This is a genomic window from Citrobacter sp. W9, assembly GCF_026719375.1.
GTDB classification, from domain to species: domain Bacteria; phylum Pseudomonadota; class Gammaproteobacteria; order Enterobacterales; family Enterobacteriaceae; genus Citrobacter; species Citrobacter werkmanii.
The window spans coordinates 57275-114345 of the sequence record NZ_JAPPTE010000011.1; the positions used below are offsets into that span (position 1 = coordinate 57275).

The following is a 57071-nucleotide window of genomic DNA, read 5'->3' on the forward strand; positions in this document are numbered from 1 at the left end:
CCTTGAGGCTAAAACTATCCCGGGACTGATAGATAATATGCAGCGCTGCACGAAGCCAGGCGGATATAATTTAATCGTTGCGGCAATGGACACTGATGATTTCCCGTGCACTGTTGGTTTTCCGTTTGCGTTTAAAACGGGTGAATTACGCAACTATTACAGCGGGTGGGATCTGCTGAAATACAACGAAGACGTGGGTGAACTTCATCGTACGGATGAAAATGGTAATCGCATTAAACTGCGCTTTGCCACTATGCTGGCACGCAAAACTGTCTGAAGCTCCTGTCTGGGTTAACTCTCTCTGCGTTCAGCATTTTTTATGTTGAGCGCAAAGATAAAATTGTGCGGTCCTTACCATTTTTAGTGCATCCAAAATGAATCTGTTTTGCTATTCTTTTTAGGCATCATTGCGAAAACTAAAGGGATCGTTTCATGCGTACTCATACTTTATTTAAAGTTGCAGTGCTTACTGGCTTGTTGGCATTATCCGGCTGTGCGTCAAAAGTGACCGAACCGGATAAATATTCTGGGTTTTTAAAAAATTACTCTGATCTGAAGGAAACAAAATCGGCAACCGGACAAACGGTACTCCGTTGGGTTGATCCGAACTACAACGAATCCAAATATGACAACATTGTATATAACCCGGTAACGTATTATCCGGTTCCTAAACCTACTACGCAGGTAGGGCAGAAGGTTCTTGATCAGCTACTAACCTATACCAATACACAGTTGAAATCCGCAATCAGTAAACGTAAACCCCTGGTGACTACCCCTGGGCCACGTAGCCTGATTTTCCGCGGGGCAATTACCGGTGTAGCGACCAGTAAAGAAGGGCTGCAGTTCTACGAAGTGATCCCGGTTGCGCTGCTGGTTGCGGGAACGCAAATGGCAACGGGTCACCGTACCATGGATACCAACCTCTACTTTGAGGGTGAGTTGATTGATGCGGCGACCAATAAACCGGTTGTTAAGGTTGTACGTAAGGGTGAAGGTAAAGATCTGAACAACGAAAGCACGCCGATGGCGTTCGAAACGTTGAAGAAAGTTGTTGATGACATGGCGACTGATGCTTCCATGTTTGACGTGAACAAAAAAACACAATAATAATGATGAACGCACCATCTAAGGATGGTGCGTTTTTTTATGCCGTCCGGCGACGATATACGAGCTTACCCATCAGCGCTTCTGGTCGGGCAAACATCACCAGATTCCCCAGCAAAATCAATACTAATCCCACAATCGCATTTACCTGCCAGATATACCCTTCATACAATGTTGATAGCGTTAGTGCGACCAGAGGAAAAAGCAGCGTACTGTATGCGGCCTTACTGGGACCAATGCGACCGACCAGTGTGAAATAGGCGCCAAAGGCAATCACCGAACCAAAAATAGCCAGGTACAGCAGTGCGCTAAGATAGCTGAAAGTCCACTGCGGAGTGAAGTCATCGCCACGCACCAGCGCAATAGCGGCGATCAGCAATGTACCGTACAACATGGCCCAGCTATTGGTGGTCAATACTTCCAGCCCTTTTTTCTGATGGCGCAGACTTATCATGTTGCCCAATGAAAAACCAAAGGTTCCCAGAGCGCTTAAGCCGATGCCCAGCAGAAGTGAATGGTTGAAGCCACTGTTGAGCAAGTCCTGCCAGAACAGGGTGACAATGCCGGTCAGACCGAGACCGGCGGCAATATAAAAGCGCATCGGCGGTTTTTGACCGAAAAACAGAAAGCTATTGACCGCATTGAACAGGACGGCCATCGAGAAAATCACCGATTCAAGGCCCGTGTTAATCCACGCCGCAGCCGTATAAAAACACCAAAAGTTAAAGCAAAAAACGCATCCGCCTTGTAACAGACAAAACAGATGGTCACGACCAGATAGTTTGCGTAATTTACCGCTAACCAGCAGGATTATTATCATTACCGAGCTGGCAACGGCAAAGCGCCAAAAGATAGAAACCGGCGCTGAAACCGGTCCTTGTTGCAGATAAATGGCAATCCATGTCGTCCCCCAAATCACCACCACCAGGCAGTACAATAGTGCGTTCATACAACTCTCTCTTTTTGATCTTCAGGCGCACACTGTGTCACGTTGGGTAGCAGGGGGCTTTCATCAGATTGCGGTGGACTTGCAAAATCTTGCGCTTTTTTTCGCGCAAATGTGAAAAGGAAGCTGTTAACAATATGTAGCTGATATAGACTGAAAGCCTGCTAACTTATTTTGAATGTGATGGTATGTCTCAGCCCTACGGTGCCTTTGAAAACTTACGCAAACACAATGCCGTGCTGCACGAGTCGGTTGCGTTACATTCAGGGATCCAACTGGCGGCCTGGTCAAATAAGCGTGATACCATTACCCAGTATTGCGATCACCATACCCTCAGCTTATACATCGCCGATGGTTACGAGAGTTACCACAAGACGGCCGGCGGCTGGAAGAATGGCGGTGGGCCGGACCGTTTTTGCCTGATGCCGAAAGAGAGCGAATCCAGTTGGGATATCCGCGACGATCTTTCCTTTGTTCATCTCTATTGTACGGACGGCCATTTGCGCGAAGTGGGTGAAAAAGTCTGGGACAAAAGCCCTTATAGCTTCACGCTGGATGAGCATACGTTTGGCAGCGATCCGGGGATAACAGCGGTTTATCGTCAGTTTTTACTCGGGAATGACTGGCAACAACCGGCCAACCATCTCACGCTCAGCGCCGCGTCTTCGCTACTGCTCACGCATCTGATCCAGCATTACAGCAACGTCCAATGGCAGTTGCCCGTTGTCACCGGGGGACTTGCGCCTGCCACATTGCGCAATGTGCTGGCCTACATAGAAGCGCATCTGGCGTACCCCATTACCCTGAGCGATTTGGCAAGTGAGGCGGCGCTGAGTGAGTTCCATTTTGCCAGAATGTTTCGCCAGTCAATGAATATGGCGCCGCATCAGTACGTTATGCAACGACGTATGGTATTAGCCCAGCATCTGGTCTGTCATTCTTCCCGCAGTTTGTCGGATATTGCGATGGCTTGCGGGTTCAGTTCAGCGAGCCATTTCAGCAACCGGTTTAAGCAGGTGACGGGTAAAACGCCAACGCAGTTACGTGCGGCGAAATAAAGCAAACACCGCGTAGCACACACCTCCGGCGATCAGCCCCCAAAATGCAGACCCAACCCCCCATAGCGTTAGGCCACTGGCAGTGACCAGAAAAGTAATGATAGCCGCATCACGCTCGGATTCATGATGTAATGCCTGGTATAAGCTGCCGCTAATCGTGCCAAGCAGCGCCAGGCCCGCCAGCATTTGGATCCAGCTTACGGGCAAGGCCGCCATCAGTCCGGTGACCGAACCACCAAAAACCCCTGCCAAAAGATAGAAGACACCCGCCGCCGCCGCGGCAAGCCAACGTCGCTTTGCATCAGGATGCGCTTCGGGACTTTGGCAAATTGCCGCGGTTATGGCGGCAATGCAAATGGAATAGACGCCAAAAGGGGAAAACAGCAGCGCCAGCAGACCGGTAAAGACAATCAACGGTGAAACGGGTAACGCATAGCCTGACGCCTTCATGGTGGCGATACCAGGAGCATTTTGTGAGGCCATGGTGACCAGAAACAGCGGCAGTGCGATGCTAATGCTGTGGGCAAATGAAAAATGCGGGGCGATAAACTCAGGTAACACTGGAGATAAACTTACCTCATTAGTGACAATGTCACCTTTTATCAGCGCGATGATTATACCTATCAGCATCGCGGCGATTGTCGCATACCGTGGGGCAATGACTTTAAATGCTAACCATGCCACCAGTATGCTACCGCATAAGATAAGCTCACTGTTAAGGCTACTGAACGCCTGCAGGCCAAAGCGTAGCAGGATCCCGGCCAGCATGGCTGACGCCAGCGAGTGGGGGATTATTTTCATCAGTCGGGCAAAGAGTCCGGTTACGCCGCACAGCACAATTAAGGCGTTAGCCACGATGAAAATACCGATCGCGTCCTGAATCGTTACCCCTTGCAGGCCCGTAACCAGCAGTGCGGCGCCGGGCGTTGACCATGCAGTGAGAACAGGGGCGCGATACCATAATGTCAGCGCCAGCGTACTAACGCCCATCGCTATTCCCAGCGCGGTCATCCAACCCGCAATTTGCCCTGTCGTCGCACCTGCGGCCAGCGCCGCTTGCCAGATAATGGCTGCCGAACTGGCATAACCGACCAGCACCGCGACAAAACCTGATAGCACGGTAGGCAGAGGGATTGAAAATGTGCGCATAGCAACTCCGTGTGCGTTATAACGGTCAGCCACTGTAGCACTGTGCGTTATAGCGTACAAGTGCTAAGCTGTAGCCTTGAGAAGGAAGGGCGAAGGAGGAGAAACATGGATAACTTAACTCACTATCTGGCGACGACGCTCAGAACGCTGCGCCACCAGCGGGAATGGAGCCTCTCGCGTCTGGCGGAGGAAACCGGCGTGTCAAAAGCGATGCTGGGGCAGATTGAGCGCAATGAATCCAGCCCTACAGTGGCGACATTGTGGAAAATCGCCACCGGGCTGAATGTCCCATTTTCGACGTTTATTTCACCACCTGAGTCAGACGGCACGCCGTCTTTCGATCCCCAACACCAGGCGATGGTCGTCACGCCGCTGTTCCCATGGGATCCTCAGTTGTGTTTCGATCACTTTTCGATACTGCTGGCGCCCGGCGCGCTTAGTGAATCCACGCCACACGAAAGCGGTGTTATAGAGCACGTAGTGGTGATTAGTGGACTGCTGGATATGTGCATTGATGGTCTATGGCGTACCATTAAAGCCGGTGAAGGTGTCCGTTTTGCCGGCGATACGGCCCATAGTTACCGTAACAGCGGTGAACAAACGGTTCACTTTCATTCGCTGATCCATTACCCGCACAGTTGATCGGGAAAACTATTCCGAAATGCCGCGCTTGTGACTACAATAGCCGCCATTTTTACCGCTTGTGGATGGTAACAACTGTATGCGCCAGCAACCTCATCACCTTGAATTGTTAAGCCCGGCTCGGGATACCGCCATTGCGCGCGAAGCCATTCTGCACGGCGCAGACGCCGTTTACATTGGCGGACCGGGATTTGGCGCGCGTCATAACGCCAGCAACAGCCTGAAAGATATCGCCGAACTGGTGCCATTCGCTCATCGCTTCGGGGCGAAAATCTTTGTGACGCTGAATACGATTTTGCACGATGATGAACTGGAGCCCGCACAGCGATTAATTACCGATCTGTACCAGACCGGTGTTGATGCTCTGATTGTGCAGGATATGGGGATTCTGGAGCTGGATATTCCCCCCATTGAGCTGCATGCCAGCACGCAGTGTGATATTCGCAGCGTCGAGAAGGCGAAGTTTCTGTCTGATGTCGGATTTACCCAGATTGTCCTGGCGCGGGAACTGAGCCTTGAGCAAATTAACGCCATCCACCAGGCCACGGACGCGACCATTGAATTTTTCATTCACGGTGCGTTGTGCGTTGCCTATTCAGGTCAGTGTTATATTTCACATGCGCAAACCGGACGTAGCGCTAACCGCGGCGACTGTTCCCAGGCTTGCCGTCTGCCGTATACCCTGAAAGACGATCAGGGGCGCGTGGTGTCCTATGAAAAACACCTGCTGTCGATGAAAGATAACGATCAGACCGCCAACCTGGGCGCGTTGATTGATGCAGGCGTGCGCTCTTTCAAAATCGAAGGGCGCTACAAAGACATGAGCTATGTGAAGAATATTACCGCGCATTATCGTCAGATGCTCGACGCCATCATTGAAGAGCGCGGCGACCTTGCCCGTTCATCAGCCGGACGCACCGAACATTTCTTTACCCCCTCCACGGAAAAAACCTTCCATCGCGGTAGCACCGATTATTTTGTCAATGCGCGTAAGGGCGATATCGGCGCGTTTGACTCGCCAAAATTCATTGGTCTGCCGGTTGGTGAAGTCCTGAAGGTCGCGAAAGATCATCTGGATGTTGAGGTCACCGAGCCGCTGGCGAACGGCGATGGTCTGAACGTGTTAATCAAGCGTGAGGTGGTTGGTTTCCGTGCCAATACCGTTGAAAAAACGGGGCACAATCGATATCGGGTGTGGCCGAATGAAATGCCAGCCGATTTGCACAAAGTGCGTGCGCATCATCCGCTGAACCGTAATCTCGATCATAACTGGCAGCAGGCGTTAACCAAAACCTCCAGCGAACGTCGTATCGCGGTTGATATTGAACTGGGCGGCTGGCAGGAGCAGTTGATCCTGACGCTCACCAGTGAAGAGGGGGTGAGCATCACGCATACGCTGGACGGCCACTTTGACGAAGCGAACAATGCAGAAAAAGCGTTAAGCAACCTGCAGGATGGCCTGGCCAAACTTGGACAAACGCTTTATTACGCCCGCGATATTCAGGTTAATCTCCCGGGGGCGCTGTTTGTGCCAAACGGTCAACTCAATCAACTGCGACGTGAAGCTGTCGACATGCTGGATGCGGCGCGTTTGCAAAACTATCAGCGCGGCAGTCGCAAACCGGTGTCACAGCCGGCGCCGGTGTATCCACAAACGCATCTGAGCTTCCTGGCAAACGTCTACAACCATAAAGCGCGTGAGTTTTATCACCGCTATGGCGTTCAGTTGATTGATGCGGCCTATGAAGCGCATGAAGAAAAGGGCGATGTGCCGGTGATGATCACCAAACATTGTCTGCGTTTTGCGTTTAACCTGTGTCCGAAACAGGCGAAAGGAAACATCAAGAGCTGGAAAGCGACACCGATGCAGTTGGTAAACGGCGATGAAGTTCTGACGCTGAAATTTGATTGCCGACCGTGCGAAATGCATGTAATCGGCAAGATGAAACATCATATTCTGAAAATGCCGTTGCCGGGCAGCATCGTCGCTTCCGTCAGTCCCGAAGAACTGATGAAAACATTGCCAAAGCGTAAACCTTAACCCTGATGAGTATCGGGTTTGCGTGATTTTTGCCAGTAATGATGTTCGCGAAGATCGGCGGCGGATTCTTCCGCCGTCACGCGCAGTTCATCGCTGTCGGCGGTGTGCCGTAATACGTGATCGGCATCCTGCACCTGAAGATACTCATGTCCCTGATTGGTTGCGAGAAGTTGACCCGAAAAAAGCGCGCTGGCCAGCAATAACACCGTTAACCCTTTCTTAAACATCGTGAACCCTCTGGTACGTTAGCAGCGGAAGTGGCGATAATTTCGCCATGTGACTATTCAATATTTTAATCGGGGAAATGGCAATCTCTGTTTTGCCAATGAGATGTTTTTTGCATTTTTGTTTGGCCAACGTTGGGATTTGTTACAACCGGGTAGTATTGCGCTGCCCGGTTGTTTTCAGGGAGGGAATCAGGACTTAAAGCCAGCAGCCGTCATCAGTAAACGAAAGAACATACCGACGGCGGCCAGGGCCAGCACGCTGCCGCCCCAGAGGATCACCAGCCACATCAGGCGTTTCCAGATTGATTGTTGCATCAATGATACCCCTCACCATGTTGAACTTTGCCGCGGAAAACGTAGTAGCTCCAGAAGGTATACACCAGGATTATCGGGATAATCAGTAGTGCGCCAACCAACATAAAGCCCTGACTTTGCGCAGGCGCTGCCGCCTGCCAGAGCGTAATGGATGGCGGAATGATATGCGGCCATATGCTGATCCCCAGACCGCTGAACCCAAGGAAGATCAATCCCAGCGTCAAAACAAAGGGCAGTGCATGGCTGTGCTGTTGGTCCAGCGAGCGCCACAACCACATGCTGATCAACACCACCAGCAGCGGAACCGGCATCAGGAACCACAGGTTAGGCAGGCTAAACCAGCGCTCGGCAATCGCACTGTGCGCCAGCGGCGTCCATAGGCTGATAATGGCGGTAACAACCAGCATCGCCAGCAGCAGTTTTTTGGCCACGCGGCGCATTTTATCCTGCAACGGATTTTCGCTTTTCATCACCAGCCATGTTGCCCCCAGCAGGGCGTAAGCCACGACCAGGCCAACACCGCAGAACAGCGTGAACGGGGTCAGCCAGTCGAAAGGGCCGCCGCTATAGCTGCGTCCGGTGACAGAAAATCCGTTAAGCACGGCACCTACCACGATGCCCTGAGTGAATGTCGCCAGAATTGAACCGCCGAGAAAAGCTTTATCCCAGAATGGTCGATGTGCCGGCGTGGCATTGAAGCGAAACTCAAAAGCGACGCCGCGAAAAATCAGGCCGAGCAGCATCAGGGTGAGCGGGATCGTCAGCGCATCGACAATCACCGCATAGGCCAGGGGGAAAGCGCCGAATAGTCCGGCTCCGCCCAGTACCAGCCACGTTTCATTGCCGTCCCACACGGGGGCGACGCTATTCACCATCACATCACGGTCATCCGCATCCTGAATAGCAGGAAATAAAATGCCGATACCGAGATCGAAACCGTCCATCACGATATACATCAACGTGGCGAACACGATAATAACAAACCAGATAACTGATAAATCGATACCCATTAGCGGTGAGCCTCCGGTTGAGAATCGAGAACTGCAGCAGAAAGCGGTCGTGCAGGCGTGCCGGATGGCGGCGTTGACGGATCATGTTCCTGTGGCCCTTTACGGATCAGGCGGATCATGTAGCTGTAACCGACGCCAAATACGGAGCTGTACACCACAAAGAATGACAGCAAGCTGATGCTCATATGTAAATCGCCATGCGCGGAAACGGCATCCGCGGTACGTTGCAGACCGTAGACCACCCACGGTTGACGGCCAACTTCAGTGGTTACCCAGCCAGCCAGAATGGCAATCAGACCGGAGGGACCCATCCATAATGCAAAACGCAGGAAAGGACGTGAGGTGTATAGCCGCTGCTTGTAACGTAGCCGCAGGGCGATCGCGCCCAGCAGGATCATCAGCATGCCTAGCCCTGCCATAATGCGAAACGACCAGAACACCATGGTTGAATTGGGCCGGTCTTCTTTAGGAAACTCTTTCAGGGCCGGGACTTGTTTATCCAGACTGTGGGTCAGGATCAGACTGCCCAGCGCCGGGATTTCCAGTCCATAGCGGGTACGCTCCTGTTCCATATCCGGCCAGCCGAACAGCAATAGCGGAGTGGGTTCACCGGGCGGATTTTCCCAGTGCCCTTCAATCGCCGCAATTTTTGCCGGCTGGTGTTTCAGCGTATTCAAACCGTGCATATCACCAATCAATGCCTGGAGCGGGGCGACGATTAATGTCATCCACAGCGCCATCGAAAACATAGCGCGAATAGCCGGCGTATTGTTTCCGCGCAGCAAATGCCACGCCGCAGAAGCGGCGACAAATAACGCGCTGCTGAGGAAGGCGGCAACGGACATATGCAGCAAACGATAAGGAAATGAAGGATTGAAAATAACAGCGAACCAGTCGACGGGAACAACCTGACCATTAACGATTTCGTAGCCTTGCGGCGTCTGCATCCAGCTGTTGGAGGCGAGGATCCAGAAGGTAGAAATAATGGTACCCAACGCAACCATACAGGTCGCGAAGAAGTGCAGGCCTGGCCCCACGCGATTCCAGCCGAACAGCATTACGCCCAGGAAACCCGCTTCGAGGAAAAAGGCGGTTAACACTTCATAGGTCAGCAGCGGTCCGGTGATGCTCCCGGCGAACTCGGAAAAACCACTCCAGTTGGTGCCGAATTGATAGGCCATCACCAGCCCGGAAACCACGCCCATACCAAAGTTTACGGCGAATATTTTCGACCAGAAATGATATAGCGAGCGCCAGGTGGGATTTTTCGTTTTTAGCCACAGCCCTTCGAGCACTGCCAGATAACTGGCGAGGCCGATGGTAATGGCCGGAAAGATAATGTGGAAGGATACCGTAAACGCGAACTGGATCCTCGCCAGGTGAAACGCGTCAAGACCGAACATGCTTAACTCCGCAGGCAAAATTGATTTGGCGCAATTCTAAGCCTGGGAAGCAATGGAGGGCAGAAACAGAACAGTTCTTTTTAACCATAACAGTTGTCGCTCTGTTATAGGTTGGCATGGCTGATATGAAATCTGGAAGCTGGATTCCTGTTATTAAATAGCGTCCTCCCCACGCTAGTGATTTTGCGTTATTAATAGCAACACAATCAAAAAAGTAATCATAAATGTTTACTTTGTGTATATAATAGACGACAGGGAGGCGCAGTGAAGCAAAGTGAGTTCAGACGCTGGCTTGAATCTCAGGGAGTTAAAGTTACAAACGGCTCAAATCATCTGAAGTTGAGGTATCAGGGAAGACGTAGCGTTGTGCCCAGGCATCCTGGTGATGAGATAAAAGAGGCCCTGCGAAAAGCGATCCAAAAGCAGCCTGGCTTACAGTAATCATCATCTCTATAAGGCTGACTATATGAGAAATTTTGAGAAAATTATGCGTTATCCCGTTAATCTAATACCCGCCGTGGAAGGTGGGTTCATGGTGTCTTTTCCGGATATTCCTGAAGCATTGACTCAGGGAGAAACTCGCCATGATGCTTTGCAGGCTGCGCAGGCCGCATTGGTCACCGCTTTTGAATTCTATTTCGACGATAACGAACCGATTCCTTTGCCTTCAGCGGTTGTCGCTGGCGCTGATTATGTGGAAATACCACTAAGCGTTGCGTCTAAGGTTCTGTTGTTAAATGCCTTCCTTGAATCGAATATTACCCAGCAGGAGTTGGCAAACAGGATCGGCAGGCCTAAGCAGGAAATCACCCGTTTATTCGATTTAAAGCACGCGACAAAAATTGATGCTGTGCAGATAGCTGCCCGCGCTTTAGGAAAAGAACTGTCGGTAACGATGTTGTAAAACTGTTAACCATAACAGTTATAAAAAATATCTTGATTATGTAAACTGATATATATAGTGGTTGTCACCGACACCGGTAATCAGGACGAAAGATGAAAAAGTACCAGCGACTGGCAGAGCAAATTCGCGATCAAATCGCGTCTGGCGTATGGCAACCCGGCGATCGTCTGCCTTCATTGCGTGAGCAGGTGGTCAGTAGCGGGATGAGTTTTATGACCGTTGGCCACGCATATCAGTTGCTGGAAAGCCAGGGGAGGATTATTGCCCGGCCCCAGTCCGGTTATTATGTTGCCGCGCGCCCTGAACGTCATTCTGCAGCACCTCAGGTGCAGGTGATGCGCGACGAAGCGGTGGATATCAACACCTACATTTTTGATATGCTGCAGGCCAGCCGGGATGCGTCAGTAATGCCATTTGCCTCCGCATTCCCTGACCCGCGTTTGTTTCCCCTTCAGCAGTTAAACCGCTCGCTGGCGCAGGTGAGTAAAACGGCCACGGCTATGAGCGTGATTGAAAACCTGCCGCCGGGGAATCATGAATTGCGCCATGCCATTGCCCGTCGCTATGCCCAACAGGGAATGACCATTTCACCTGACGAAATTGTGATCACCACCGGTGCGCTTGAAGCTCTCAACCTGAGTCTGCAGGCGGTCACTGAACCGGGGGACTGGGTGATTGTCGAAAACCCCTGTTTTTATGGCGCATTGCAGGCACTGGAGCGATTACGTCTGAAGGCGCTGTCTGTTGCCACTGATGTCAAAGAGGGGATCGATCTGGCCGCGCTGGAGCAGGCGTTGCAGGAGTATCCGGTAAAAGCGTGCTGGTTGATGACCAACAGCCAAAATCCGCTGGGGTTTACGCTCAGCGCAGAGAAAAAAGCGCATCTGGTTGCATTACTGGAGAAATATCATGTGATGCTGATTGAAGATGATGTTTATAGCGAACTTTACTTTGGCCGGGAAAAACCGCTCCCCGCTAAAGCCTGGGATCGCAGCGATAGCGTTCTGCATTGTTCATCATTTTCAAAATGCCTGGTGCCCGGATTTCGCATTGGCTGGGTGGCGGCAGGGAAACATGCCCGGCGCATTCAACGACTCCAGCTAATGAGCACCTTATCCACCAGTTCTCCCATGCAGCTTGCACTCGTCGACTATCTGTCAACACGACGCTATGACGCGCATTTGCGTCGTTTACGCCGTCAGCTTGCGGAACGCAAACAGCAGGCCTGGCAAACGCTACTGCGCCATCTTCCGGCGGAGGTCAAAATTCACCACAACGACAGCGGCTATTTTCTGTGGCTCGAACTGCCGGAACCGCTGGATGCGGGAGAGCTCAGTACGCAAGCGCTGGCGCACCACATCAGCATTGCGCCGGGAAAAATGTTCTCAACCTCGGGGAGCTGGACACGTTTCTTTCGCTTTAATACCGCATGGCATTGGGGAGAACGCGAGGAACTGGCGGTGAAACAGCTTGGAAAATTAATTCGCGACATGATGAAATAAAATGTAACGCGCTATTCAATATAAAAGAATAGTGCGTTCTTATTTTCGAAATAGAGAATACCGAACCCTGATGTTATTTATATCGGGTGCTACCATACAAAAAATCAATAGTTCTAACTATTGCCACCTCTGCACCTAACTCCTTGTCTATACTCCAGAAGATTAAAACACCCAGTCTGAATCAGTAGCGTAATGAGCGTTAGCTCACAACCTGATTAAATTTCCTTGCGCCAGCAGGAACGCTTAGCACACCCCGACTATTTTTAGGAAAGGACATATATTTACGGCAAGGCTGCCGCTCAATATTTTTTAGACAGGAGTAAGATGTTATGAGCAAGCAATTTGCCCTCAGTAGCCTGTGTGCGCTCAGTATGACGCTGATGACTGCACAGGCAGCCGAACCCCCGACATCATTAGATAAACCAGAAGGCCGCCTGGATATTATTGCCTGGCCGGGTTATATCGAACGCGGACAAACCGATAAACAATATGACTGGGTCTCGCAGTTTGAGAAAGATACCGGCTGCGCGGTCAATGTGAAAACGGCGGCCACATCGGATGAGATGGTCAGCCTGATGGCAAAAGGCGGCTACGACCTGGTGACCGCGTCCGGTGACGCTTCACTGCGTCTGATTATGGGTAAACGCGTGCAGCCGATTAACACCGCGCTGATCCCAAACTGGAAAACTATCGATCCACGCGTGGTGAAAGGCGAGTGGTTTAACGTTGGCGGAAAAGTATATGGCACCCCGTATCAGTGGGGACCAAACTTGCTGATGTATAACACCAAAACCTTCCCAACGCCGCCGGATAGCTGGAACGTGGTGTTTGTTGAGCAAAAACTCGAGGATGGAAAAAGCAATAAAGGACGCGTGCAAGCCTATGATGGTCCGATCTATATTGCCGATGCCGCGTTATTCGTTAAAGCCACCCAGCCGCAATTAGGCATCACCGATCCCTACCAACTCACCGAACAACAGTACCAGGCGGTTATCAAAGTCCTGAGCGATCAACATGCGCTAATTCATCGTTATTGGCACGATACTACTGTGCAAATGAGTGACTTCAAAAACGAAGGCGTGGTGGCATCCAGCGCCTGGCCTTATCAGGCTAACGCCCTGAAAGCCGAAGGTCAGCCTGTTGCCACGGTATTCCCAAAAGAAGGGGTTACCGGCTGGGCTGACACCACCATGCTGCACAGTGCAGCGAAACACCCGGTGTGCGCTTACAAATGGATGAACTGGTCATTAACCCCGAAAGTACAGGGCGACGTAGCGGCCTGGTTTGGTTCTCTGCCAGTGGTGCCTGAAGGATGTAAAGCCAGCCCGCTGTTGGGTGAAAAGGGCTGTGAAACCAACGGCTATAGCTACTTTGACAAAATCGCTTTCTGGAAAACGCCAATTGCGGAAGGCGGCAAATTCGTTCCTTACAGTCGCTGGACGCAGGATTACATCGCCATTATGGGCGGTCGTTAATTCCGCTGGGGGTTTTATGACGTACGCAGTAGAGTTTCATAACGTCTCGCGTCTGTACGGGGATGTTCGTGCAGTTGATGGAGTGAGTATTGCGATTAACGACGGGGAGTTTTTCTCAATGCTGGGGCCATCCGGCTCCGGCAAGACCACCTGCCTGCGTCTGATTGCCGGGTTCGAGCAGCTTTCAGGCGGCGCAATCACCATTTTTGGAAAACAGGCCAGCGAATTGCCCCCCTGGGAGCGGGACGTCAATACGGTATTTCAGGACTACGCGCTATTCCCACATATGTCGATCCTCGACAACGTCGCTTACGGGCTGATGGTCAAAGGGATTGATAAAAAACAGCGTCACGCCAAAGCCCGTGAGGCGCTTGATAAAGTCGCACTCGGTTTTGTTCATGAGCGCAAACCGTCACAGCTTTCCGGCGGACAACGTCAGCGCGTGGCGATTGCCAGGGCGCTGGTCAATGAACCGCGCGTTCTGCTGTTGGATGAGCCGCTCGGGGCGTTGGATCTTAAGTTGCGCGAACAGATGCAATTAGAGCTGAAGAAGTTACAGCAATCTCTCGGTATCACCTTCATTTTTGTCACTCACGATCAGGGCGAAGCGCTGTCGATGTCTGACCGTGTGGCGGTGTTTAATAACGGTCGTATCGAACAGGTGGATTCTCCGCGTGAACTGTACATGCGTCCACGGACACCGTTTGTGGCGAGCTTCGTCGGGACGTCCAATGTCTTTGATGCCACGATGTCAGCGAACGTTTGCGGGCTACAGGGAATGTTTTCCCTGCGTCCGGAACACATTCGGTTGAATGATGCCGGGGGAGACGTCCAGGCTCCGGGCGTTATCCAGGCGGTGCAGTACCAGGGCGCGGCGACACGGTTTGAACTGAAACTGGCTGGCGGTGAAAAATTACTGGTGAGCCAGGCGAACCTGACGGGAGAAATGCTGCCGTCAACGCTGTCACCGGGTCAGCAGGTGATGGCATCGTGGTCACGCGACGTGATGGTGCCGTTGGTTGAGGAGAGGTGAATGGCTATGAACGTCTTACATTCGCCATCGCAACCGACAAATCTGAACAAGATTTCCGGTTTCTTCTGGCGTAACCCGGGGCTGGGGCTGTTTTTACTGCTTCTCGGGCCGCTGATGTGGTTTGGCATCGTCTACTTTGGCTCACTGCTGACGCTGTTGTGGCAAGGTTTTTATACCTTCGACGATTTCACCATGTCGGTCACGCCGGACCTGACGCTGGCGAATCTGCAGGCGCTGTTTAATCCCGCCAACTACGACATCATTTTGCGTACCCTGACGATGGCGATAGCGGTCACCATTGCCAGCGCGGTTCTGGCGTTTCCGATGGCGTGGTATATGGCGCGCTATACCAGCGGCAAAATGAAAGCCTTTTTTTACATTGCGGTGATGCTGCCGATGTGGGCCAGTTACATTGTTAAAGCCTACGCGTGGACGTTACTGTTGGCGAAAGACGGTGTGGCGCAGTGGTTTTTAACCCATCTTGGGCTGGAGCCGCTGCTGCTTTCGTTCCTGACGCTACCTGCTGTCGGCGGCAATACGTTGTCGACCTCAGGGTTAGGGCGCTTTCTGGTGTTCGTTTACATCTGGTTGCCGTTTATGATCCTCCCGGTACAAGCCGCTTTGGAGAGGCTTCCGCCGTCACTGTTACAGGCTTCCGCTGATTTGGGCGCGCGCCCGCGTCAAACCTTCCGCTATGTGGTTCTTCCGATGGCAATACCCGGTATCGCGGCGGGATCTATCTTTACTTTCTCTCTGACGTTGGGCGATTTTATCGTGCCGCAACTGGTGGGACCGCCGGGGTATTTCATCGGCAACATGGTGTATTCGCAACAAGGGGCGATCGGCAATATGCCGATGGCGGCGGCATTTACTCTGGTGCCGATTGTGTTAATCGCACTGTATCTGGCGTTCGTGAAGCGTCTGGGAGCTTTCGATGCACTCTGAACGCGCACCCTGGTTACTCAAACTGGCGGCATGGGGCGGGGTTATTTTCCTGCACTTTCCCATCCTCATCATCGCCACCTATGCTTTTAATACTGAGGAGGCTGCTTTTAGTTTTCCACCGCAGGGGTTGACGCTGAAGTGGTTTAGCGTTGCGGCGCAGCGTAGCGATATTCTGGAGTCTGTGACGTTGTCACTTAAAATCGCTGCGTTGTCGACGGCTATTGCTCTCGTTCTGGGGACGCTGGCCGCTGCCGCGCTGTGGCGCAGGGACTTTTTTGGCAAGAGTGCAATATCGCTGTTGCTGCTGTTGCCAATCGCGTTACCGGGGATCATCACCGGTCTGGCGCTGTTGACGGCGTTTAAAACCATCAACCTGGAACCGGGTTTTCTCACGATCGTGGTGGGGCATGCGACGTTTTGCGTGGTGGTGGTATTTAACAACGTTGTGGCGCGTTTTCGCCGTACCTCATGGAGTCTGGTTGAAGCGTCTATGGATCTTGGCGCCAACGGCTGGCAAACCTTTCGTTACGTGGTGCTGCCGAACCTGGCATCGGCACTGCTGGCGGGCGGAATGCTGGCGTTTGCCTTGTCATTTGATGAAATCATCGTGACAACGTTCACCGCCGGACATGAAAGAACACTTCCTTTGTGGCTGCTCAATCAACTGGGTCGTCCACGGGATGTGCCTGTCACCAACGTTGTGGCATTGCTGGTAATGCTGGTGACTACACTGCCAATTTTAGGGGCCTGGTGGCTAACGCGTGAAGGCGACACTCTCGCCGGAAACGGTAAATAAACGACGATATGGGAAATTGCTATGCAACATCAATTACTGATTAATGGCGAGCTGGTCAACGGTGAAGGTGAAAAGCAGCCAGTCTATAACCCTGCAACTGGTGAATGCATTCTGGAGATTGCCGAGGCCTCAGCCACGCAGGTTGATGCCGCGGTCCGTGCGGCCGACAGTGCCTTTGCCAGTTGGGGACAAACCACACCGAAAGTGCGTTCCGAGTTACTGCTGAAACTGGCGGATGCTATCGCGGATAACGCGCAAACCTTCGCTGAGCTGGAATCGCTCAACTGCGGTAAGCCGCTGCACTGTGTGCTCAACGATGAAATTCCGGCCATCGTCGATGTTTTCCGCTTCTTTGCCGGGGCGGCCCGCACCCTGCAAGGACAGGCCGCCGGAGAGTATCTGGAAGGGCATACGTCAATGATTCGCCGGGATCCGCTGGGCGTGGTCGCCTCTATTGCGCCGTGGAACTACCCGCTGATGATGGCGGCGTGGAAACTGGCTCCGGCGCTGGCGGCGGGGAACTGCGTGGTGATTAAACCGTCGGAAATTACCCCATTGACGGCGCTTAAACTGGCCGAGTTTGCCAAAGATATTTATCCGGCAGGCGTTGTCAACGTGCTGTTTGGCCGTGGAAAAACCGTGGGCGATCCGCTGACCGGACATGAAAAGGTCCGCATGGTTTCATTGACCGGCTCTATTGCCACCGGCGAACATATTATCCAGCATACCGCGTCTTCAATTAAGCGCACACATATGGAACTGGGCGGCAAAGCCCCGGTCATCATTTTTGATGATGCGGATCTGGATGCGGTAGTGAGCGGCGTGCGAACCTTTGGTTATTACAACGCCGGACAAGACTGTACCGCCGCTTGTCGAATCTATGCCCAGAAAGGCATTTATGACGCGTTGGTTGAGAAACTTGGCGCCGCGGTTGCCAGCCTAAAAATTGGCGCGCCGAACGACGAATCGACGGAGCTGGGACCGGTAAGTTCGCAGGCACATCTTGATCGCGTGGCCAAAGCGGTCGATGAGGCCAAAGCCCTGGGGCATATCAAGGTTATCACCGGTGGTAAAAAAGTGGACGGCGCAGGCTACTACTTTGCCCCAACGCTGCTGGCCGGGGCAAAGCAAGAAGATGCCATCGTGCAGCGGGAAGTTTTTGGTCCGGTGGTCAGCGTGACCGTATTTGATGATGAAGACCAGGTGCTGGCATGGGCGAATGATTCGAAATACGGACTGGCATCTTCTGTCTGGACCCGGGACGTCGGCCGCGCGCATCGGTTCAGTGCTCGTCTGCAATATGGTTGCACCTGGGTCAATACCCACTTCACGCTGGTCAGCGAGATGCCGCACGGTGGGCAAAAACAGTCTGGTTATGGCAAAGATATGTCGGTGTACGGGCTTGAGGATTACACGATTGTTCGCCATGTCATGATCAAGCATGAGTAACAATTTAAGCGTGAACACCTAATGAGGCACGGATAGCTAAAAATTAGCAAACGGGTCTCTATACTATTCGCGCCACTGGCCTCGTCGCCATCGGACGGCGGTAAGTTGGAAATATCCGCGAGGTCAGGCTAATTGATACGACAAAGCCCCAGCTTAACGCCGGGGCTTTGTGCTTTCAGGTATACCGTCCAGTTATCAGCGGCGGTAGCTGCAAAGCCAGGCAAGTAGCGCACAGACGCTCAGCACCAGCCCCAGTTGTTGCACCATGCCAGCCAATCCCAGCATCATTCCCAGCAACAGGTAATAGCTTAACCCGAACAAAGCACCAGCGGCCCCGGCTTGTTCACGATAGCGACGCAGTGCCTGGCTCAATACATTGGGAATGGCGATACCATAGGCCAGTACCACCCCAAACACCGGTATCAGGATCCATGCAGTATGCTGTAGCCACCACGCCGCCAGACCTGAGAACATGGCCAGCACACAGGCATGACGTACCATCTGTTCCGGCGTCAGACCTGTCGTTAACAGACGCCGATTCAACAGGCTTCCCGACAGCGAAGCAAGCGCAAGTAACACCCCCGTCCAGCCAAAGGCTCTGGAACTCCATCCCAACTGTCTGAAAAGAAATGGCGCCAGACTGTAATAGCTAAACAGCATGGTATTTAACAGGGCGACCAGCATAGCATTTTTCCACAGCTCATCGTCCCGTGCCATGCGGGGCAGGAGCACAGCCATCCGCGGGCGGATCGTATTCTCCGGCCTTGTTTCCGGCAAACGGGTTGCTGTCAGTATGAGCAGTAATATCGCCAGCAAAACAAGAGCAACGAATACACCGATATGACCATACAGGCTTACCAGCCAACCTCCGCTTAGCAGGCCGAAAACCGGACTCAGGGCCAGCGCAGCCCCCATCACGGAAAAGACGCGGGATAGCGTGGTTGATTCATAACAGTCCCTCAATATGGTTTGTACCACGACTGACCCGGCAGCCGCTCCGATGGCTGACACCATCCGCGCCAGCAGCAACACGTTGAAATTGGTGGCAACAATGGCCAATGCACAACCTGTGCCGTAGCAGATTAGTCCTGCCAGCATCGCCCGCCGTCGTCCGATACTGTCGCTCAGCCAGCCCCACATCGCCACACCGACGGCGAAGGCCACAAAGTAAACGGAGAGTGTTTGAGCTGCACGTTCACTGCTTATGTGAAAAGCGGTAGCGATACCTGGCAATGCCGGGCTGTAAATGGTTTCCACCAGTTGCGGAAACATTATCAACAGAGTGAGCAGCCAAAGCGGCGGACGACGAAGAATATTCATAGCAATATCCGAAGAGACCGAAAACAGGCGGGAATTATTGCTGAAAGCGGGTTGTCTTATTACTATTATCAGGACTTTATATATCAAATATCGGACAGATAATGAAAATTGCCCCCGATGAAATTTTCGATGCGGATAGCTTTGATAACCCGGTAATTGGGATTGCCGCCGATATGGGCGTACACGATTCCGGACGCCATAGCCACCTTCGTCATCAACTCCTTTTTTCGGCGGCGGGGAGCATCACGATTGAACTGGAGCAGGCCCTGTGCCTGCTGCCGCCACGGCGTGCGGTCTGGATCCCAGCCGGTACGGTTCATCGCGCCATCATGCGTGGCGTAATGGCTTATCGTTCTTTGTACTTTTCATCCTCGCTGCCGTTATCCGATCTGCCCATGCATATCGTCGAGGTTAATCCACTTTTTTTCGAAGTCATAGAACGCATGGCCTTTTGGTCATGGGATATGCCTGCGGTGCAACAGGCCAGCCTCATCACCGTTTTTTGTGAGGAATTGCGGGCCTCACGTAGTGAAAACTGGACATTACAATTTCCCTCAGATCCACGGCTGGACGTATGGCTTGAGCAATTGCGCATGGGGGCGTTGCCACCGCGACTGAATCAGTTGTCCCAACGGGTTGGGGCGTGTGAGAAGACCATCAGCCGGATCTTCATCAGAGATACCGGGATGAATTATCAGCACTGGCGGCAGCAATTTAGACTTTTAAAAGCCATGGAAATGCTGGCTGACGGGAGTCCTGGTAGTCAGGTGGCGCAACATCTGGAATTTGTCAGTGACAGTGCTTTTATTGCATTTTTCCGTCAGCATACCGGCACCACGCCAGCCCGCTTTACAGGCAAATAATGCCGCAGAAGGATTAGGGATATTACATCCTAAGGATGATTTACCGGATGAAGGCAGAGTGGGAAGATCGTTGGCTAATGGCAGAGAGAAAACCCTCTCTGCCAGTGGACGCTGCAATTAATTCAGAAGAGTCACATCAAGCAAACCAGCCGAACCTTGCGGAAATCAGACTGAAAAGTCCTACAGCAGCAAATATATTTATCAGCACCACAGTTTTACTGGAAACATTCATTTGTGCCACCTTTCGTTTTAACCCCTATGGGTATAGTACGGGTTATAACTATCCGCAATAGTACGAATTCTGAACATAATGAAAACGGGTTGTTTTACCGCCGTTTCTCTTAAAATAATTAATAAAACTTGATGTGAGTCATGAAAAAGAGCATATTGCGCGCGATTTTACCTTCCGGCCAGGATGCCTTACATGTCTCTGTACCAAAAAATGTTGGTCTTTTATGCGGTGATGGCCGCTATCACGGCAATCATCACCTGGTTTCTGTCACGCGAGAAAAAGCGGATTCGTTTTCTCAGCGCGGTATTAGTCGGGGCGACCTGGCCAATGAGCTTTCCCGTCGCGCTGATGTTTTCACTTTTCTGATGAGGCCGTTTCAGCAGGAAAGCAGGGCATCTAAACGTTTTTTGTCGACTTCATTAACATCCTGTGGGTGCTGATATCCCACGTTCTCATTCGCGCGGGTGTACAAAGCAACCAGCCAGTCGTAAACATAGCGGCTTGCGCCGTGCGAGGGCTGTTCTTCCAGTTTGGCCAGGCGCGACATCGGTTGTTGCTTTGGCGCGCTAAAAATAGCCGCGCCTTTTTGGATCCTGCTGGCAGGGCGCTGTTCCTCAGCAACGTTGGTAAATCCAAGCCAGGTAATAAAATCCCCAATATCGGCATGTAGCTGCGCTGCACAAACGTTTTCGCGCTGCATCATGCGCTGTAAGCGTTGCGGCATCTCCAGGCGATAACTGGTGGTCACAAGAATGTCAGCCACCTGCCTTAGCGTACGAGGATCGAGGCTTAAACGGCGCGCATTATTTTCATCGCGACACCACTGACGTACGTGATTAACCCACATTTTGTGTGCCAGATAACCAGTTTCTTTGCTTTCCGGCGAGTGCGGTATGTCATGCACTTCAGCAAACAGGTCGATCTCTTCATTAAATAGCCCGTTCACCTGTTCCTCGCGCGGCTGATGAACACGCAGCAGCGACTCAAAGAGGCGCATTGGCGGCAGTAACCCCTCCAGTAGCTCGCCATGTTTTGCCGCCTGGGATTGTAACTGGCGGATCACCGACTCGCTGCTACCTGACTCATCAGCGCGGGTGTTAATCCAACTCATCAGCGTTTCGCGGATGCGCTGTTGGTGTTGTTCGCACAGAGAGGTCAGCCTGGCCTGACGCTGTTGTGGTGAAGTCGCCTGAGTCAGCCATTCGACAAGGCGTTGTAAGCTGTGGTTATCCAGCGCCTGCAGCGTACCCCAGTGCAGTCCCGGTTTGCCCATTAATTGCTGTACGGACTCATCCAGGTTTTGCTGGGTGCTAAAACGCGCATCCTGTGGGGTGATGGCCCAGACTACGCCCGGTAATGCGGCGTCATGTACGGGTTGCGTATCGTTGACCCAGCCCAGCAGCTTGCGGGTAATGGCTGGCGTCTGGGCGCGGGTAGATACCGCATTGCAGATTAAGAGCACATCCGGTTGCAGTTGCTGGCGATAATGCTCCAGCATCCAGCCTAATTTTGCCTGCCACAGCGGATGGGGATGAGCATCCGGGGCGAGAGGGATATCGAGCAGGTCGACATTCTCCAGCACAGCATCTTCCACCGTCAGGATCAGCTCGCGCGTCAACAGCGCTAGTGATGCCTGTGAGAGACTGACCGCATTGAGCAACTGATGGTTTTCAATTGGATGAACAACCACATCACTTTGCGCCTCACTCCCGTGCAATGCCACCTGAGTGAGAAAACTCTCAGCAGGTAAACCAAAATGGTCAACCAACAGGCTCAGCGGAGCCGCCAGTTCTTGCGCGTTCCCGGTTTGTTGCAGCGTATGCGCCAGCGCCAGCCACTGCTGCGTTAGCTCTGGTTGTTCTCCCCACAATAATGCCCAGGCGTTTGCCCGGGTCGTCAGATCCAGAGCGGGGAGAAGCGTAGCAAACTGATGCCATAGCGCATCGTCAATTTGCTGCTGATTAGCCGGTACGCAGGAGCGCCAGAAACGACCGATTGCCGCGACATCCTGAGCCGTGATGCCTTGCACCGGATGACGCTGACGCAGGGTTTGCCATTTTTCCAGGCGCGCCTCAATAATCGATTTCTCAACCTGGCGGTTGTCCGGAAGCGCACAGAACTGTGTGATAAACAGCTGTACCAGTTCGGCTTCACTGAGTAAGCGTAAGCGCAGCGGCCATTCGCTATTGAGCGGATTATCTTCACGCGTAAAGCGAATCGCCATATTGGTCGGTGCATGCCCCGGATTAATATGCGAAAAATAATCAAAACTGCGATCCGGGGTCACGATGTTCACTTTGCCATTGGCATTGCTGCACAATGCCGCGAGCAGATGCGCTTTCGCTGATTGTGAGTGCCCATATAACCCAACACAGCCTCGTGCTGAAAAGGTCGCTGTCAGCGCAGATTCATTAACCGCGGCTAACGTAAGTTGTGTCAGCAGGGCATCCGCCTCATCATCAAGACGTACGGAACGCTGGCGGGTCTCTGTTACCCACTCGATGACGGCCTGCGCGGTGTTTAACATCTTACTCATTTCAGGTACACGCTCCCGCTATCAATCCAGTAATGGCTACCGCTATGGCGACGATCCGCCAGGGTATTCAATTTTAACGTTAAGGCATTGGCGGCAACGGGGGTGCCATCCTGTAACCAGGCATCGCTGAGTACGAAACATTCCGGGCCGCTCTCTTTGCTGCCGCCGCGTAACTGCAGCCGTACATTTAACACGCCATCTCCGGCGATACTTTTTGCCAGTTCGGCAGAATTTATGCTCAGCGTATACAGCGGCGTGGCAGGCCAGCGGCTGTTTGCCAATTGGCGGAAGCCTAACGTTACATTGCCGCGCAGCGGGAAGTGCAAACGGGTATCCAGCTTCGCGCCGGGTTTATCCAGATCGATATCGTGATACCAGATGTTCTCATCGCGTAGCGTGTTGACCGTATTATCCAGCACGCCAAGATAACGTACGGTCGAGTAAGCGCCGATATCGGCAGCTTTAAAATTGAAGCGCGGTAAACGCAGATCCAGCGCCAGGCTGCATAGCATTGCACCGACTGCTGCGGTGGATTTGGGGTTGCCAATCCGCCCTTGCTGACTGAACGGATACCACTCGTGCACCCGATAGTTATCCATCCAGATCATACGATTAACCGGAACGGGTTGAAGATGGCGGATCAACGCCTGTACGCCCGGTAAACAAGCGGGTCTGCCGGTCACTAATAAAATATCGCAACGATAATGTGAAATAGCCTCACAAACCGCGTGCAGCGGCGAGGTCAGGGTAAATTGCCCCGCCAGTAACGCTTCTTGTAACTGCCTGAACTGCACCTGTAACGGCACGCTCAAAACATCAAACGCTGGCGAACCAGACGGCAACGCATGATCGATAGCCTGTTGGATATAGTTCATCACGTTACGCGTGGGTTGCTGGCTGAGCAGCTCGCCAAAGGTGGCATGCAGTCCGGCTACCGGATCGTTAATATCGCTTTGTTCCCAGGCGGAGAGTACCGCATGACCGAGCGGCATAAAGAGTTGTAATGCCGTTTGCTGACGCAGGATCGCCTGAGTATCGATGCGCCCGGAATCGCCAAACAGCGTAGCCAGTAATGCGGCGGCGTCGGTCACGCCAGCCTGCTGCAAGCGGGTTTGCAGGGCAGGTAGTACGCAACGCTGAATCACGTCCAGCAGCATGTCATCGCCTGCGACCTTAAAGCCTTCGCGAAACAGCAAATGCGGGGTGATCTTGACGTTCGCGCCAACGCCGTCATCAAGTTGGTAATGGACGACGGCCATATCCGTGGTCCCACCGCCAATATCGATGGATGCCACGCGCAGCGCACGGCCTTTTATCTCACCAGGTTCCGGCAGACGGTCCGGACGGGCAAGGGCATTAAAAAACGATTCCGTGTGACCATCGTAGTGGGAAATCGCCTCGTTATACAGCCACACCAACTGACCGCAGCTGGCCTCATCCCACTCCATCTGGATCTCGGGGACGGGAACCACGCTCTTTTCCTGCTGCTTACGGGTGGTGAAGTCTTCATCCTGCGGGTGCCAGCCCATTGCTTTCCAGACCAGTGCAATGGCTTCAAACATACGCAGGCGGAAAATCTCGCGCTCCTGTTTTGGCATCGCTGAGGGTAGGGTCAGGATCAATGTGCGCAACTGGCGAGGAGAGGCTGGGAAACCAAGGCGCAAACGCGTCGCCACGCTGTTAATTTGACCCAGCGCCTGAGCCAGGATCTCACACAGCATATGCGTCATCAACGTGCTGCGGCTGTATTGCGGTGAGAACACCGGCAGACGGTCATCCTGCGGCAGGCTGAACAGCGGTTGTCCGTCATCATTCATGAGATTCATCAGCGGGAAGGCGGTAGCCAGCGGTTCGCGCTGGGTTTTGCCATTCATCTGGCTAAAGCGCCAGTCATGCAGCACCGGCGTTTCATCCCACAGATAACGGCGCGGGCTGGAGATCCCGCTGCTGCCTTCCGTACCCATACGTTGCATCGCCAGCTTTCGGGCTTCATCGCCCACGCGAACAATCGACGGCCAGATAAAGGCGTCATCACGACCGCTCTCAACGGAAAAGTGCTGTTTACCGAACCGCGCTTCAGAAAACTCCAGTCGGCTGGTGAATAGCGGATCGTTAAGAAACTGCGGCTCGCTTAATGACCGCACCTGTAATTCAGCGGTCTGGCGCAGTCCATCATTGGCATCGCCGTGATCCTCAATCAGGACGCCGCAGGTATGGGTATTACCAATGTCCAGGATCAGATCGACGGGAATCGCCGGTGTGCTGAGCGTATGTGTGACCAGCTTGACTTCAGGAATAGAAAGCTGTTCGCCTAACAGGGTTAACAAATTTAACCAGTGCGCCTGATATTCAAAATTACGCAGCGCCTGCTGGATCTCATGTTCTGAGCGATTCTCATGCTGCGTGACATGATGCATAAAGGATTCGCGCAGCCAGCCGTCAATCCAGGTCTGGTCGAGGAAATCGGCAATTTCGTTATCATGCCAGGCCAGTGCAAATCGCGTACCGTTAAGCAGGTCATTTTCGTTGGGGGTTAACGCTGCCGGGGCATTTTCAGTGAGCTGGCTGTCCAGCGCCAGGGTAACGCGGTGAGTGTTGCCCGCGCTGTCTGGTTGCGCCAGTTTTCGCACCTGTACACGCGCCCAGTTATCCGGGCCTTCAACAAACGTACGCGGCGGATTAAAGCGCAGGAACGGCAGCGGTAGCCAGACGCCGTCGAGCACATCCAGAGAATAATGCAGCGTCTGGGTGCTTTCCGGCTTCACCACTTCGGGCTGACCGCCGGTGCTGCCCGGCAAGGTATAGCGTCCCGTTGTCAGATCGAAGTCCAGCCGTAGCAGGGGACCGTTGGCCGTTTTGCGCACAAAGCGGCCATGATGCGCAGATTCCTGCGGCGTCAGGCCAAAATCCAGAAATTGCACACCGCTATTGGCGATGAGCGTCACGCTTTGTTTGTAGTCACACAGATTCACCAACATAAAATCAGGCACCTATCTTTTTGATCGTCAGAGGGATTTCCGCGTGATCGTCATATCGTGCGGTGCAGGTGGCGACGTCATTGGTTCCCGCTTTGCAGGTAATTTCAGGCATCGGATAACGTGATCCGTCCGTGCAACGGGCATTACCGCGACTCTTTATCATTAATTCGCCAGTCTGATGCAAACCAGAGAAAATCTCGGCACGACAAACAATATTGTCGCCATGAACAACGCGTGCAGTGCCTTTATTCGTCTGGATCTGATAACGCAGCGACGGCGCTTTGCCGCTGACCGGATCTTTCACGTCGACCATGACGCGCCAGTTACCGTTGAGGAAACGCGTCGTTCCTGCCTTCATCTGGCTGGCATCCATGACCAGCGCATCTTTGGGAATAGCGGCAATCACTACCGGTCCTGCGTCAGGTTTCTCTTTTTTCGCTACCGGAATGACTTCAGCCCGATGCAAAGGTAGTGCAGAGGTCAGTTCCGGCAACGGCGTCATGTCTGCTTTAGCCACTGCAATGGGGGCAACTAAGGGGGTAGGGATAACGGCTTGTTGTTTCCATAGCAACGGTCCGACAATGGCTGCGATAATTACGGCGGCAACGGGTAGACTCCACAGCGGCAGGCGACGTGCGGGCTTCACCTGTACCGGTGGCGGTGTGACTTCCGGTTCGCTGATCATGGCCAGCGGTTGTGATTCAGGTTCAACCGGTTTTGGCGGTTCAACGACCGGCGTCAGTAAAGGGGCATCGGCCTCAGTGAAGGTGATTTCAGGTGAAGTCTCTTCTTCCGGGTCAGGCTCTGTCACAGTGACAACCGGTGGTATATCGGCAAGGCGCAGGCAATCGAGCACATCGTCGCGGGGATTTTCATTCAGATTGACGAAGCCCCAGAACGTAATAACGGGTTTACCATCAACCAGAAACACGTGATTCTCGCCAGGAAACTGGATGGCTTTTTCGAGCAATGAACCAAACAGTTGGAGGGCGGTTTTCCCCGATTGCAGGCTTTTACGGCTCAGGGCCGCCGCATTTTCCAGCGTGCTCCCCAGATAGCGCAGCGCACGAAAACGAGCCTCTTCATCAGCGGCTTTCCACGCAACGACTTTTCCTTCAACCGGAGAATACCAGTCAACCCGATCGCCGTTGTCGTTAATTTGTGGGATCGCCAGACAATCCACCATCGCCTGCTGTTTACGCAAGCGAAGCGTTTCACGAATTTGCAGTGCTGAATCAAACACGGCCTGACCACCGCCACCTACGGCCTGATAGTCATCCAAATTGCCGCTGCGCAAGAGAGTTTTTGCCACGTTGTTACCCCTTAGACTTCTTCACACATCTACTTTACGGTTTATAAAAACGAGCAAACGACGGAAGAGAGGCAAAAAGGGGCGAATTTTCATGGCATAGAGTGCCGGGAAAAATCTTGACGTTTTGAAAAAGACTTAAGGGAAATTAATTCGCTTGTGGTGATGAATAATTCAGCGAAAACCACCGGATTAGAATAACCTGATAGTGATTTGTTATTGGTCAGTTTTTGTCAGCTATGCTCTGATATTCCGGTTAATAATAAAATAAGAAGGCTTATAACCATGATTGCAAGGAAAACGTTACTCGCGCTGGCGCTCAGCGCCGCCTTACCCTCAGGCGCTGCGTTCGCGGCCAGCACTGACACCATCATCTACTGCTCAGAAGCGTCGCCGGAGTCATTTAACCCGCAAATCGCCAGTTCCGGTCCGTCGTTTGTGGCAAGTTCACAGGTGCTCTACAACCGACTCATTAACTTTGATCCGGTAAAGAATACCCCAATACCGTCTTTGGCAACGGACTGGAAAATTTCTCCCGATGGGAAGACTTACACGTTTACCCTGCGTCAGGGGGTGAAATTCAACAGTAATAAATTCTTTAAACCCACCCGCGACTTCAACGCCGATGACGTGGTTTTCTCGGTATTACGCCAGAAAGATGCCGATCATCCGTACCACAAGGTTTCTCAGGGCAGCTACGAATACTTTAACGATGTCGGTCTGGATAAACTGATCAAAGAAGTGAAGAAGGTGGATGATTATCACGTTCAGTTTGTGCTGAATGAACCTAACGCCGCGTTTCTTGCCGACTGGGGGATGGATTTCGCTTCCATTCTTTCTGCGGAATATGCTGACGCGATGCTGAAAAAAGGCACCCCGGAAAACGTTGATAATTGGCCGATTGGCACCGGGCCATATGTGTTGCAGCAGTACAAACAGGATTCCCAAATCCGTTATCTGGCCAACCCGAACTACTGGGATGGCGCCGTCCCGACGAAGCACCTGATATTCTCGATCACACCAAATGTACAGACCAGACTGGCAAAACTGCAAACTAACGAATGCCAGATTATCCCTGCGCCTGCGCCAATCCAGTTTGACGAGATCAACAAGAATAAAGATTTGACGCTGCATTCGGTTGAAGCGCTGAACGTCGGGTATCTGGCGTTTAATACCGAGAAAAAACCGTTTGATAATGTGCTGGTGCGTCAGGCGTTGAACTACGCGACCGATAAAAAAGCCATTATTAACGCCGTCTTTTTAGGTTCTGGTACGGTGGCAAAATCGCCGATTCCACCGAATATGATGGGGTTCAATAACGATCTAAAAGATTACGCTTACGATCCGCAAAAAGCGAAAGATCTGCTGAAACAGGCTGGGCTGGAAAACGGATTTGAAGCGACGCTGTGGTCAATGCCGGTTCAGCGTCCATACAACCCGAACTCCCGACGTATTGCCGAGATGATCCAGAGCGATTGGGCAAAAGTCGGCGTAAAGGCAAAAATAGTGTCATACGAGTGGGGCGAATATCTCTCCGGAATGCGCAAAGGCGAGCATGACACCGCGCTGTTCGGCTGGATGTCAGACAACGGCGATCCGGATAATTTCGCTGATGTACTGTTGGGCTGCGACAGCATTAAAACCGGATCTAACGCCGCGCGTTGGTGCGATAAAGAGTATAATTCTCTGGTTCAAAAGGCGAAACTGGTGAGCAAACCTGAAGAACGCGCCGCGCTGTACCAGCAGTCGCAAGAGATTTTCTACCAGCAGGCTCCGTGGATAGCCCTGGCAAATGGCAAAACGTTCTATGCCACGCGTAGCAACGTCAGCGGATACAGCGTCAGCCTGATGGGCAGTGATTTTTCAAAAGCAAAATTAAATTAAAGAGTTAAGGAGAGGTTATGTCGCATCTGGATGAGGTCAGCGCACGAGTTGATGCCGCCATTGAAGAGAGCGTCATTACGCATATGAATGAATTGCTGATTGAACTCAGCGATGATGCCGCGCTGAGCCGGGAAGATCGTTACACCCAGCAACAGCGTTTGCGTACGGCTATTGCACATCATGGTCGTCAGCATAAAGAGGATATGGAAGCCCGTCGCGAGCAGTTGACCAAAGGCGGCACAATCCTTTAATTCGTTATTACTGTTATCCGGCCTGTATGTTCAGGCTGGATAAATTCCGTAAGTCTGATAAGCGAAGCGCCATCCGGCAGTTAAAATGAGCGCCTCGCGACCAACCAGGCCCCGACGACCAGCAGCACCGCGCCGCAAACAGGCCCCACCAGCGCACGGAGCGGTACACCATGACTGCGCAGAATATCCAGCACCAGTCCGCCAATTAACTGGCTGGCGACCAGTACCGCAATCGTGGTGGCAGCCCCCACATTTTGATAGCCGCTGATACTGGCAAAAACAAAAAAAGACCCCAGCAAACCGGGGATCAGCGTCCACCAGCGCACGCTGGAGACCAGTTCGCCAAACCCCGCAGCGCCTTGCTTAAACCACAGAATGCTGACAAACAGCACAATCCCAACCAGTGAGTTCAACAGCATGGCAATCAGGATCGTCGAGGAGGTCTGCGTGATACGCACCATTAAGGTGTTTTGCACCACCAGACCAATACCTGCGGCAATCAGAAAGGAGAGGGTCAGCGTCTGGTTCATCTGCCGGCATCCGGATCGCGACGATCGTCTAACTGCAATTGCATAAAGGTCAGATCCAACCAGCGACCAAATTTGGTGCCAACCTGCGGCATTTGTGCGGTGATGTTAAATCCCAGCGTACTGTGCAGATGCAGCGACGCCTGATTCTGAGACTCAATCCCCGCCACCATTACATGTTTTCCGCACGTGCGCGCTTCTTCTATCAGTCGGCTGAGCAGCGCTCGTCCCAGGCCCTTGCCCTGATGCTCAGGATGGACATACACCGAATGCTCAACGGTATGACGAAATCCGTCAAAGTTACGCCAGTCGCCGAACGAAGCATATCCAGTGACTACGCCGTTTTCTTCACTTACCAGCACGGGATAGCCCATCAACTGGCGGGCTTCGAACCAGGCGATACGGTTTTCGGCATCGACCGTTTGATCGTTCCAGATAGCCGCCGTATGCAGTACCGCGTGGTTATAAATTTCAGCAATAGCGGCGCAGTCTGCTTTGCTGGCAAATCGAATTGACATGTTGAACCTCAGGGCTTGTTCACTATAGTATTACAATATGAATACTATTGAAGACAGCATAAATCAACGGATCGGTGCAAGAATTCGCCTTGAACGAGAATCTCGCGGCTGGTCTCTGACGGAACTCGCCGAGCGTGCAGGCGTGTCGCGGGCAATGATCCATAAAATAGAGCGTGGTGAGAGTAGCCCCACGGCCACGCTGCTGGGCAGGCTCTCCGGGGCGTTTGGCATCAGCATGTCGATGCTGATTGCGCGAGCCGAAATGCAGGAGGGCAAGCTGCTGCGCCTCGCTGACCAGCCCGTCTGGCACGATCCGCAGAGCCACTATCTGCGACGCCATGTCTCACCGCGCAGCGATCTCCCCATCGACCTGGTACAAATCGAATTGCCCGCCGGAAGCGATATCCCAATGCCAGCATCCTCCTACGTACAGGCCAGACAGCTTATCTGGCTACAGCAGGGGGAGTTAGTCTTTGTGGAAGGCGATGTGCGTCATGAAATGAAAGCGGGCGATTGTCTGGAACTGGGGCCGCCGAATGACTGTCGGTTTATCAATGAAACCACGCAAACCTGCGTTTATCTGGTTGTGCGATTAAACCATGTCGCGAGCTAAATGCTGGCGCAGGCTGCTACTATTGATGGATTCATGCCAAAAGCAGAGGAGCACATCATGGGTCAACAGACTAATCGTAACCGCCGTTGGGTACTGGCTTCCCGCCCACATGGCGCGCCAATCCCGGATAACTTCCGTCTTGAAGAAGATGAAGTCGCAACGCCGGGAGAAGGTCAGGTTTTGCTGCGCACCGTTTTCCTTTCTCTCGATCCTTACATGCGTGGGCGCATGAGCGATGAACCGTCTTACTCGCCTCCCGTTGAGATTGGCGGTGTGATGGTCGGCGGCACTGTGAGCCGCGTCGTGTCCTCCAACCATCCTGATTACCAGCCTGGCGAATGGGTGCTGAGCTACAGTGGCTGGCAGGACTATGACATTTCGGACGGCAACGGGCTGGTGAAGCTTGGCGATAATCCTGAACATCCCTCCTGGGCGCTGGGTGTTTTGGGGATGCCGGGATTTACCGCCTATATGGGTTTGCTGGACATCGGCCAGCCGAAAGCAGGGGAAACGCTGGTTGTTGCCGCTGCAACTGGCCCGGTGGGCGCAACGGTTGGACAGATTGGTAAGCTCAAAGGGTGTCGGGTGATCGGTGTAGCGGGCGGGGCAGAGAAATGCCGGCATGCTACCGAAGTGCTGGGCTTTGATGTTTGTCTCGATCACCATGCGCACGATTTTGCACAACAACTGGCAAAAGCGTGTCCGCAGGGGATTGATATTTACTACGAGAACGTTGGCGGTAAGGTATTTGACGCTGTGCTGCCGTTACTCAATACCTCGGCGCGCATTCCGCTTTGCGGACTGGTCAGCGGTTACAATGCGACATCGCTTCCGACCGGCCCTGACCGATTACCGTTGCTGATGGCAACCTTACTGAAAAAGCGTATCCGGATGCAGGGTTTTATCATTGGTCAGGATTATGGTCACCGCATTCACGAGTTTCAGCGGGAGATGGGGCGCTGGATTAAAGAGGGTAAAATCCACTACCGTGAGCAGGTCACTGACGGTCTGGAGAATGCGCCGCAGACCTTTATCGGTTTGCTGACCGGTAAAAACTTCGGCAAGGTGGTTATTCGCGTAGCAGACGATGCGTAAAGAGTGCTGGCGGGAGCGATTCCCGCCAGTATCATTCAAAACGCCAGGCCAGATTAATACCCACGCCATAGTTTCGTCCTGGCGCCGGTTCGTAGTATCGGCCATTTGATTCATTCACAATCACCGAACCGACGTAGGTCTTATCAAACAGGTTATCCACCCGGCCAAACAGGTCGATCATAAGGTTGCTGTAATAAAATTTATAGCCGGTATTCAGGCCGACTACGCTATATGACGGGGCTTTCGCCGTATTTTCATCATTAGCCATAATGTCCCCCATATAACGCACATCTGCTCCCGCATACCAGCCTTCATCAGGCACGTAGCCCAGTGACGCGAATCCCATGTTTTGCGCTATGCCGGGCAGTCGGTTGCCGTTGCAGTTTTGATCGCCGCAGACATTGCTGCGATAGGTTGCATCCAGCCAGGTCCATGCCGCTTTTACGCGCCAGTTTGTGGCAAAGCGTTGGTCCCAGGATAGCTCGCCTCCCTGACGGCGGGTTTTCCCGGCGTTTTTATAGGTCGTACGACCGCCATTGTTACTATCAACGACGATTTCGTCATCCGTGTTGGTCTGGAACAGGGCCGCGGTAAACAGCCCATCGCCGATGCGCGTTTTGCTGCCGATTTCAATGGTGTCATTTGTGGACGGCTGTAAACCAAAATTCATCCCGCTTTGGCCATCGGAACGGTAGGAGAGTTCGTTAATTGTCGGCGTTTCAAATCCTCTCCCCGCAGCCAGATAGACGTTCCAGGCGTCCGTCATCGCATATTTCAACGATCCGGCAGGGAGCCATTGGTGATAGCTGGCGTCCCCGCTGTCATCGCCGTTACCCGGCGTAATGTAGCGATCGTTGGAATCAAACCACACGGAACTGTAACGAACGCCAGCATCCAGCGAAAGCTTCTCCGTCAATTGCCACTGGGTTTGCAGATAGGGATCGACGTTCCACATCAGGTTACGTTCATTGCGTCGCACGTCGCCTTTCTGACCATACTCAGGCACACCATTATCAAGCCGATAGTTGTTATAGCCTTTACGGTTTTCACTCATGTTTTCATAGTTTATGCCGGTGGTGAAGGTCACCGGGATCCCCAATTCGCCACGGTGAGTCCAACGGTTATCTATCCCCTGATAATGACGTTGTAGAGTGATAACGCCTCCGGCATGGGAGGGTCTTAACTGTGGGGCCATTGGGATCGACTGATACTGGGTGGTTTCGCGCTCCCCCGCATAGGTCATGATGCTGAGATCATCCTGCGCGCTAAGCTGGCGTTCATAGCGCAATCCCGCCTGGGTCTGCTTGATGGTTTTTCGCGTATTGAATTGCTCGGCGCGGGGCGATTGCTGCGGATTGGCATCCCACTCTGACTTCGTCAGGCCTCCGGGATCGTCGGCCTTAATATCCACGCTGTTGAAAATCAGCGTCAGTTTACTCGCGTCATCAATGCGTACGCCCAGTTTGGCATTAGCCAGATTTTTTTGCGCGCTGCTGTAATCGCGATACCCATGGGTAGTAAATCGGGTCGTTGAAACGGTGTAATCCACATCGCCTGGCTGAGTACCGTCGCCCAGCGCTCCGGTGGCCTTTAAACCGTAGCGCCAGGTGCCAAAACTACCGTAATAGCTGCTGGCTTCAATGGTGGGCGGTTCACGCCCTGTTTCAGTACTGACATTAATCACACCGCCGGAAGCATTGCCATACAGCGCAGAGAAGGGACCCCGCAGGACTTCAATATTTTGTACGCTGCTGATATCGATATTGGATGTTTGGCCTTGCCCATCCGGCATGGTGGCTGGGATTCCGTCTACATACATACGAATGCCACGGATACCATATGTGGTGCGTGAACCAAAACCACGAATCGACAACTGGAGGTCCTGCGCGTAGTTCTGCCGATTTTGCACCTGTAGCCCAGGGACGCTGGTCAGCGATTCGGACAGGTTAATGCGCGGTGTTGCCAGACGCATATCTTCACCGGCAACAACGCTGACGGCGGCAGGGGTATCCAGCTCTGAAACGGATTGTGGCGTCGCGCTAACGATCAGCGTTTGCTCGTTTATCTCACTGTCTGCCGCGGCAAAAGTCGAGAGAAAGACAGGCAGTAATGAAACAGGAAAGACAGTATAGCGGGCTGAAAAAATCGTCATGAATAAGGCCAGTTTATGATGCTGACGCCGGAAAACGGACGGTAAGCATGTGAATTTTTTTATAAAAAAGATGAATTTTAGCGCTACTGAATTGCGGTAATTTTTCGGGCAATGAAAACGAGTGTAGTCAATATGTGAAGAAGTGCTCCACTTTGCGATAAATAATGATTACTATTCTCATTCTTAAAAAGGCAAAACCATGATTTTGCTCATTGAAGCTATGTGAAGCAGTAACAAACGAATTTATCAAAGGGAGTCGTCATGTCTTTACGTCATCTGTTTTCGCCGCGCCTGCGTGGTTCTTTACTGTTAGGTTCACTGCTCGTGGCATCATCTTTTACGACACAGGCTGCGGAAGAATTGCTGCGCAAAGCTGTGGGCAAAGGTGCCTATGAAATGGCGTACAGCCAGCAAGAGAACGCGCTGTGGCTGGCGACCTCACAGAGCCGCAAACTGGATACAGGGGGCGTGGTTTACCGTCTTGACCCGGTGACGCTCGAAGTGACTCAGGTTATCCATAACGATCTCAAACCGTTTGGCGCCACCATCAATAACACCACGCAAACGCTGTGGTTTGGTAATACGGTAAACAGCGCGGTGACGGCGATGGATGCCAAAACAGGCGCGGTGAAAGGGCGCCTGGTGCTGGATGCGCGTAAGCGTTCTGAAGATGTGCGCCCGCTGCAGCCGCGTGAGCTGGTCGCCGATGATGCGACCAACACGGTCTACATTAGCGGTATTGGTAAAGAGAGCGTAATTTGGGTCGTGGACGGTGAGACGATCAAACTTCAGGACACAATCCAAAATACTGGCAAAATGAGCACCGCTCTGGCTGTCGACAGCAAGGCTAAACGCCTGTACACCGCCAATGCGGACGGCGAATTTATCACTATCGATACCACCAATAACAAAATTCTCAGCCGTAAAAAGCTGTTGGATGATGGAAAAGAGCACTTCTTTATCAACCTGAGTCTGGACACGGCGGGTAACCGCGCATTTGTTACCGACTCTAAGGCTGCGGAAGTGCTGGTTATTGACACCCGCAACGGCAATGTACTGGCGAAAGTCGCCGCGCCGGAATCCCTGGCCGTGCTGTTCAACCCGGCGCGCAACGAGGCCTATGTGACCCATCGTCAGGCCGGTAAAGTAAGCGTGATCGACGCGAAAAGCTACAAAGTTGTCAAAACGTTCGAGACCCCAACATTCCCGAACAGCCTGGCGCTCTCCGCCGACGGTAAAACGCTGTACGTTAGCGTGAAACAGAAATCTACCCGCGAGCAGGAAGCTACTCAGCCGGACGATGTGATTCGTATTGCGCTGTAATTAACCGGAGGGGGAAACCCCTCCTGTCATTTCTCTAAACCTCACGATACGCCTCGTTACACCCCGCCAGTAGCCTGACTAACTTCAGGGACTTACACTACGCCCTCAACGGCTAACTGAATAACACGGGAATACCATGAAAAAGCCATTTATGTGTCTTTGTGCAGGCGTCATGCTGTTTACGCTGGCAGGTTGCACAACCAATTACGTTATGACGACCAAAAGCGGACAAACGATTACCACCCAGGGCAAGCCAAAGCTGGATAAAGACACGGGAATGACCAGCTATACCGATCAGGATGGGAATGCGCGGGAAATTAATAGCAACGATGTTGCGCAGCTCATTGAAGCAGACTAAAAAAGAAGGCCTGAAGGGGTAAGCTATCAGGCCTTTTTATCCTTACGGCGCGGTGCGGTGGATTTCCGCTACGCGTTTACGCACGCCGAACCAGCCTGCAACCAGCAGGATGGCGATTAACGGTAATGATGCGATGGTATAAGTGCCGTTTGGATAATCAAACGCCATCAGCACCAGCACGCTCAGCAGGAACAGCAACGTGAGCCAGGAGGTAAACGGCGCACCCGGCAGTTTAAAACTGACGTCTGCGGTTTTACCTTCTTTAATCGCCCGGCGCAGACGCATCTGACAAACCATGATAAATCCCCACGACGCAATGATGCCCAGCGAGGCGAAATTAAGCACGATCTCAAACACCTGCGACGGCACCAGATAGTTCAGGAATACCCCTACGACATACACGACCAGCGTGGCGAGGATCCCGGCCCATGGCACCTGTTGGCGGCTCATTTTAGCCATGAATTTTGGCGCGGAACCGCCCATCGACATGGAACGTAAAATACGCCCGGTGCAGTACAGGCCGGAGTTCAGACTGGAAAGCGCCGCGGTGAGCACCACAATATTCATGATGCTGCCGATATACGGCACGCCAAGTTTGGAGAAGAAGGTGACAAACGGGCTTTGCCCCGCCTGATAGGCGTTCCAGGGCAGAAGCAGAACCAGCAGGACCACCGAACCCACGTAAAACAGACCGATACGCCAGATAACGCTATTGATCGCTTTCGGCACCATCGTTTGCGGATCTTTGCACTCACCCGCGGCAGTGCCGACCAGTTCGATGGAGGCAAACGCGAAGACGACCCCCTGAACCAGTACCAGCGCTGGCAGCAGGCCATGCGGGAAAAATCCGCCGTTGTCGGTTATCAGGTGAAAACCCGTGGCGTTGCCATCCAGCGGTTTTCCGCTACCTAAGAAAACGGTACCCACAACCAGGAAAATCACAATCGCCAGCACTTTGACCAGCGCAAACCAAAACTCCATCTCTGCGAACCACTTCACGCCGATCATGTTCATGGTGCCGACAATGGCCAGCGCCCCGAGGGCGAACACCCACTGCGGCACGTCGCCAAATGCGCCCCAGTAATGCATATACAGCGCAACTGCGGTGATATCGACAATACCGGTCATCGCCCAGTTGATGAAATACATCCAGCCCGCCACATAGGCGGCTTTCTCACCTAAAAATTCGCGGGCGTAGGAGACAAAGCTACCGCTGGAAGGGCGGTGCAAAACCAGTTCGCCGAGCGCGCGAAGAATAAAGAACGAAAAAATACCGCACACCAGATAGACCAGCGCCAAAGCGGGGCCAGCCATCTGCAAACGTGCGCCTGCCCCTAAAAACAATCCGGTACCAATCGCGCCGCCAATGGCGATCATTTGTACCTGTCGATTGCCCATCGCCTTGTGATACCCCTCTTCGTGAGCATTCAACCAGCGTCGTTTCGCCGCATGTTGTTCCGCGGCTTGCGTGTTGTGTGTGTTCATTACGTTTCCTGTTGACCTGACTGATTTACAAAATCCTTTTTGCCGCACCTGCTGCGGCGAAAACAGCGTTACCCTTCATTGTGTTACGGGGGAAAACTGCCGGCCGAGCATCCTACATTCAATTGTTCACTTGCGCAAAGCCCCGATAACAAGAATTCAGCATTTTTGTGCAGCCGGAACTGGCGCGGTGTGGCCTCGATTCAGCCAATAAAAGAAAGGGGCGTTTTAACCAGGGAGAGGAGTGCGCTTATTAAGACATTCGCCCGATAAGCGCCGTAACGTTATGCTGATACGCCAAAGACCTGAACGGCCTGCTGTAAGCGTGATGATCGCTGGGTCAGATCGGCGGTAGCATCAGTAACACGTTCCACCATTTCGGCGTTATTGTGTGTCATGGCGCCCACGCGTGAAATTGAATCGTTAATCAGATCCAGCGCCTGGGTTTGCTCTCGCGTGGCCAGACTAATCTCTTTGATCATCATCGACATCTGCAGGACATCACCAATCATCCCGGTGAGATGTGTTTCCGTTCGCTCCACCATTTTGACGCCGCTGTTAACGTTGGCGACGTTCTTCTCGATCAACTGTTTGATCTCTTTTGCCGCCGACGCCGAGTGCTGCGCCAGATTGCGAACTTCTGCTGCGACAACGGCGAAGCCGCGCCCGGATTCTCCGGCTCGCGCGGCCTCAACCGCGGCATTGAGCGCCAGGATATTGGTCTGAAAGGCAATGCTATCGATAACGCCAATGATGTCGACTATCTGTCCGTTATCACGCGAGATTGCCTGCATCATGGTAATGGTTTGTTTCATGATATCGCCGCCTGCTGCCGCGTTGGCGCTGGTTTTATCTGCCATGGTCATGGTCTGCGCCGCCGTTTCAGCGGTTTGCTGTACCGCACTGCCAATTTCTTCGATGGCGGCAGCCGTTTGTTGCAGGTCAGCGGAGGTTTCTTCTGAACGCTTGTGCAACGCAGTACCTTCTTTTGATACCCGCTGACTGATGGCGCGAATACCGGATATTTGCGTACTGACGTCATCGACCAGTGAATTCAGATTAAGCCCGGATTGATTAACCAGACGCATCAACATTCCTATTTCATCAACCCTGTTTAAATGACAGTTATCGGCTTTACGACCAGACACCACTTTCTTCATTTGCGTCAGTAGCGTATTAACTGGCTGACAAATTTGATACTTAAGGTAAATAGCCAGTGCCAGAAACAGCATCAACAGCCCACCCGCCTGAATAATAGAATTCACAGGGGATAAGATAAATAACAACGCCAGCAGGGCAGTCACCCCTAAACTATAATTGACGCGCTGGCTAATACTCAGCCATTTAAACATTGAAACCCATGCCATTATGCCGCGACGAATGATAATACCTTTAAACAGACGAAAGCCTTTAAGCTGCTGACTATTTATTTTTTGATATAAGTTTTCACTTTGGGTTATTTCATCGCGCGAAGGAACAGTGCGTACCGAGATGTAACCAGTGAGTTTTTCATTGTGCCAGACCGGCGTCACGTTGGCCCGCACCCAGTAATGATCGCCATTCTGCCGCCGGTTTTTCACCATTCCCGTCCAACTGTCCCCCTGCTGTAGCGTGTACCACATATCGGCGAAAGCGGCAGAGGGCATATCAGGGTGGCGAATAATATTATGCGGCTCGCCCATTAACTGGTGTTCGCTGAATCCGCTGGCGTCAATAAAAGCAGAGTTGGCGTAGGTAATATGACTTTCTTTATCTGTTGTCGAAAGCAGCGTCGCTTTATCGTTAAGTGCGTACTCAATTTGTGTAACAGGCATGTTACTTTTCATAGAGGCCCCAAGTGGTATGTATAAGCCATAAAAAAATCCCCACAATAAAGCCAGGGGATATTAAAAACTGTTTAAACCATTTTAATAAGAAACGCTGTATTCTCTACTAATCATGATTTCGGTGGAAGTAGTTATAATAAAAATCCCGACGTATAAAAGTTGTTAATTGTCATGAAAGTGAAACATCTAATACAAATATATAACGTGGCAAGCTATTTAATCTGACTTAATGTAAATCACGCTAAAAAAATCACCATAAAAAGCTCACTGGCAGAAAGGATAAGGAGGGTATTACGGTAGTAACAACAACCCTATTATATTTTGTAGGTAATACGTGCAGGCTGTTTTTGCGGCGTGTTTCGCCCGTGAGAGATAAGCCGAATCTTATCCCTGACAGCAACAGGGCTGGTTATCTACTTTTTTGCTGAGCAAATGTGAATTAAGTGTTTCATTATGGTTATTTGATAATTTAATAATAAAGACATGTTAACAAATATGGGCCTGTAACATGTCATATCGCCTGAGTATTCTGGATAAAAGCCCCGTTGGGGAAGGAGAAACTGCCGTGATGGCGCTTGCCCGGACCTTGCGTCTGGCGCAACTGGCAGAAGAGTGGGGATACCATCGTTTCTGGATCGCGGAACACCATAATACACCACAGCTGGCCAGCCCGTCGCCGGAGCTGGTGATCGCCTGGATCCTTGGGCAAACCCAGCGTATCCGCGTCGGTTCCGGCGGCGTGATGCTGCAGCATTACAGCCCGTACAAAGTGGCGGAAAACTTTAATCTTTTGGCATCGTTGGCCCCCGGACGTGTCGATCTTGGCGTCGGAAAAGCGCCTGGCGGCTTACCCCTGTCGACTCAGGCGTTACAGCTGGGACTTCATCAGGATGAAAAAGGCAGTTTTGCTGACCAGCTTTCTCAGCTTAACGGTTGGCTGGCGCTGAACGGCACGGAAAGCGGGGAAACGGTTTTCCCGACGCCAATCCCACCGCGACCGCCAGAAGGGTTTGTGCTGGGAGCCAGTGTACAAAGCGCTCAGCTGGCAGCGCAATCCGACTGGAATTTCATCTTCGCGGCACACCTCAACGGTGACAGAGCGTTATTGCGTGACGTTTTGTCCTTCTGGCAGACCCACAGCACACGCCCGACGATAGTCGCCGTCCAGGTGATTGTGGCTGACAGTAACGACACCGCCGCGCAGCTTGCGGAAAACGTGCAGATCTGGGGCGTGGAACTCGAAAATGGCCAACGCGTCACGGTTGCCAGCGAAGAGCAAGCGCTGGCCTTCGCTGCGCAGGCTGGCAGTCCGCCCCGCAAAATCGCGCGTCGTGAACAGGCCTTGTTACACGGTACTGCCCACGACGTGTTGGCAAAACTGAACGTCCTGCATACGCAATTTGGCATTAATGAGTTCATTATCGACACGCCAGTGGCAGAGGGGCACGCGCGTCTGACGTCGCTACGGTTGTTGGCACAAGCCCATAACGCCGTGGAGGTGGTCTGATGACACTGGCGACAACGCTTATCAACTGGCGTCGTGAATTGCATCAACACCCGGAACTTTCCCTGCAGGAAGTGGCGACGACGGCGCGTATTCGCGACTGGTTGCGCAGTGCTGATGTCCAGATTCTGCCATTCAACCTGAAAACCGGTCTGGTCGCGGAAATTGGTCAGGGAGAAGAGATCATCGCCTTGCGGGCGGACATTGATGCCCTGCCGATAGAAGAAAGCGCCGATGTTCCGTTTCGCTCACTCACGCCGGGGGGGATGCACGCCTGCGGGCACGATATTCACACCAGCGTCATGCTTGGCGCCGCGCTGCTGCTTAAGCAGCAGGAAGCAGACTTACCGGGGCGAGTACGTATTTTGTTTCAACCCGCGGAAGAGAGTTTTCGCGGCGCCAAAACACTGATTCGCGCTGGTGCACTGCAAAACGTCGCGGCTATTTTTGGCATGCACAATGAACCGGGTTTGCCGGTAGGGGAGTTCGCCACGCGCGGCGGTGCATTCTATGCCAATGTTGATCGCTTTGTGTTACGTATCAATGGCAAAGGCGCACATGCGGCGCGTCCGCATGAAGGCAAAGACGCCATCCTGCTCGCCAGCCAACTGGTAACAGTTTTGCAAAGCGTTGCCAGTCGCGATGTTAACACCCTGGATTCAGTGGTGCTCAGCGTGACCCGTATTCAGGGAGGAAACACATGGAACGTGCTGCCAGAGTCCGTAGAGCTGGAAGGGACGCTCAGAACGCATCGCATTGAGGTGCAGCAGCAGGTCAAAGCCCGGGTAAATGACATCGCCGCCGGATTTGCCCACGCTTTTGGCGCACAAATTGATGTTATCTGGCATGCGGGACCGACCGCGCTGGTGAACGATGATCGTTGGGCGGATATCGCCACCGCCGTGGCGAAACAATCAGGCTACGCCACCCACTATGCCGACCTGCATATGGGCGGGGAGGATTTTGCCGTCTACCTGCAAAATACGCCTGGAGCGTTCGTCAGTATTGGTAGCGCCAGCGAATACGGATTACATCATCCGGGATTTAATCCGGATGAACGCTTAATAGAACCCGCCGCGCACTACTTTGCTCATTTAGCAAAAACGGCATTCGCACACATTTAATTTTACCTGTTGGGTAGGGGTTATTATGGCTGAAAATCGGCAACTACGGCTCGGCACTATTCTGCATGGCGCATCGGGAAATATGTCTGCATGGCGTCATCCGGCGGCGCAGGCCGATGCCAGTATTAATTTTGACTTTGTTAAAGAAACAGCGCTTATTGCGGAAAAAGGGAAGTTGGATTTTATTTTTGTCGCCGATGGTCTGTATATTAATGAAAAATCAATTCCACATTTTTTAAATCGCTTTGAGCCGCTGACGGTATTATCTGCGTTGGCCAGCATCACCCGTAATCTGGGGCTGGTTGGCACCGTATCCACGTCATACAGCGAGCCCTTTACCACCGCCCGGCAGTTTGCCAGCCTCGACCACCTCAGCCAGGGGCGCGCCGGATGGAACGTGGTGACATCGCCTCTGGAAGGGTCGGCAAAAAACTATTCCCGCGCCCAGCATCCAGAGCATGCTCAGCGTTATCGTATTGCCGATGAATATTTACAGGTAGTGAAAGGACTGTGGGATTCCTGGGAAGATGATGCTTTTACCCGTAATAAGGCAAGCGGAGAATTTTTTAATCCGCAAAAATTGCACACGCTTAACCATCATGGGGATTATTTTCAGGTTGCCGGGCCGTTAAATATCGGGCGAACACCACAAGGCCGTCCAATTATATTTCAGGCTGGGGCTTCTTCCGATGGCAAGAAATTAGCAGCGCAGCATGCTGATGCCATTTTTACTCATCAGGAGTCGCTGGCGGAGGCTAAAGCGTTCTATCAGGATGTTAAAAGCCAATTAGCAACCACCGGGCGCGGTCCCGAACAACTGCATATATTCCAGGGCGTCAGCGTCATTGTTGGCGACAGTGCAGAGGACGTAGAGCAACAGTATCAGACTACCGCTGCGCTGGTTTCCATTACTGACGCACTGAACTACCTTGGCCGCTACTTCGAACATCATGATTTTGCCCAATATCCGCTGGACGCACCGTTCCCGGATCTGGGTTCCCTCGGACAAAATAGCTTTCGCAGCACGACCGATGAGATCAAGCGTAATGCGCGCGAACGGGGGTTAACGCTACGTCAGGTTGCCCTGGAAGCCGCCAGCCCGCGTCCGCGTTTTAGCGGCACGCCGCAGCAGGTAGCCGACGGCCTTCAGCAGTGGTTCGACGAGAAAGCGGCTGACGGTTTTATCATTCAGGGAGGAACGCCGGATACCTTCCCACGTTTTGTCGAACAGGTTATCCCCGTGCTTCAGGCCCGTGGCCTGTTCCGCCATGAATATCCCGGTACGACCCTGCGTGCAAGCCTGGGATTAGCGACACCTGCAAATCAATTCACACAATAAGAGAAAAACGCTATGCAGAAAAAATCAGTCTTCCTCGCGCTGTCGCTGGCTTTCAGCGCGACCGTCTGGGCAAATGACGTGACTATTAACGGCACGGGCGTAAGCCTGGAAGCCAATAAAACGCCGATTAATACGGCAAAAAATCCGCAGGCGATTGCGCAATTACCTGCGAACCTGCACCTGGCCGTACCGGGCAAATTCACCGTGGCGATTGCCGGGCTCAGTCAGCCGCCGCTGACCGTGTTTGCCGATGACAATAAAACACTGATCGGCAGCGAGGCGGACATTGCCCGTCTGGTGGCAGACAGTCTGGGGCTGGAACTCAACGTTGTGCCCACATCATGGGAAGACTGGCCGCTGGGCGTCACCTCCGGCAAATACGATGCCGCGATCAGCAATATTACCGTCACAAAAGCGCGGAAAGAGAAATTCGATTTCGCGACCTATCGTAAGGACTCCCTGGGCTTTTATGTCAAAACCGGCAGCAAGCTGAAGAAAATCGAGCAGGCGGAAGATATCGCCGGTCTGCGCATTATCGTCGGTTCGGGGACGAACCAGGAAGCCATCCTGCTGGCCTGGAACGATGAAAACGTGAAGAAAGGGTTACAGCCGTTTACGCCAGTGTATACCAAAGATGATGCCGCCCAGACTCTGGCCCTGCAGTCAGGTCGCGCTGATGCCTACTTCGGTCCTAACGTTATTGGCGCGTGGAAAGCCGCGCTCAACGGTAAAACACAATTGGTGGGTAGCGTTGATGGCGGTTGGCCAAAAGCGGCACATATCGCCGTGACGCTGAAAAAGGACAGCGGTTTGGTTCTGCCTGTGCAAACCGCCCTCAACGGCGTGATTGGCAACGGCGACTACGACAAGGTACTGAACCGTTGGGGGGAAGGGGTGGAACGCATTCCGCAATCTGAGATCAACCCAGCCGGGTTAGGCGACTAAGGAGGTTATCGTGAGCGATCAATTTCGCGTGGTCTCACCTGAAGCCAGCGAGCTGCAACCCATTTTGAACGGTCTGTTTGGTGAATATGCCGCCCGCTATGGCGATTATTTTTCTCGCGACGCAGAGGTGGAACTGACCGAATGGTATCTGGCGCCGCAGGGGCTGTTCGTAGTACTGGAACGTAACGGTGAGATCATCGCCACAGGGGCCTACAAACCTTACGACAAAGATACCGCCGAGATTAAGCGTATCTGGACGAAAAGTAGCCTGCGACAGCAGGGGCTGGCGGCGCGCGTGGTGCAGGAGCTGGAGCGTAGGGCGCTACTCGCGGGCTACAGCCGGATTTATCTGACCACCGGATTTCGCCAGCCGGAGGCCGTCCGGCTGTATTTAAGTCAGGGCTACGATCCGCAGTTTGATACGGCGCGCGATCCCGAAGAGTACAGCCAGCCGCCGTTTGATGGACGACTGCGCTTTACCAAACTGTTAACCATCGCCGGTCAGGCCAGAATAGCCTGAGGAGATAAAATGAAAACGACTGATAGCATTAAAGTCGTACCGGCGCGCTATCCCATGCGTACCGTCGGAGCGATCATTGCTTTGTTTGTTCTGGCGGTGATTATCCAGTCCGTGGCGTTTAACCCGCGCTGGGAATGGGCCGTGTTTACCCGCTGGTTCTTCGATCCGGTTATCTTGTCCGGTCTCGGGCAAACATTGTTGCTGACGCTTATCGGTACGCTGTTGAGTATTCTCATCGGCGGTCTGCTGGCGCTGGCGCGACTTTCATCTTCCTGGCTGCTGAACGGTCTGGCATGGGGATACATCTGGCTGTTTCGCTCGTTACCACTGATTGTAGTGCTAATCGTTCTGTACAACTTCTCCTATCTGTACGACACGTTGACGATTGGTATTCCGTTTACTCCCATTCAGTGGGGCAGTTTTGAGACCATCAATGTACTCGGCCAGTTTTCCACTGCGGTAGTCGGCCTGACGCTGGTGCAAAGCGCCTATACCGCTGAAATTATTCGTGGTGGATTTTTGGGGGTTGATCACGGTCAGTACGAGGCTGCTGCGGCGCTGGGCTTACCGGCATGGCGACGTACGCTGCGAATTATCCTGCCGCAGGCGCTGCGCACTATTTTGCCTGCCGGGTTCAATGAAATCATCAGTCTGGCGAAAGGGACGGCGATGGTATACGTGCTGGCCATGCCTGAGTTGTTCTACACCATCCAGATGATCTACAACCGCACGCAGGAGGTGATCCCGCTGCTGATGGTCGGCGCGGTGTGGTATCTGGTGATCACCAGCGTCCTGTCGTTAATTCAGCACCTGGTCGAACGCGCGCTGGCACGTAGCGAACGACGTTCAGCGATCAATACCGCCCGGGTGAGTCGTGCAGAAAAACGCAGTCGTCAACGTCCACAGCAGGAGACCGCCCATGTCCCACTCGCCTGAAGGCCATATTTCTATTACCGGCGTCAGCAAATACTTCGGTCGCCACAAAGCGCTGGATAATGTGTCGCTGGAGATCCCGCCCGGTACGGTAACCGTTATTCTTGGCCCATCCGGCTCCGGGAAATCCACTCTGTTGCGGACTATCAACCATCTGGAGCGCGTCGATGAAGGGTTTATTCAAATTGATGGCGATTACATTGGCTATCGTCGGCAGGGAGATAAGCTGTATGAGCTGAAAGAGGCGGAAATTTTGCGTCAGCGCGTTAACGTCGGCTATGTGTTCCAGAACTTTAATCTGTTCCCGCACTTAACGGTGTTGGAGAATTTGATTGAAGCGCCCATTGCGCACGGTCTGGCAACACGTAAAGCCGCCACCGAGCGGGCATTAACCCTGCTTGATGCGGTAGGGCTGCGTAATAAAGCCGATGCCTGGTCGCGTCACTTATCCGGCGGACAGCAACAACGTATCGCCATTGCCCGTGCACTGACATTAAATCCGCGCGTCATGCTGTTTGATGAACCCACATCAGCGCTTGATCCCGAACTGGTGGGCGAAGTGCTGGATGTTATCAAAGCGCTGGCGCAGTCGGGAACCACGCTGGTTGTAGTAACGCACGAGATTGGCTTCGCCCGAGAAGTGGCGGATCAGGTGGTGTTTATGGTCGATGGCAAAATTGTCGAGCAGGGCAGCAGCGAGCAGGTGCTGAATCATCCACGCCACACGCGCACCCAGCAGTTTTTGTCGAAAGTGCTTTGAGACACATTGCGGCACAAGGGTGTGCCGCACAGGGGTTATACAGTGACGACGATTTTGCCTACCTGACCGTTGGCTTCCATGTATTGATGTGCCTCGACGATATCATCAAAGGCGAAGGTTTTATCAATCAGCGGCTTGAGCTGCCCGGACTGCAATCCTTCAAAGATAAACCGTTTCGCTCGCGAAAGTTTTTCTGCGTCCGAGGTGATTTCAAAAATTTCATAACCACGGAAAGTCAAATGGCGACCGAGGATCTCAATGACCGGTATAGAAAGGTCGCGTGCATCAAGCGAGCCATATTGGAAAAAGATCCCACCGGCCGGCATCACCTGGGCAATTTTTGCCACTCCCGGGCCACCGACCGGATCGAAGACCACACGGGTTCCTTTGCCATCAGTAATGCGTGAGATCTCAGTGACAAGATCTTGCTCATGACTGGCGATAACATCTGCTGCCCCAAGCTGCAAAAGCTGGCTTCGCTTCTCGCTGGTTCGCGTCATCGCAATAGGCTTTGCGCCGAGCATATTAGCAATCTGAATTGCCGCCAGTCCGACGCTACTGGAAGCAGCATTGATCAGCACATTATCTCCAGGTTTAATATCCGCATATTCAACCAGTGCACCGAATGCGGTCACATACATCATCCAACTGGCGGCGGCTTCGGCAAAGCTGAGGTTTTGCGGATGTTTTACGACCGCGTGCGCCGGGGCATTAACGACTTCTCCATACATACCATATTGATGAAAGCTGAAAGCCGGAATGACGCTAACGTAATCCCCTGGTGCAAACTCACCTACGTTGTCTCCTACAGATTCAACGACTCCGGCAGCTTCATAACCCAACCGTGCCGGGAAATTAGGTTGGTAAATATACTGACCTGTGCGGTACATAATCTCCGCACGGTTGATACCAATTGCCCGTACGCGGATCTGAACCTCATTTGCATCAGGCGCGGGAACCTGCATGTCCTGAATCTTCAAGACGTCAGCGTCACCAATTTGATTAAAAACTACGACCTTAGACATAGCAGACCTCAGTAAATTGTTCTGTATTGGGTCCGCACAATTTAACGATTCAGATGAGAGTGAAAAACCGCAGTTGCGGAACTTCACTATTACTCATTTCGTAACAATCCCTGAAGCCGCGGTTTTTGTTGGCTAAAAAGTTCGCACAGCCAGTCAATGAATACCCGTACGCGAGGGGTGAGGTGACGCCTGTCGGGGTAAAGCACAGAAACCGGTTTTGATTCTCCAGCGTAATCGGCCAGCACCTCAACGAGCTGACCCGACTGGAGGTAGGGGGCCAGCACGGCATGAACACCACGTATGATGCCGAGTCCAGATAAACAGCCGGTCAGCAATATATCGGAGTTATCAACGCTTATCCGCCCGGTGGGCGTGAACGATAAAGTTTTACCTCCGCTAATGAAGGACCACTCCAGCGCTTCCCGGTGACGCTCGCTAAAAAAGTTAAGCGCCTGGTGTCGGGATAAATCCTCTGGCGTCTGTGGTACGCCATGTTGTTGCAAATAATCCGGTGACGCGCAGGTCACCATCTTTACTTCACCAAGTCGCCTGGATATCAGGGAAGAGTCTTGTAATTCGCCGATACGGATCATGCAGTCGATACCTTCGGCAAGCATATCGATTTTACGGTCGGTGGAGGTGAGTACCATCTCGATGTCAGGATATCGCGACTGGAAATCTTTCAGCGCAGGAACTAACACGGAATGCGCCAGCGACAGAGGGGCATTAACCCTGAGTTTTCCGCGTGGCGGGCGGGTTGGCGAGAAAGAGGCCATGATGTCATCAACGTCGCCAAGCAGTATTTTTGTGCGTTGGTAAAAAGCGTCACCTTCATCGGTCAGCGTCACTTTACGGGTTGTGCGGTTAAGTAACTTTGCCCCCAGTTCGTCTTCAAGATGCTGGATGGCTTTGGTCACTGCGGGGCGATGCAGGTGTAATACGTCTGCAGCTCTGGCAAATCCACCTTGCTCAACAACCTGTATAAAAATGGTCATATATTCAAACATACTGGAACGCATCGCTTATTTCTCCCGATATCCGATCATTGTTATTATGAGAGTAATAATCATGCCTGCATAGGTTATTGAATGCTGCTCTACACTTAGTGTTTTAACGTTGAGGGTTACAGCATGATTAAGGTCTATGGGGTGCCGGGCTGGGGATCGGCCATCAGTGAAGTGATGCTCACACTGGCGGAGATCCCTTACAGTTTTATTAATGTCGACGGTTTTGACAGCGATGGTCCTTCGCGGGAGTTGCTTAAGACAATGAATCCGCTATGCCAGGTGCCCACACTGGTACTGGAAAATGGCGAAGTCATGACGGAAACTGCGGCGATCGCCCTGATGATCCTCGATCGTTGTCCCGAGCTTTCGCCCTCCGTTGGGCGCAGCGAGCGTCAGCAGTTCCAGCGTCTGTTGATATGGCTGGTGGCAAATGTCTATCCCACATTTACCTATGCCGATTATCCTGAACGCTGGGTGCCGGATGCTCCGACGCAGTTGAAAAAAAATTGTATTGAGTACCGAAAATCTCTCTATATGTGGTTGAATGACCAGCTAAGCGCCGAGCCGTACGCTTTCGGAGAGCAGCTAACCTTGCTGGACGTCTATATTTGTGTGATGCGTAGCTGGGGGCCGGGACATGACTGGTTCCAGGACAACACGCCGAATATTAGCGCTATCGCTGATGCGGTTTGCCAGCACCCACGGCTACGTTCCGTGCTGAAAAACAATAAGATTATTTGAGAAAACACACTTTCTGACCAAAACAATAAGGAACCTGCTATGCCGCACGTTGATATTAAATGTTTTCCCCGCGATCTGAGCGACGAGCAAAAATCCGCGCTGGCGGCGGATATTACCGACGTCATTATTCGTCATTTGCAAAGCAAAGACAGCTCGGTAAGCGTGGCGCTGAATCAAGTTGAGCCAGAGGCGTGGCAGGGCGTGTGGGATGCGGAGATTAAGCCGCAGATGGCAACGTTAATTAAAAAACCTGGCTACAGCATGTGAGATAAAACGGGCGAATTTTCCGCCCGTTTTCAACAGGTTTACGGTGTAACGATGTTAAACCAGAATTCGAACTTATCCATATAGCCGAGCATAGCGTCAAGTTTAGCGCCGTCGCCGGTTATCTTCACATCGCCGCTGTCTTGCGCCTGTTTCAGCGTCACTTCCTTGAGGATGATTTTATTGAGCGTGTCGCGACTCAATGTGATGGTGGCGTCAGCCTCTTTTGCTTCGGCATTGGCGGTATGGTTTAGCACGCCATTTTCCAGTTCAAGCTTATATTTACCACCGTCGCTGCCAAGGTCGATGTTAAACACCGATTTGGCATCACCCGCTTTCTGCCCGTTAATATGTACCGCCAGATAGTCGAAGAACATTTCCGGCGTCATGGCGCGTACGGTATCCGGGCTGGCGGTGTTCGGGGTTGGGCCTTTAACCACACCATTACGCAGCTCTTGCGCGCCGGTCAGGTAGAAGTTGCGCCACGGACCGGATTCAGCCTGGTATCCTAGCTGTTCCAGCGCATCAGCTTCCAGGTTGCGCGCGGCCTGGTTATTGGGATCGGCAAACACCACTTTGCTCACCACCTGGGCCACCCAGCGATAGTTACCCTGGTCATAGTCGGCTTTCGCTTTCTGCAGAATGGCGTCCGCTCCGCCCATATAGTCGACGAATTTCTTCGCCGCTTCTTCCGGCGGCAGTTCATCCAGCGTTGCCGGGTTACCATCAAACCAGCCGAGATAGAGCACATAGGTCGCTTTCACATCATGACTGACGGAACCATAGTAACCGCGATTAGCCCAGGTATGCGCCAGTGAGTCCGGCAGTTTAAAGTTCGCGGCGATTTCATCGCGGGTCAGACCTTCGTTAGCCATACGCAGCGTCTGGTCGTTGATGTAACGATACAGATCTCGTTGGCTTTTCAACAGGTTCACGACTTTGTCATTACCCCAGGTTGGCCAGTGGTGCTGCGCCATCAGGATTTCTGCTTTATCTCCCCAGCGTACAATCGCTTCGTTAATGTATTTGGACCATGGCAACGGCTCACGAATTTTGGCCCCGCGCAGGGAGTAGGTGTTGTGCAGGGTGTGGGTGACGTCTTCAGCAGACTCAATCAGTTTCTTCTCTTCGATATACCACAACATTTCTGACGGCGCTTCGGAGCCTGGGGCCAACATGAAGTCATAGGTCAGGCCATCAATGACCTCTTTTTGCCCATCTTTTTCAATTATATTGGTTGGCGCAATCAGGGTGACGGTTCCCGCGGAGGTCGTGGTTCCCAGTCCGGCACCAACCTGACCTTTGGCATCAGGTTTTAGTAGATTGCCGTACATATAGCTCGCGCGACGGCTCATGACGTTACCGGCCATGATATTCTCAGCCACCGCCGCTTCCATAAAGCCGGCAGGTGCATAAATCTTCACTTTGCCCGCTTTAACGTCTGCTTCATCAACAACGCCGCGTACGCCGCCGTAATGGTCAACGTGGCTGTGCGTATAAATCACCGCGACAACGGGTTTTTGACCGCGGTTTTTAAAGTAAAGATCCATCCCGACTTTGGCCGTTTCTGCTGATACCAGCGGGTCAACAACGGTGACGCCTTCTTTACCTTCAATGATCGTCATGTTGGACAGATCGAGGTTACGGATCTGGTAAACGCCTTCCGTCACTTCAAACAGTCCGCTGATGTTGATCAACTGGGACTGACGCCACAGGCTCGGATTTACCGTATCCGGGGCTTTATCGCCTTCTTTAATGAACGCATATTGTTGCGGATTCCAGATGACATTTCCTTGCTCACCTTTGATCACATCCTGAGGAATAGGGGCGATGAAGCCTTTATGAGCATCGGTAAAGTCGGTGTTATCGGAGAAGGGCAGTTGATTGAAAAGCGCATTGTTCGCTTGTTGCGTGGAAGCGGTTGCGTCCTTTGGCGCTTCAGCGGCAATCAGGGGAGCAGAGGCAGAGGTGAGTAACCCGGCAAGGATAAAACTTTGTGCGATTCTATTCAGTTGCATCGTAAAACCTCTCTGACACTTTATAAGTACAGTTGGGGGATGCTGCTTTGACTGATTGGATTTGGAATAGATATTTGAGTTAGAGCAAGTTTAACTATAATTCACGCAAATGATTCAGCAAGGAAGGACAGCGATTCATCCGACTGGTTTTTCAGAAGTTTTAAGAAGACGGTGAGGGATGAAAAGCATGAGCCGCCATTCGTTAGCAGACAATTATTCACCTGCGGTAATGCGTCTCCCTATGGAGACAAACGTTCCGGCCCCAAGGTGATGCAGGGTAGTGAGCTTGTCATCATCAAACTGCCATCGCCCTTCCACGAAGGCTCTCTCATCAGCGGCCGCCGAGACCACTTCCCCAAACAGGGTGTCATACTTTTCCTGCGCCGCCGTTGCAGGCAGTAGACGGCATTCCATCCAGGCCAGGCATTTTGCTTCTATCAGCGGTAAACCCAACACCGGTCCTTGCACCACAGGAATGCCGTAGCAGTTGAATTTATCTTCCACGCGACCGGAAACGCTGCCAACGGCCCAGGTCCAGTTGGCGGCGGCAACCCCCGGAATAACGATGCCAAACATGCCGCTGCGTTCAATCAGTTCCCGCGACCAGGCGGTTTTATCAACCACAATTGCGATACGTGGTGGTTCAAACTCAACGGGCATTGACCACGCAGCAGCCATCACATTCCGCCGCTCTGTATGATCGTCCCGACTGGTAATTAAAATGGTAGGGCCGTGATTTAGCAGTCGACTGGCATGTTTTAGTTCGAGAGGACGAAAATGGCTCATGGATGCTCCTTGGCTGAGAGATAACACACCACAATTAACTTAGATATTAACGGTATTAGCGATTTTGTCGCCTCGTGAGGAAGAACAACGCACAAAATCGACAGCGTAAAATTAAAAATGCGTTATAAGTACAACATTACACAAACAGGAAGCTGGTATGACGCCTTTTTCAAACGCTTATTTTGCCCGTATTGGCTGGTCAGGTTCGGCCAACGTCAACATTGAAACCCTGCGAGCGCTGCATTTACTGCACAACAGCGCCATTCCTTTTGAAAATCTCGATGTACTGCTGCCACGCGAAATGCAACTCGACGACGCATCGCTGGAAGAGAAACTGGTGACGGCGCGTCGCGGCGGTTATTGTTTTGAGCAAAATGGGTTATTTGAGCGGGCGCTCCGCGAAATCGGTTTTACCGTTCGCAGTTTACTTGGACGTGTGGTACTGGCGAATCCGTCAAGCCTACCGCCACGCACGCATCGTCTGCTGCTGGTTGAGCTGCAGGGAGAGCAGTGGATCGCTGACGTCGGATTCGGTGGGCAAACGCTGACAGCGCCGATTCGTCTGCAGGCAGATGTTGCACAGCACACACCACACGGAGAGTATCGTCTGATTCAGGAAGGTGAAGACTGGATTTTGCAGTTCCTTCATCACGAACACTGGCAATCAATGTACCGTTTTGACCTGGTTATGCAGCATCAGAGCGATTATCTGATGGGCAACTTCTGGTCGGCGCATTGGCCGCAGTCGCATTTTCGTCACCATCTGCTGATGTGCCGTCATCTGCCAGACGGCGGTAAATTTACGTTAACCAATTTTCATTTTACCCATTATCAGGATGGCCATGCGGTAGAGCAGATTAATCTGCCTGACGTCGCCAGCCTGTACGCCTTATTGCAGGCGCGGTTTGGATTGGGCGTGGATGATGTGAAGCATGGATTTACTGAAGAAGAATTGGCGACGGTAATGGCGGCGTTTGATACGCACCCGGAAGCGGGGAAATAACACCATCGGGAATAGTGCCGGATGCGGCGTAATCGCCATATCCGGCCCACAGGTATAGATTAAAAATCTATCGCCCATTCGGCATGAAACAGGATCACCGCCGAACCGGTAATGGTGACTTTTTCCGGCTGGTTATCACGAATAGCGACCTTCACATCAACTATACCGTCACGACCCAGCGCGCGGCCCTGATGCCCCAGAACACGTAACGTTTTGCCATCATGCGCCATCAGTCGGTGATGAACCAGCCACGCGCCCATCGGCCCGTTGGCATTGCCGGTGACTGGATCTTCCACAATACCAATTGCGGGTGAAAACATGCGTCCATCGGTGGCGTTTTCGCCCTTACGGATTTGAAAAGGGAAGAAACCGTTACAGCCAATTTGTTGGCTGATGGTCGCCAGAGCCTGCAAATCTGGGGAAAGGGCGTCCAGGTCTACCTCAGGCTTTAGCGGAATCATCACTTTCGAATGGCCGGTGGTGGCAACCTGGATCGGCAGCCCTGGCAGCATATCGTCTTCGCTCAGATGCAGGGCGTGGATAATTGCAGCGCGAACCGCGCCTTGCAGCGGAGGTTCAAATCCAGGTGTTCCTTGCTCAAGGCTAATGCGATAGTCATTCCCTACAGTTTCAACATCCACCCGATGGCGCCCGGCCAGCGAGGTTTGCCAGACGGTCGTGTTGCTCAGACCCAGTACCTTGGCCCGCACGTAGTGCGCGGCGACGGTAGCATGTCCACAGATGGGAACTTCGACCGTCGGCGTGAAATAGCGGATGTGTACATCGCTGTCGTTGCTGGTCAGCAGGAATGCAGTTTCCGAATGACGCAGCTCGCGGGCAATGAGCTGCATCTGCGCTTCGCTCAGTCCGTCAGCATGCAGCACCACGCCCGCTGAATTGCCGCGAAAGGGGACCGAGGTAAAGGCATCGACGTGGTAAACCTGTGGTTTCATTAGCGTTCTCCCTGGAATGGAGAAGCATCATAGCGTACAAAAAGCGGGATAGCGATGCAGACCTGGTGGCGCTTAGGCCACCAGGCATCAGAGTCAATTAGCGGCGCGAGCGCACAATTTGATAGCGGCGGGTGAAGTACTCAAACGGCGCACTCCACACGTGTACAAGACGTGTGAATGGAAACAGTAGGAATATCGTCATGCCTAACACCAGATGGGCACGGAATATCGGCGCCACGCCATCCAGATGCGCAGATGCGCCCCCCTGGAAAGTCACCACCGACTGCGCCCAACCGACCAGTTTCAGCATTTCACTACCGTCAGGGTGTTGTGCGGAGAACGGAATAGTGGTTAAGCCGAGAATGCATTGAACCAGCAGAATGCACAGGATCAGAATATCAGCGGTGGATGATGTTGCGCGAATGCGTGGATTAGTCAGGCGCCGCACCAGCAACCCCGCGCCCCCAATCAGCGTTAACACGCCGCAGACACCGCCAAGAATCATTGCCATTTGCTGTTTCACCGCAATCGGCAGGAACCAGGCATACATCCAGTGCGGGGTCAGCATGCCAAACAGGTGACCGAAAAAAATCCCCAGAATGCCGATATGGAACAAGTTTGACCATAACACCATACCGCGTTTGTCCAGCATTTGACTGGAAGAGGCGCGCCAGGTGTATTGCCCGTAGTCGTAACGCAACCAACTGCCGAGGATAAACACCGTGCCGCACAAATACGGGTAGATATCGTAAAAGAAGACGTTCAGATACTGTATCATTTCGGACCTCCCGCGCTGACGTCGACATACTGCGGCGCCACGTCCTGGCTAAAGCGTCGTTGATAGTTTTGTAACGGTGAACTGTCACAAGCGGTGGCGTTATCTTCGATAAATTTCACCTGTTCCTCTTCCCAGACCGCATCCAGGGCCTGACGGGTATCATCACGTGTTTCTGCGCCAACCTGCCTGGTGACACTGTCACTTGAAAGGGGGCTACCGGCAAGCAGCAGCAGGGCGTCAAACAACTGATACCACGGCGTATCGCGCTGTTTTAAGCGACCGCCAAGCAGTGCCAGAATGGGGGCGACATTCTGTAAACCTTCTTTGGCCTGGGCCTCCGGCAGCACGCTTAAATACTCCAGATACAACGGTAGATGATCCGGCAACTCGCGGCAGTTAAGCTGGAGCCCGACCTTTTCGTACTGCGCCAGCAGATCAACCATCGCCTGGCCGCGATCACGCGACTCGGCATGGACATGTTCGAACAACAGCAGTGAGGTGGCGCGCCCCCGATCAAACACCTCGCACCATTCGGCTTGCTTATCCAGTAATGGCGCATTGAGCAGTGCCTGGCTAAATTCGATAAGCATTGGGGCATCGCTGGACACGAGCGCCAGCGCGTCGTCTTTACACTCCCACAGCAGTTCGTCCGGATATTCCATCAGCAGTCCGATAACCTTGAGGATTTGCATTATTCACCCTCCGCTTTATCGCGCACTTCGGTAATGTCGATGGCATCAATACGGCTGCTGTTAAACAGGTTGAACTTGGTATCCGAACCGTGACAGCCGTCGCCAAAGGTGAAACCACAACCGTTTTTCTCCGGGAAAGCGTCGCGCGCCATTTCACGGTGGCTGGTCGGGATCACGAAGCGGTCTTCATAGTTGGCGATAGCCAGATAGCGATACATCTCCTCTACCTGCTCAACGGTCAGACCGACTTCCTCAATGGCGCGGGTATCCGTCACGCCTTCGACGGTTTGTGAGCGCATATAGTGGCGCATCGCCATCATGCGTTTGAGCGCGCGTAGTACCGGGGCGGTATCGCCAGCGCTTAGCATATTGGCGAGGTACTGTACCGGGATACGCAGTGATTCCACCGCCGGTAAAATATTGCCATTGTGCGGCAGGCCACCGGCATCAGCGACCGACTGAATCGGTGACAACGGCGGCACATACCAGACCATCGGCAGGGTGCGATACTCAGGATGTAACGGCAGCGCCAGCTTCCAGTCCATTGCCATTTTGTAGACCGGCGAACGTTGGGCGGCGTCGATAACATTCTGTGGAATGCCTTGTTTTAACGCCTCTTCGATGACCGCCGGATCGTGCGGATTAAGGAACACATCGCACTGACGCTCATACAGGTCGGTCTCATGCTCGGTACTGGCCGCTTCCTCGATGCGGTCGGCGTCGTACAGCAATACACCGAGATAACGGATACGCCCAACGCAGGTTTCCGAACATACCGTCGGCTGGCCGGACTCAATACGCGGGTAACAGAAAATGCACTTCTCTGACTTACCGCTCTTCCAGTTAAAATAGATTTTCTTGTATGGACAACCGCTGATACACAAACGCCAACCGCGGCATTTGTCCTGATCAATCAGCACAATGCCGTCTTCCTCACGCTTATAGATGGCACCACTCGGGCAGGTGGCGACACAGCTCGGGTTCAGACAGTGTTCACAGAGTCGCGGTAAATACATCATGAAGGTGTTTTCGAACTGACCGTACATCTCCTTCTGCATTTTCTCGAAGTTTCGGTCACGGGCGCGTTTTGAGAACTCGCCGCCGAGCAGCTCTTCCCAGTTGGGGCCCCAGATAATCTTGTCCATCCGTTTACCGTCGATCAAAGAACGTGGACGCGCAGTCGGCTGGTTTTTGCCTTCCGGTGCGCTATGCAGATGCTGATAATCGTAGGTAAACGGTTCATAGTAATCATCGATTTGCGGGATCACCGGGTTGGCGAATATTTTGGTAATCACCCCCATCTTGCCGCCCAGACGCGGTCTTATCTTGCCGTTGACATCGCGAACCCAGCCGCCTTGCCACTCTTCCTGATCTTCCCAGTTTTTCGGATAACCAATGCCTGGTTTGGTCTCG

At 52.7% G+C, this 57071-nt stretch carries 53 protein-coding genes and 1 pseudogene (2 of these 54 running past the window's edge); 30 read left to right on the top strand and 24 right to left on the bottom strand.

Going from position 1 to position 57071, the window contains the following annotated elements:
- A protein-coding gene (tehB, locus tag OOJ59_RS16190; RefSeq protein WP_160956186.1) for a tellurite resistance methyltransferase TehB crosses the window boundary here: on the top strand, window positions 1–277 show its end. The gene continues 320 nt to the left of window position 1, outside the view; 277 of the gene's 597 nt are visible here — the last part of the coding sequence; the start codon falls outside the window, past its left edge; its stop codon occupies window positions 275–277.
- 155 nt (window positions 278–432) lie between these two features.
- Entirely contained in the window at window positions 433–1107 is a 675-nt protein-coding gene (locus OOJ59_RS16195; protein ID WP_038640757.1) for a DUF3313 domain-containing protein, read from the top strand.
- A 37-nt stretch (window positions 1108–1144) separates the two neighbouring features.
- Here OOJ59_RS16195 and OOJ59_RS16200 read toward each other — a convergent pair whose 3' ends face one another.
- On the bottom strand, window positions 1145–2053 hold the full coding sequence (locus OOJ59_RS16200; RefSeq protein WP_085048159.1) for a DMT family transporter: 909 nt from the start codon (window positions 2051–2053) through the stop codon (window positions 1145–1147).
- 185 nt (window positions 2054–2238) lie between these two features.
- On the opposite strand from OOJ59_RS16200, the gene OOJ59_RS16205 reads away from it, so the two are divergent.
- A complete protein-coding gene (locus OOJ59_RS16205) occupies window positions 2239–3108 on the top strand; it encodes an AraC family transcriptional regulator (protein ID WP_085048160.1) in 870 nt (289 codons plus the stop codon).
- On the opposite strand, the gene OOJ59_RS16210 is transcribed toward OOJ59_RS16205, so the two are convergent.
- Entirely contained in the window at window positions 3091–4257 is a 1167-nt protein-coding gene (locus OOJ59_RS16210; RefSeq protein WP_160956173.1) for a benzoate/H(+) symporter BenE family transporter, read from the bottom strand. The genes OOJ59_RS16205 and OOJ59_RS16210 overlap by 18 nt on opposite strands.
- 105 nt (window positions 4258–4362) lie before the next feature.
- Between OOJ59_RS16210 and OOJ59_RS16215 the strand changes: the two genes are divergently transcribed.
- Window positions 4363–4899: a helix-turn-helix domain-containing protein gene (locus OOJ59_RS16215; RefSeq protein ID WP_160956174.1), complete on the top strand. Its 537-nt coding sequence runs from the start codon at window positions 4363–4365 to the stop codon at window positions 4897–4899.
- A 79-nt stretch (window positions 4900–4978) separates the two neighbouring features.
- Window positions 4979–6940 (top strand): peptidase U32 family protein, encoded by a 1962-nt coding sequence (locus OOJ59_RS16220; protein ID WP_110498016.1) that lies wholly within the window; start codon window positions 4979–4981, stop codon window positions 6938–6940.
- Here the strand turns inward: OOJ59_RS16220 and OOJ59_RS16225 are convergent.
- From OOJ59_RS16225 to OOJ59_RS16240, 4 genes are all read right to left on the bottom strand, one after another.
- Window positions 6937–7167: a DUF2554 family protein gene (locus OOJ59_RS16225; protein WP_038640744.1), complete on the bottom strand. Its 231-nt coding sequence runs from the start codon at window positions 7165–7167 to the stop codon at window positions 6937–6939. The genes OOJ59_RS16220 and OOJ59_RS16225 overlap by 4 nt on opposite strands.
- A 189-nt stretch (window positions 7168–7356) precedes the next feature.
- The gene (locus OOJ59_RS16230; RefSeq protein ID WP_064507023.1) at window positions 7357–7482 is read right to left on the bottom strand and encodes a DUF2474 domain-containing protein; all 126 of its coding nucleotides are present in this window, start codon (window positions 7480–7482) and stop codon (window positions 7357–7359) included.
- Window positions 7482–8492 (bottom strand): cytochrome d ubiquinol oxidase subunit II, encoded by a 1011-nt coding sequence (gene cydB, locus OOJ59_RS16235; protein ID WP_160956175.1) that lies wholly within the window; start codon window positions 8490–8492, stop codon window positions 7482–7484. The genes OOJ59_RS16230 and cydB overlap by 1 nt, the downstream gene beginning before the upstream one ends.
- Complete coding sequence (locus OOJ59_RS16240; RefSeq protein WP_038640740.1) at window positions 8492–9895, bottom strand: cytochrome ubiquinol oxidase subunit I; 1404 nt, start codon at window positions 9893–9895, stop codon at window positions 8492–8494. Before OOJ59_RS16240 ends, cydB begins: the two co-directional genes overlap by 1 nt.
- A 264-nt stretch (window positions 9896–10159) precedes the next feature.
- On the opposite strand from OOJ59_RS16240, the gene OOJ59_RS16245 reads away from it, so the two are divergent.
- The 8 genes from OOJ59_RS16245 to patD all read left to right on the top strand — a co-directional run bounded on the left by OOJ59_RS16245 (window position 10160) and on the right by patD (window position 17999).
- On the top strand, window positions 10160–10336 hold the full coding sequence (locus tag OOJ59_RS16245; protein ID WP_160956176.1) for a type II toxin-antitoxin system HicA family toxin: 177 nt from the start codon (window positions 10160–10162) through the stop codon (window positions 10334–10336).
- A 46-nt stretch (window positions 10337–10382) separates the two neighbouring features.
- Entirely contained in the window at window positions 10383–10799 is a 417-nt protein-coding gene (locus OOJ59_RS16250; protein WP_087856629.1) for a type II toxin-antitoxin system HicB family antitoxin, read from the top strand.
- Window positions 10800–10891: 92 nt separating this feature from the next.
- Window positions 10892–12301: an aminotransferase-like domain-containing protein gene (locus OOJ59_RS16255; protein ID WP_069324935.1), complete on the top strand. Its 1410-nt coding sequence runs from the start codon at window positions 10892–10894 to the stop codon at window positions 12299–12301.
- A gap of 329 nt (window positions 12302–12630) precedes the next feature.
- On the top strand, window positions 12631–13776 hold the full coding sequence (gene ydcS / locus OOJ59_RS16260; RefSeq protein WP_069324934.1) for a putative ABC transporter substrate-binding protein YdcS: 1146 nt from the start codon (window positions 12631–12633) through the stop codon (window positions 13774–13776).
- A gap of 16 nt (window positions 13777–13792) precedes the next feature.
- The gene (locus OOJ59_RS16265; RefSeq protein WP_121529078.1) at window positions 13793–14809 is read left to right on the top strand and encodes an ABC transporter ATP-binding protein; all 1017 of its coding nucleotides are present in this window, start codon (window positions 13793–13795) and stop codon (window positions 14807–14809) included.
- Entirely contained in the window at window positions 14810–15754 is a 945-nt protein-coding gene (locus tag OOJ59_RS16270) for an ABC transporter permease (RefSeq protein WP_160956177.1), read from the top strand. It begins immediately after the preceding gene.
- Complete coding sequence (locus OOJ59_RS16275; protein WP_003020204.1) at window positions 15744–16550, top strand: ABC transporter permease; 807 nt, start codon at window positions 15744–15746, stop codon at window positions 16548–16550. The genes OOJ59_RS16270 and OOJ59_RS16275 overlap by 11 nt, the downstream gene beginning before the upstream one ends.
- Before the next feature lie 21 nt (window positions 16551–16571).
- A complete protein-coding gene (gene patD, locus OOJ59_RS16280; protein WP_038640724.1) occupies window positions 16572–17999 on the top strand; it encodes an aminobutyraldehyde dehydrogenase in 1428 nt (475 codons plus the stop codon).
- A 195-nt stretch (window positions 18000–18194) separates the two neighbouring features.
- Here patD and OOJ59_RS16285 read toward each other — a convergent pair whose 3' ends face one another.
- The gene (locus OOJ59_RS16285) at window positions 18195–19319 is read right to left on the bottom strand and encodes a multidrug effflux MFS transporter (protein WP_160956178.1); all 1125 of its coding nucleotides are present in this window, start codon (window positions 19317–19319) and stop codon (window positions 18195–18197) included.
- A 101-nt stretch (window positions 19320–19420) separates the two neighbouring features.
- On the opposite strand from OOJ59_RS16285, the gene OOJ59_RS16290 reads away from it, so the two are divergent.
- A complete protein-coding gene (locus tag OOJ59_RS16290; RefSeq protein WP_160956179.1) occupies window positions 19421–20182 on the top strand; it encodes an AraC family transcriptional regulator in 762 nt (253 codons plus the stop codon).
- Window positions 20183–20318: 136 nt separating this feature from the next.
- Here OOJ59_RS16290 and yncL read toward each other — a convergent pair whose 3' ends face one another.
- Window positions 20319–20414 carry a stress response membrane protein YncL gene (yncL, locus tag OOJ59_RS16295; protein WP_071524268.1) on the bottom strand — a complete coding sequence of 32 codons (96 nt, stop codon included), beginning with the start codon at window positions 20412–20414 and terminating at the stop codon, window positions 20319–20321.
- Between the two features lie 192 nt (window positions 20415–20606).
- Between yncL and OOJ59_RS16300 the strand changes: the two genes are divergently transcribed.
- Entirely contained in the window at window positions 20607–20780 is a 174-nt protein-coding gene (locus OOJ59_RS16300) for a GhoT/OrtT family toxin (protein WP_069324931.1), read from the top strand.
- Window positions 20781–20790: 10 nt separating this feature from the next.
- Here the strand turns inward: OOJ59_RS16300 and OOJ59_RS16305 are convergent, their stop codons facing one another.
- Genes OOJ59_RS16305 through OOJ59_RS16315 form a run of 3 tightly spaced genes read right to left on the bottom strand, consistent with a single transcriptional unit; the run spans window position 20791 to window position 27240 of the window.
- Entirely contained in the window at window positions 20791–22950 is a 2160-nt protein-coding gene (locus tag OOJ59_RS16305; RefSeq protein ID WP_160956180.1) for a virulence factor SrfC family protein, read from the bottom strand.
- Window positions 22947–25928 (bottom strand): virulence factor SrfB, encoded by a 2982-nt coding sequence (locus OOJ59_RS16310; protein WP_160956181.1) that lies wholly within the window; start codon window positions 25926–25928, stop codon window positions 22947–22949. Before OOJ59_RS16310 ends, OOJ59_RS16305 begins: the two co-directional genes overlap by 4 nt.
- A gap of 4 nt (window positions 25929–25932) precedes the next feature.
- Window positions 25933–27240 (bottom strand): SrfA family protein, encoded by a 1308-nt coding sequence (locus tag OOJ59_RS16315; RefSeq protein WP_160956182.1) that lies wholly within the window; start codon window positions 27238–27240, stop codon window positions 25933–25935.
- 282 nt (window positions 27241–27522) lie between these two features.
- Here OOJ59_RS16315 and OOJ59_RS16320 point away from each other — a divergent pair, with 282 nt between their 5' ends.
- Together OOJ59_RS16320 and OOJ59_RS16325 are read left to right on the top strand one after the other, a co-directional pair.
- Window positions 27523–29121, top strand: a complete 1599-nt coding sequence (locus tag OOJ59_RS16320) for an ABC transporter substrate-binding protein (protein ID WP_137347300.1) — start codon at window positions 27523–27525, stop codon at window positions 29119–29121.
- A 17-nt stretch (window positions 29122–29138) separates the two neighbouring features.
- Window positions 29139–29372, top strand: coding sequence for a YdcY family protein (locus tag OOJ59_RS16325; protein ID WP_038640708.1), 234 nt, complete (start codon window positions 29139–29141; stop codon window positions 29370–29372).
- A gap of 80 nt (window positions 29373–29452) precedes the next feature.
- Here the strand turns inward: OOJ59_RS16325 and OOJ59_RS16330 are convergent, their stop codons facing one another.
- Window positions 29453–29902 carry a DMT family transporter gene (locus OOJ59_RS16330; protein WP_042308290.1) on the bottom strand — a complete coding sequence of 150 codons (450 nt, stop codon included), beginning with the start codon at window positions 29900–29902 and terminating at the stop codon, window positions 29453–29455.
- Window positions 29899–30417: a GNAT family N-acetyltransferase gene (locus OOJ59_RS16335; protein ID WP_038640702.1), complete on the bottom strand. Its 519-nt coding sequence runs from the start codon at window positions 30415–30417 to the stop codon at window positions 29899–29901. Before OOJ59_RS16335 ends, OOJ59_RS16330 begins: the two co-directional genes overlap by 4 nt.
- A 37-nt stretch (window positions 30418–30454) precedes the next feature.
- Between OOJ59_RS16335 and OOJ59_RS16340 the strand changes: the two genes are divergently transcribed.
- Together OOJ59_RS16340 and OOJ59_RS16345 are read left to right on the top strand one after the other, a co-directional pair.
- The gene (locus OOJ59_RS16340) at window positions 30455–31030 is read left to right on the top strand and encodes a helix-turn-helix domain-containing protein (protein ID WP_085048179.1); all 576 of its coding nucleotides are present in this window, start codon (window positions 30455–30457) and stop codon (window positions 31028–31030) included.
- 57 nt (window positions 31031–31087) lie between these two features.
- Window positions 31088–32125 carry an NADP-dependent oxidoreductase gene (locus OOJ59_RS16345; RefSeq protein WP_137351476.1) on the top strand — a complete coding sequence of 346 codons (1038 nt, stop codon included), beginning with the start codon at window positions 31088–31090 and terminating at the stop codon, window positions 32123–32125.
- 31 nt (window positions 32126–32156) lie between these two features.
- Here the strand turns inward: OOJ59_RS16345 and pqqU are convergent, their stop codons facing one another.
- Window positions 32157–34277, bottom strand: a complete 2121-nt coding sequence (gene pqqU / locus OOJ59_RS16350) for a TonB-dependent receptor PqqU (RefSeq protein ID WP_160956184.1) — start codon at window positions 34275–34277, stop codon at window positions 32157–32159.
- A gap of 261 nt (window positions 34278–34538) precedes the next feature.
- On the opposite strand from pqqU, the gene yncE reads away from it, so the two are divergent.
- Both yncE and OOJ59_RS16360 read left to right on the top strand, forming a co-directional pair.
- The gene (gene yncE / locus OOJ59_RS16355; RefSeq protein WP_038640696.1) at window positions 34539–35600 is read left to right on the top strand and encodes a 7-bladed beta-propeller protein YncE; all 1062 of its coding nucleotides are present in this window, start codon (window positions 34539–34541) and stop codon (window positions 35598–35600) included.
- 136 nt (window positions 35601–35736) lie between these two features.
- Window positions 35737–35958, top strand: coding sequence for a YgdI/YgdR family lipoprotein (locus OOJ59_RS16360; RefSeq protein WP_038640695.1), 222 nt, complete (start codon window positions 35737–35739; stop codon window positions 35956–35958).
- 42 nt (window positions 35959–36000) lie between these two features.
- Here the strand turns inward: OOJ59_RS16360 and ansP are convergent, their stop codons facing one another.
- Together ansP and OOJ59_RS16370 are read right to left on the bottom strand one after the other, a co-directional pair.
- The gene (gene ansP / locus OOJ59_RS16365; RefSeq protein ID WP_038640693.1) at window positions 36001–37443 is read right to left on the bottom strand and encodes an L-asparagine permease; all 1443 of its coding nucleotides are present in this window, start codon (window positions 37441–37443) and stop codon (window positions 36001–36003) included.
- 281 nt (window positions 37444–37724) lie between these two features.
- Window positions 37725–39266 (bottom strand): methyl-accepting chemotaxis protein, encoded by a 1542-nt coding sequence (locus tag OOJ59_RS16370; RefSeq protein ID WP_160956185.1) that lies wholly within the window; start codon window positions 39264–39266, stop codon window positions 37725–37727.
- Window positions 39267–39774: 508 nt separating this feature from the next.
- Here OOJ59_RS16370 and OOJ59_RS16375 point away from each other — a divergent pair.
- The 6 genes and pseudogenes from OOJ59_RS16375 (at window position 39775) to OOJ59_RS16400 (ending at window position 46391) form a co-directional block, all read left to right on the top strand.
- Entirely contained in the window at window positions 39775–40773 is a 999-nt protein-coding gene (locus OOJ59_RS16375) for an MsnO8 family LLM class oxidoreductase (RefSeq protein ID WP_150345045.1), read from the top strand.
- Complete coding sequence (locus tag OOJ59_RS16380) at window positions 40773–41894, top strand: amidohydrolase (protein ID WP_160956125.1); 1122 nt, start codon at window positions 40773–40775, stop codon at window positions 41892–41894. Before OOJ59_RS16375 ends, OOJ59_RS16380 begins: the two co-directional genes overlap by 1 nt.
- Before the next feature lie 25 nt (window positions 41895–41919).
- Window positions 41920–44178, top strand: a pseudogene (locus tag OOJ59_RS16385) (NtaA/DmoA family FMN-dependent monooxygenase).
- A 10-nt stretch (window positions 44179–44188) separates the two neighbouring features.
- A complete protein-coding gene (locus OOJ59_RS16390; RefSeq protein WP_006684497.1) occupies window positions 44189–44698 on the top strand; it encodes a GNAT family N-acetyltransferase in 510 nt (169 codons plus the stop codon).
- 9 nt (window positions 44699–44707) lie between these two features.
- On the top strand, window positions 44708–45634 hold the full coding sequence (locus tag OOJ59_RS16395; protein WP_160956126.1) for an amino acid ABC transporter permease: 927 nt from the start codon (window positions 44708–44710) through the stop codon (window positions 45632–45634).
- Window positions 45618–46391 carry an amino acid ABC transporter ATP-binding protein gene (locus OOJ59_RS16400; RefSeq protein ID WP_160956127.1) on the top strand — a complete coding sequence of 258 codons (774 nt, stop codon included), beginning with the start codon at window positions 45618–45620 and terminating at the stop codon, window positions 46389–46391. The genes OOJ59_RS16395 and OOJ59_RS16400 overlap by 17 nt, the downstream gene beginning before the upstream one ends.
- A 35-nt stretch (window positions 46392–46426) precedes the next feature.
- Here OOJ59_RS16400 and OOJ59_RS16405 read toward each other — a convergent pair whose 3' ends face one another.
- Complete coding sequence (locus tag OOJ59_RS16405) at window positions 46427–47416, bottom strand: zinc-dependent alcohol dehydrogenase family protein (RefSeq protein WP_069324919.1); 990 nt, start codon at window positions 47414–47416, stop codon at window positions 46427–46429.
- An 89-nt stretch (window positions 47417–47505) separates the two neighbouring features.
- On the bottom strand, window positions 47506–48435 hold the full coding sequence (locus OOJ59_RS16410) for a LysR family transcriptional regulator (RefSeq protein WP_069324918.1): 930 nt from the start codon (window positions 48433–48435) through the stop codon (window positions 47506–47508).
- 111 nt (window positions 48436–48546) lie between these two features.
- Here OOJ59_RS16410 and OOJ59_RS16415 point away from each other — a divergent pair, with 111 nt between their 5' ends.
- Window positions 48547–49164 carry a glutathione S-transferase family protein gene (locus OOJ59_RS16415; RefSeq protein WP_038640673.1) on the top strand — a complete coding sequence of 206 codons (618 nt, stop codon included), beginning with the start codon at window positions 48547–48549 and terminating at the stop codon, window positions 49162–49164.
- Window positions 49165–49203: 39 nt separating this feature from the next.
- Window positions 49204–49431, top strand: a complete 228-nt coding sequence (gene pptA, locus OOJ59_RS16420) for a tautomerase PptA (protein WP_069324916.1) — start codon at window positions 49204–49206, stop codon at window positions 49429–49431.
- 38 nt (window positions 49432–49469) lie between these two features.
- On the opposite strand, the gene OOJ59_RS16425 is transcribed toward pptA, so the two are convergent.
- Both OOJ59_RS16425 and OOJ59_RS16430 read right to left on the bottom strand, forming a co-directional pair.
- Window positions 49470–51446: an alkyl/aryl-sulfatase gene (locus OOJ59_RS16425; protein WP_199963890.1), complete on the bottom strand. Its 1977-nt coding sequence runs from the start codon at window positions 51444–51446 to the stop codon at window positions 49470–49472.
- Window positions 51447–51659: 213 nt separating this feature from the next.
- Entirely contained in the window at window positions 51660–52232 is a 573-nt protein-coding gene (locus OOJ59_RS16430) for a flavin reductase family protein (protein WP_121529063.1), read from the bottom strand.
- Window positions 52233–52389: 157 nt separating this feature from the next.
- On the opposite strand from OOJ59_RS16430, the gene nhoA reads away from it, so the two are divergent.
- Complete coding sequence (gene nhoA, locus OOJ59_RS16435; RefSeq protein ID WP_160956129.1) at window positions 52390–53235, top strand: N-hydroxyarylamine O-acetyltransferase; 846 nt, start codon at window positions 52390–52392, stop codon at window positions 53233–53235.
- Window positions 53236–53294: 59 nt separating this feature from the next.
- Here the strand turns inward: nhoA and OOJ59_RS16440 are convergent, their stop codons facing one another.
- The 4 genes from OOJ59_RS16440 to narH all read right to left on the bottom strand — a co-directional run.
- Window positions 53295–54188 (bottom strand): PhzF family isomerase, encoded by an 894-nt coding sequence (locus tag OOJ59_RS16440; protein WP_160956130.1) that lies wholly within the window; start codon window positions 54186–54188, stop codon window positions 53295–53297.
- 97 nt (window positions 54189–54285) lie between these two features.
- Window positions 54286–54966: a respiratory nitrate reductase subunit gamma gene (gene narI / locus OOJ59_RS16445; protein ID WP_069324912.1), complete on the bottom strand. Its 681-nt coding sequence runs from the start codon at window positions 54964–54966 to the stop codon at window positions 54286–54288.
- On the bottom strand, window positions 54963–55658 hold the full coding sequence (gene narW / locus OOJ59_RS16450) for a nitrate reductase molybdenum cofactor assembly chaperone (RefSeq protein WP_038640661.1): 696 nt from the start codon (window positions 55656–55658) through the stop codon (window positions 54963–54965). Before narW ends, narI begins: the two co-directional genes overlap by 4 nt.
- A protein-coding gene (gene narH / locus OOJ59_RS16455; RefSeq protein WP_038640659.1) for a nitrate reductase subunit beta crosses the window boundary here: on the bottom strand, window positions 55658–57071 show its 3' portion. The gene runs 131 nt beyond the window's last position; 1414 of the gene's 1545 nt are visible here — the last part of the coding sequence; its start codon lies off the right edge, out of view — the gene reads right to left on this strand; the stop codon is at window positions 55658–55660. The genes narW and narH overlap by 1 nt, the downstream gene beginning before the upstream one ends.

Excerpts from the sequence above, each read along its gene's own strand:
- OOJ59_RS16250 (WP_087856629.1), top strand. The coding sequence starts at position 10,383 with ATGCGTTATCCCGTTAATCTAATACCCGCCGTGGAAGGTGGGTTCATG.
- OOJ59_RS16325 (WP_038640708.1), top strand. The coding sequence starts at position 29,139 with ATGTCGCATCTGGATGAGGTCAGCGCACGAGTTGATGCCGCCATTGAA.
- OOJ59_RS16425 (WP_199963890.1), bottom strand. The coding sequence starts at position 51,446 with ATGCAACTGAATAGAATCGCACAAAGTTTTATCCTTGCCGGGTTACTC.
- OOJ59_RS16310 (WP_160956181.1), bottom strand. The coding sequence starts at position 25,928 with ATGTTGGTGAATCTGTGTGACTACAAACAAAGCGTGACGCTCATCGCC.
- OOJ59_RS16370 (WP_160956185.1), bottom strand. The coding sequence starts at position 39,266 with ATGAAAAGTAACATGCCTGTTACACAAATTGAGTACGCACTTAACGAT.
- OOJ59_RS16195 (WP_038640757.1), top strand. The coding sequence starts at position 433 with ATGCGTACTCATACTTTATTTAAAGTTGCAGTGCTTACTGGCTTGTTG.
- OOJ59_RS16400 (WP_160956127.1), top strand. The coding sequence starts at position 45,618 with ATGTCCCACTCGCCTGAAGGCCATATTTCTATTACCGGCGTCAGCAAA.
- OOJ59_RS16415 (WP_038640673.1), top strand. The coding sequence starts at position 48,547 with ATGATTAAGGTCTATGGGGTGCCGGGCTGGGGATCGGCCATCAGTGAA.
- OOJ59_RS16375 (WP_150345045.1), top strand. The coding sequence starts at position 39,775 with ATGTCATATCGCCTGAGTATTCTGGATAAAAGCCCCGTTGGGGAAGGA.
- OOJ59_RS16265 (WP_121529078.1), top strand. The coding sequence starts at position 13,793 with ATGACGTACGCAGTAGAGTTTCATAACGTCTCGCGTCTGTACGGGGAT.
- OOJ59_RS16255 (WP_069324935.1), top strand. The coding sequence starts at position 10,892 with ATGAAAAAGTACCAGCGACTGGCAGAGCAAATTCGCGATCAAATCGCG.
- OOJ59_RS16220 (WP_110498016.1), top strand. The coding sequence starts at position 4,979 with ATGCGCCAGCAACCTCATCACCTTGAATTGTTAAGCCCGGCTCGGGAT.
- OOJ59_RS16345 (WP_137351476.1), top strand. The coding sequence starts at position 31,088 with ATGGGTCAACAGACTAATCGTAACCGCCGTTGGGTACTGGCTTCCCGC.
- OOJ59_RS16200 (WP_085048159.1), bottom strand. The coding sequence starts at position 2,053 with ATGAACGCACTATTGTACTGCCTGGTGGTGGTGATTTGGGGGACGACA.
- OOJ59_RS16225 (WP_038640744.1), bottom strand. The coding sequence starts at position 7,167 with ATGTTTAAGAAAGGGTTAACGGTGTTATTGCTGGCCAGCGCGCTTTTT.
- yncE (WP_038640696.1), top strand. The coding sequence starts at position 34,539 with ATGTCTTTACGTCATCTGTTTTCGCCGCGCCTGCGTGGTTCTTTACTG.
- OOJ59_RS16340 (WP_085048179.1), top strand. The coding sequence starts at position 30,455 with ATGAATACTATTGAAGACAGCATAAATCAACGGATCGGTGCAAGAATT.
- OOJ59_RS16210 (WP_160956173.1), bottom strand. The coding sequence starts at position 4,257 with ATGCGCACATTTTCAATCCCTCTGCCTACCGTGCTATCAGGTTTTGTC.
- OOJ59_RS16430 (WP_121529063.1), bottom strand. The coding sequence starts at position 52,232 with ATGAGCCATTTTCGTCCTCTCGAACTAAAACATGCCAGTCGACTGCTA.
- yncL (WP_071524268.1), bottom strand. The coding sequence starts at position 20,414 with ATGAATGTTTCCAGTAAAACTGTGGTGCTGATAAATATATTTGCTGCT.
- OOJ59_RS16410 (WP_069324918.1), bottom strand. The coding sequence starts at position 48,435 with ATGCGTTCCAGTATGTTTGAATATATGACCATTTTTATACAGGTTGTT.
- OOJ59_RS16440 (WP_160956130.1), bottom strand. The coding sequence starts at position 54,188 with ATGAAACCACAGGTTTACCACGTCGATGCCTTTACCTCGGTCCCCTTT.
- ydcS (WP_069324934.1), top strand. The coding sequence starts at position 12,631 with ATGAGCAAGCAATTTGCCCTCAGTAGCCTGTGTGCGCTCAGTATGACG.
- ansP (WP_038640693.1), bottom strand. The coding sequence starts at position 37,443 with ATGAACACACACAACACGCAAGCCGCGGAACAACATGCGGCGAAACGA.
- OOJ59_RS16360 (WP_038640695.1), top strand. The coding sequence starts at position 35,737 with ATGAAAAAGCCATTTATGTGTCTTTGTGCAGGCGTCATGCTGTTTACG.
- OOJ59_RS16305 (WP_160956180.1), bottom strand. The coding sequence starts at position 22,950 with ATGAGTAAGATGTTAAACACCGCGCAGGCCGTCATCGAGTGGGTAACA.
- OOJ59_RS16230 (WP_064507023.1), bottom strand. The coding sequence starts at position 7,482 with ATGCAACAATCAATCTGGAAACGCCTGATGTGGCTGGTGATCCTCTGG.
- cydB (WP_160956175.1), bottom strand. The coding sequence starts at position 8,492 with ATGGGTATCGATTTATCAGTTATCTGGTTTGTTATTATCGTGTTCGCC.
- pqqU (WP_160956184.1), bottom strand. The coding sequence starts at position 34,277 with ATGACGATTTTTTCAGCCCGCTATACTGTCTTTCCTGTTTCATTACTG.
- nhoA (WP_160956129.1), top strand. The coding sequence starts at position 52,390 with ATGACGCCTTTTTCAAACGCTTATTTTGCCCGTATTGGCTGGTCAGGT.
- OOJ59_RS16330 (WP_042308290.1), bottom strand. The coding sequence starts at position 29,902 with ATGAACCAGACGCTGACCCTCTCCTTTCTGATTGCCGCAGGTATTGGT.
- OOJ59_RS16380 (WP_160956125.1), top strand. The coding sequence starts at position 40,773 with ATGACACTGGCGACAACGCTTATCAACTGGCGTCGTGAATTGCATCAA.
- pptA (WP_069324916.1), top strand. The coding sequence starts at position 49,204 with ATGCCGCACGTTGATATTAAATGTTTTCCCCGCGATCTGAGCGACGAG.
- patD (WP_038640724.1), top strand. The coding sequence starts at position 16,572 with ATGCAACATCAATTACTGATTAATGGCGAGCTGGTCAACGGTGAAGGT.
- narW (WP_038640661.1), bottom strand. The coding sequence starts at position 55,658 with ATGCAAATCCTCAAGGTTATCGGACTGCTGATGGAATATCCGGACGAA.
- OOJ59_RS16240 (WP_038640740.1), bottom strand. The coding sequence starts at position 9,895 with ATGTTCGGTCTTGACGCGTTTCACCTGGCGAGGATCCAGTTCGCGTTT.
- OOJ59_RS16300 (WP_069324931.1), top strand. The coding sequence starts at position 20,607 with ATGTCTCTGTACCAAAAAATGTTGGTCTTTTATGCGGTGATGGCCGCT.
- OOJ59_RS16205 (WP_085048160.1), top strand. The coding sequence starts at position 2,239 with ATGTCTCAGCCCTACGGTGCCTTTGAAAACTTACGCAAACACAATGCC.
- OOJ59_RS16275 (WP_003020204.1), top strand. The coding sequence starts at position 15,744 with ATGCACTCTGAACGCGCACCCTGGTTACTCAAACTGGCGGCATGGGGC.
- OOJ59_RS16405 (WP_069324919.1), bottom strand. The coding sequence starts at position 47,416 with ATGTCTAAGGTCGTAGTTTTTAATCAAATTGGTGACGCTGACGTCTTG.
- OOJ59_RS16290 (WP_160956179.1), top strand. The coding sequence starts at position 19,421 with ATGAAAATTGCCCCCGATGAAATTTTCGATGCGGATAGCTTTGATAAC.
- OOJ59_RS16285 (WP_160956178.1), bottom strand. The coding sequence starts at position 19,319 with ATGAATATTCTTCGTCGTCCGCCGCTTTGGCTGCTCACTCTGTTGATA.
- OOJ59_RS16215 (WP_160956174.1), top strand. The coding sequence starts at position 4,363 with ATGGATAACTTAACTCACTATCTGGCGACGACGCTCAGAACGCTGCGC.
- OOJ59_RS16335 (WP_038640702.1), bottom strand. The coding sequence starts at position 30,417 with ATGTCAATTCGATTTGCCAGCAAAGCAGACTGCGCCGCTATTGCTGAA.
- OOJ59_RS16320 (WP_137347300.1), top strand. The coding sequence starts at position 27,523 with ATGATTGCAAGGAAAACGTTACTCGCGCTGGCGCTCAGCGCCGCCTTA.
- narI (WP_069324912.1), bottom strand. The coding sequence starts at position 54,966 with ATGATACAGTATCTGAACGTCTTCTTTTACGATATCTACCCGTATTTG.
- OOJ59_RS16395 (WP_160956126.1), top strand. The coding sequence starts at position 44,708 with ATGAAAACGACTGATAGCATTAAAGTCGTACCGGCGCGCTATCCCATG.
- OOJ59_RS16270 (WP_160956177.1), top strand. The coding sequence starts at position 14,810 with ATGGCTATGAACGTCTTACATTCGCCATCGCAACCGACAAATCTGAAC.